A 57,263-nucleotide genomic window follows, 5' to 3' on the forward strand; every position below is an offset into this window, starting at 1 on the left:
GGCCACGCCATGGTTCTTCAGAACCGCGGCAATGGCCTCGACCTCCGTCAATGCCGCGTTGTAGCTGAACCTCTGCTTGGCGCCTGTGACCGGGCTATCGTAGATGATGGCGACCTCGTCGCCCCGTCCGGCTTGCACATGGCGATCGAGGCAATTGTGACAGGTATTCGTCTCGCCGCCCGCAAACCAGCGCCCATATTCGCCTTGGTTAGGATCGAACACGGTGTCGAACGGCCGCGACCAGTCGAGCTTTTCCGCCGCCGCTCGCCAGAAACGTTCCGGGTCCTCTTTCCAGGATTGATAGACGTCAAAATATTGGCTTTCCATTGGCACCCTCCCAAGCAACGCAAGACCATTTCTGTCCGCGATCATAAGGGAGAGTGCCATTTCATGGATACCCAGACGAAAGCGGTATCACCAAGTGCTGCGACATTTTGACCTGATGGGAGCCCACGCTCGTGCCCGCCGAAGCCCAGCACCGGTGTCGTCAGCGCGTTCCGAAGATGGCCGATCCGACCCGCACACTGGTCGCGCCGAAGGCGATGGCCGTCTCGAAATCGCCGGACATGCCCATGGACAGACGCGACAGGCCACACTCGCTTGCCAGCTTGGCCAGAAGTGCAAAATGCGGCCCAGGATTTTCGTCAGCCGGCGGGATGCACATCAGGCCTTCGACGTTAAGACCAAGCTCGTCGCGGCACAGCGCCACAAAAGCAACCGTATCATCGGGAGCGATGCCGGCCTTTTGCGGCTCAAGGCCGGTATTGACCTGGACGTAGCAGGCCAGGGCGCGGCCCTGCCGCTTCATCTCAGCAGACAGCGCCCGGGCAATCTTTTCGCGGTCGACCGTTTCGATGACATCAAAGAGCGCCACCGCATCGGCGGCCTTGTTGGACTGCAAGGGGCCGATCAGGTGCAATTCAAGATCGGGCGTCGCGGATTTCAGCAGCGGCCATTTGCCCTGCGCCTCCTGCACCCGGTTCTCGCCGAACACACGCTGGCCGGCAATGATGACGGGCCGGATCGCATCGGCTTCGAACGTCTTGGACACCGCAACCAGTTGCACGGCCAGAGCCTCGCGTTTCGCCTGGCGCGTCGCCTCGGCAATCCGTCCCTTGACCTCGTCCAGTCTCTCTTCAATCGTCATCGTGCCATCCCGTCATTCAACAGCCTCATTTACGGGAAGAGATACAAACACGGCAAGAGCGGAACGGGTGACCTGGCCGCTCAAACTCGCCATAAGAGCCTCAAAAACTTGACGCTTGCCCTGTTTCATGGTGAAGGTCACGGCCAAATTCTCCTTTTTCCCGGAATAGCAGACAGATGAGCACCGAACGTTACAATCCGCGTGATGCCGAACCCCGTTGGCAGTCCAAATGGGCGGACGAGTCCGTCTTCACCACCGACAATGACGACCCGCGCGAAAAATATTACGTGCTCGAAATGTTCCCTTATCCATCCGGGCGCATTCACATGGGCCATGTGCGCAATTATGCGATGGGCGATGTCGTTGCCCGCTACAAGCGGGCCCGCGGCTACAATGTGCTGCATCCCATGGGCTGGGACGCCTTCGGCATGCCGGCCGAAAATGCTGCCATGCAGAACAATGTCCATCCCAAGGACTGGACCTACCAGAACATTGCCACCATGCGCAGCCAGCTGAAGTCGATGGGCCTGTCGCTGGACTGGTCGCGCGAATTCGCCACCTGCGACGTCGACTATTACCATCGCCAGCAGCATCTTTTCCTCGACATGATGGAAAAGGGCCTGGTCTATCGCAAGCAGTCCAAGGTCAACTGGGATCCGGTCGACCATACGGTGCTGGCCAATGAACAGGTTATCGACAGCCGCGGCTGGCGCTCCGGCGCTGTCGTGGAACAGCGCGAGTTGACCCAATGGTTCTTCAAGATCACCGACTACAGCCAGGATCTGCTCGACGCCCTCGACACGCTCGACCATTGGCCGGAAAAAGTCCGGCTGATGCAGAAGAACTGGATCGGCCGCTCGGAAGGCCTGGTCCTGCGCTGGGAGATCGTGCCGTCCAGCCAGAGCGCCGGCTTCTCGGAAGTGACGGTTTACACGACTCGTCCCGATACCTTGTTTGGCGCCTCCTTCCTGGCCATTGCCGCCGATCATCCGCTGGCGAAAATGGTCTCGGAGAGCAATACCGAGATCGCGGCCTTCTGCGAAGACACCCGTCGCGCCGGAACGTCGCTGGCAGCGCTCGAGACGGCCGAAAAGAAGGGCATCGACACCGGCATCCGCGTTCGCCATCCCTTTGATCCCTCCTGGGAATTGCCGGTCTATGTCGCCAATTTCGTCCTGATGGATTATGGCACGGGCGCCATTTTCGGCTGCCCGTCCGGTGATCAGCGCGACCTGGATTTCGCCCGCAAATACGACCTCCCGGTCGTCCCCGTAGTCATGCCGAGGGATGGCGACGCAGCAAACTTTACAGTTGGCGACACCGCCTATGACGGCGATGGCGTGATGATCAATTCGCGCTTCCTGGACGGATTGACGACCGACGAGGCCTTCACGGCCGTGGCCGACAGGTTGTCGGCGACCAATCTCGGCAATGCACCGCAAGGCGAGCGCAAGGTGAATTTCCGCCTGCGCGACTGGGGCATTTCGCGCCAGCGCTACTGGGGCTGCCCGATCCCGGTGATCCATTGCGAGGATTGCGGTGTGGTCCCCGTCCCCAAGGCCGACCTTCCCGTCAAGCTGCCCGACGACGTCACCTTCGACGTGCCCGGCAATCCGCTCGACCGTCACCCGACCTGGCGCCACGTGGCCTGCCCGCAATGCGGCAAGGACGCCCGGCGCGAGACGGACACCATGGACACGTTCGTCGATTCCAGCTGGTACTACGCCCGTTTCACGGCCCCTTGGGAGGATAACCCGACCAATCCGGCCGTCGCCGATCACTGGCTGCCGGTCGATCAATATATCGGCGGTATCGAGCACGCCATCCTGCACCTGCTCTATTCGCGCTTCTTCACCCGCGCCATGCGCGAGACCGGCCATGTCAATCTGAGCGAACCCTTCAAGGGCCTCTTCACCCAGGGCATGGTCGTGCACGAGACCTACCGTCTCGGCGAAGGCGCCAATGGCCAGTGGGTGGCGCCGGCCGATATCCGCATCGACGAGACCGACGGCGCCCGTCGCGCCACCATGCTCTCGACGGGCGACGAGGTGACCATCGGCTCGATCGAAAAGATGTCGAAGTCGAAGAAGAATGTCGTCGATCCGGACGATATCATTGCCTCCTACGGCGCCGACACGGCACGGTTTTTCGTCCTGTCGGATTCACCCCCCGAACGCGACGTCATCTGGTCGGAATCCGGTGTGGAAGGCGCGCACCGTTTCGTTCAGCGCGTCTGGCGGCTGATATCGGAGGCGGCGCCCGTTCTGAGGAATGTCCGCGGGAATCCGGCTAAGGAAGGCGAGGGGCTTGCTGTTTCGCAGGTCGCCCACCGAACCCTGAAGGCTGTCCAGGGCGACCTGGACAAGCTTGCCTTCAACAAGGCGGTGGCGCGCATCTACGAACTGGTCAACGCCCTGGCGGCTCCCCTATCGCGCGTGTCAGCCGGCTCCGCGGATCCGGCCTTTGTCGCGGCCGTGAGGAATGCAGCGGAAATCTTGATCCAACTGTTTGCCCCGATGACACCGCATCTGGCCGAAGAATGCTGGGCCGTGCTCGGCAATCAAGGTCTTGCGGCCACCGCGCCCTGGCCGACATTCGATGCCGATCTGGTGGCGGAAAACGAGATCCTGCTTCCCGTACAAATCAACGGAAAGAAGCGTGCTGAATTGACAATCGGGCGCGATGCAGATCAAAATACCGTCGAAGCGGCAGCACTCGCACTCGACGCCGTCAAGACTGCCTTGAACGGGCAGGTTCCGAAAAAGATCATCGTGGTCCCGCAGAGGATTGTGAACATTGTCATCTAATCCTTTTGCTGTCATGGCCGGCCGGTTCAGGCTTATCGCTTTGTTGGGACTGCTCGGCCTCGTTGCCGGCTGCCAGGTTCGTCCGCTGTATGACGAGGCATCCGGCACGCAGAAGAGCCTTGGCTCGATCGCTTTTTCCGCATCCGACAACCGCGTCGAGCAGGAAGTTCGCAACCATTTGATCTTCCTGGTGGCCGGCGGGGCAGGGGAACCGAGCGCACCGGACTACACGGTCGATCTGACCGTCAAGTCGGAAGCGATCGGCGTGCTGCTGGAGCAGTCTTCCGATACGCCGAGAGCGGGCCGTGTGGTCGTCAGTGCCGATTATACGCTGAGCCGCACCAAGGACGGCACGGTGCTGCGCATGGCCCATCGTCAGTCCGTCGCCCTGGTGGATTATCCGGAACAGGAATTTGCCAAGCTGCGCGCCATCCGCGATGCCGAGAACCGCGCGGCCCGCGAACTAGCCGAACTGATCCGTGCCGACCTTGCAGCGGCCCTGAGCCGTTGAGGCGGCTTGAAGCATGAGCGAAATCAAATCCCACGAATTTGATGCGTTCCTGCAGAAATCGGTCAAGCACTATCGCCTCTTCGTGCTGTACGGCCCCGACCATGGCCTAGTGTCGGAGCGGGCAACGGCCATTGCCAAGGCCTCCGGCGTCGATCTTGCCGATCCCTTCTCCCTGATCAGGCTCGACGGTTCGGACATTCAGGCCGATCCTGGCCGGTTGATCGACGAGATGAACGCCTTCGGGCTGTTTGGCGGCGAGAAACTCGTCTGGATCCGCGGTGCCAACAATGAGAAGGGGCTGGTCGACGGCCTGCAATATCTGGCCGACCAGCCACCGGAAACCAGCACGCTGATTGTCGAAGCGGGTGATCTGAAAAAAGGATCGGCAACCCGCAAGATTGCCGAAGCGGCGCGCTCAGTCGCGATCACCGCCTGTTATCCGGACGACGCGAGAGCCCTGAATGCCCTGGTCGACGCGGAGTTGGCCGCGGCGGGAAAGAGGATCACACCCAGCGCCCGCAAGCTGCTGCTCGAATCGCTGGGCGGTGACCGTATCGCCTCCCGCAATGAACTCGCCAAACTGCTGCTTTACTGTCTGCACGAGCCGCTGATCGACGACGATCACGTCATCGGCATCATCGGCGATGCCAGCGCCGTCTCCACCGACGAGGCCGTGGACGCGGTTTTGACCGGTGACGCGCAGGCACTGCTGCATGCCACCCAGAAGATCTCGACGTCGAAGACGCCGATTTTCATGGTGCTGCAGGGCTGTCTGCGGCAATTCCAGCAATTGGATCTGATGCGCTGCGAGATGGACCAGAAGCGGCTTCAGCCGGCGCAGGTGATGCAGACACTCGGCCGCCAGGTGCATTTCAAACGCAAGCCGATCGTCGAGCGGGCCTTGCGCAACTGGACCAGCGCGGCGCTGGCGCAGGAAAGCAACCGCCTGCAATCGACCATCCTGGCCAGCCGCCAGAGGCCGGGCCTGGAAGACAGCCTGGCGCTTCAGACGCTTCTCGCTTTGACATTACAGTCGGCACGGCGCAATCGCTGACAGAGTCGAGACCCTGCAGGCAAATCCTGTGAAACCCTACCGGGCTTCCAGCAGCCGGCAGATCTCTTCAAGCTGCTCAAGAGACTGATAGTTGATCCGCAACTGGCCGCCGCCACCCTTGTGCGTGATGGCAACGTTCAGCCCCAGACGATCCGACAGGCTGCGCTCCAGGGCGATCGTATCGGAATCCTTGGAAACAGCCCCGGCCGCCGGCTTGGGGTCGTTCTGCGCCTTGATGCTGTTCTGCGCCATCCGCTCAGCATCGCGCACCGAAAGCCCCTTGGCGGCGATGGTCTTTGCCAGCGGAATGGGATCCGAGGTGGAGACCAGGGCGCGGGCATGACCGGCCGACAGGCTGCCATCCGCCAGCATGTCGCGGACCTGATCGGGCAGCTTCAACAGACGCAGGCTGTTGGCCACATGGCTGCGGCTCTTGCCGATGATTTCGCCGAGATCATTCTGGGTATAGCCGTGTTCCGCGATCAGCTGCTCATATCCAAGCGCCTCTTCGAGCGGATTGAGATCGGCGCGCTGTACGTTCTCGACGATCGCCAGTTCCAGAGCCGTCCGGTCGTCCACGTCCCGCACGATCACCGGGATTTCCACTAACCCGGCGAGCTGCGCCGCCCGCCAGCGGCGTTCGCCGGCAATGATTTCATAGCGATCCCGTTCGGTCGGGCGAACGACGACCGGCTGCACGATCCCATGCTGGCGGATCGAACCGGCCAGTTCCTGAAGAACGCTTTCATCGAAATAGCGGCGCGGATTGCGGGGGTTACGGGCAACGAACTCGATCGGCACGGTGCGGTCGGCACTAACCGCGCGATTGTCACCGACCGGCACAGGCTGGTCCATCTCGCCGATCAGTGCTGCGAGCCCGCGGCCAAGCCGCCGTTTGGAAATGTCGTCACTCATACGCTAAACCTCAACACCCGTATCGAAGGAAGCCTCAGGCCGCCTTGCGCTGCCGTTCTCTCTGTATCACTTCCGAAGCCAATTGCAGATAGGCCTGGCTACCGGCGCATTTCAGGTCGTAAAGGATAGCAGGCTTTCCATAGGAAGGCGCTTCCGACACCCGGACATTGCGCGGAATAAGTGTACGATAGACTTTTTCGCCCAGATGCGTGCGCACATCGTTGACCACCTGCTGCGCAAGATTATTGCGCGCATCGAACATAGTCAGAACAATGCCCTGAATATCAAGGCTTGGATTGACGCCACGCCGCACCTGATTGATCGTCTCCAGCAACTGGCTGAGGCCCTCCAGCGCGAAGAACTCGCATTGTAGTGGCACGAGCACCGAATGGGCCGCCGCCATGGCATTCATCGTCAAGAGATTGAACGAGGGCGGGCAATCCACGAGGATATAGGAGTAGGCGAGGCCACCGGTCTGATCCAGGGCCTTTTTCAGGCGATAGACCCGGTCGGCTTGCTGCGAAATCTCCATTTCCAGCCCGAGCAGATCAAGGGTGGAGGGGATGATCGACAGGTTGGGAACGGCAGTATCCACCGCGGCCTCCTCGACCGTATGGCTGCCCACCAGCAGGTCGTAGGACGAGAATTTGCGGTCGCGCCTCTGGATCCCGAGCCCGGTGCTGGCATTGCCCTGCGGGTCAAGATCGACGATCAGCACGCGCTCGCCGATCGCCGCAAGCGCCGTTGCAAGATTGATCGCGGTCGTTGTCTTGCCAACACCACCTTTTTGATTGGCGATGGTGATAATTCGGTTTCTCTCGCTAGCCATTCCGCACCTGACGATCTTTAAACCTTCAGCGCCTGATTGGTAATCTCCAGAATAACGGAATCCCTTTCCAGTGCGCTTGGATGTATTACCAGATCAAACTGCCAGCGACCACGCGCTTTCTCAACTTCCGCCTGATAATCCCGGCCTTTGTGAAAGAGACAGCGCAGCGCAGGCGCTTTTTGTGCCCAAGGATTGGTATAGTCGAGCAGCAGATCGAGATCCGCCAGGGCGCGCGCCGAAATCGCCTCGCAATCCGGCACTTTTTCCGGCGCATCTTCGATACGCGAGACGTGGACACTGCCCCGAGCCGCCGTTTCGCTCAGCGCCAGACGCAGGAAGCTGGCCTTTTTATGATTGCTTTCCACCAAGTGGACCCAGCCAGCTCCCGTTTCCGCCAGCAGAATGGCGGTAATCACGCCGGGAAATCCACCGCCGCTGCCAAGATCAATCCATTGTTTCGGATCCGGCAGGATCTTGAAGATCTGCGCGCTGTCGGCAATGTGCCGCTGCCAGATCTGTTGCCGCGTAGAGGGGGCGACGAGATTGATCGAACGCGACCATTTCTCAAACAGCGAAACAAAGTGATCCAGGCGCTCGGATGTTTCACGTGAAACACGTAATCCGATCATATCCAGCAAAAGACTCTCCGACATTGAATTAGCCAGCCTTTGCCAGCAACTCACCCTTTTTCAGGTAAGCCATGATGAGCGACAAAGCCGCAGGCGTCATGCCATCCACCCGTCCAGCCTGGGCAAGATTTGCCGGCCGAGCGGCAGTGAGTTTCAACCGCAGCTCATTCGACAGACCGGGTAACGCCGCAAAGCTAAAGTCGGCAGGGATGACCCGAACCTCTTCCCGTCGCGCCGCAGCAATATCGGCATCCTGTCGATCGAGATACACCGAATAGGCAGCATGAATTTCAACAGCTTCTGCCACCTGCTGCGACATGCGCGGCAATTCAGGCCAAGCGCGATAGATATCATCGAGCGTTTTGTCCGGATAAGCGAGGATCTCGAGAGCACTGCGGCGCCGGCCGTCCTGGTTGAGGGTCAAACCGCGCTGACTAGCTTCGTTCGGAGTGATGCTCAAGTCCTGCAGCTGCGCAATCGCTTGATCCAGACTGGTTCTGTATTCGATGAACTTGTGCTGCCGAGCCGAGCCGACGCAGCCCAACGCAATGCCGAGAGGGGTCAGTCGCATGTCTGCATTGTCAGCGCGGAGCGATAAGCGATATTCCGCTCTCGATGTAAACATTCGGTAGGGCTCGGTGATCCCCCGCGAAGTCAGATCGTCAATCATCACGCCAATATAGGAGTCAGTCCGGCTGAATTGAGCAGACGGCTGCCCGGCGGCCAGCAGCGCAGCATTCAGGCCGGCGACCAGGCCCTGTGCCGCCGCCTCTTCATACCCGGTCGTTCCATTGATCTGGCCCGCCAGGAAAAGACCAGGTAGGCGCTTGACCTGAAGATCTCCGGTCAGCTCGCGCGGATCGACATGGTCATATTCGATGGCATAGCCACTCTGGAGAATCGAGACATGCGCAAGACCTGGCATCGTCCGAATAAAGGCCTCCTGAACGTCTTCCGGCAGGGACGTGGAAATCCCATTCGGATAGACCGTCGGATCATCCAGCCCCTCGGGCTCCAGGAACACCTGGTGCCCGTCTCTATCTCCGAACCGCATGATCTTGTCTTCGATGGACGGACAATAGCGCGGACCCACACCTTCGATCTGGCCGGAATACATGGCGGATAGATGGATATTGTCGCGAATCAGCTGGTGGGTGGCCGGCGTAGTCCGGGTAATGCCGCATTCAATCTGTCGGGTGGTGATCTTGTCGGTCATGAATGAAAATGGCACCGGCACATCATCCGCGGCCTGGGTTTCCAAAACGCCCCAATCAATGGTCCGCCCATCCAGCCGGGCAGGCGTGCCGGTTTTCAATCGACCCAGTCGAAGCCCAAGAAGTGCCAATGTATCGCTCAAGCCGACGGATGGGGCTTCGCCAACGCGGCCTGCCGGGATCTTGCGGTTGCCGATATGGATCAAACCACGCAGGAAGGTTCCGCTCGTCAGAACCACGGTCCGCGCTGAGAGTTCGCGGCCATCGCTTAAGACGACGCCCCTGACACCAGCTTCGGTGTCCTGCACGAGATCAAAAACATCGCCTTCGATGATATCGAGGTTGTCGTAGTCCTGAAGTGCCGCCTGGACCGCCGCTTTATAGAGCTTTCGGTCGGCCTGGGTGCGCGGACCGCGCACTGCCGGTCCTTTTTTGCGATTAAGAAGCCGAAATTGAATGCCGGCGACGTCGGCGCAGCGGCCCATCAGGCCATCGAGCGCATCGAGCTCACGAACCAGATGGCCCTTGCCCAGGCCACCGATAGCCGGGTTGCAGGACATCGTTCCGATCGTTTCGGCTCTGTGCGTAATCAGAGCAGTCACGGCGCCCATACGGGCAGCCGCGGCAGCCGCCTCGCTGCCGGCGTGCCCACCCCCGATTACCAACACATCATATTGCTTGTTCATCGCGTTCAAGTCCGGCATTCGAACACATGCACCTCTGCGGGGCCATAGTGTTTCACGTGAATCATTTTCCGATGCAGAATTCGGAGAAGATCTTACCCAATAACGTTTCGATATCGACTCGACCGACAACACGACCCAGAGAATCAGCGGCTTGCCGCAAATGCTCTGCGCGAAGTTCGAGGCCCAGCCTCATATCCAGCGCCAGATCGATCTCGGCCAGAGCTGTCGCCAGGAACTGACGCTGGCGAATCCGGCTAGGGATCGCCAGAGAAAACCCTTCGACGGAAGCTTTGACGGCCGATAGTATCGCATTTCGCACGGCATCGATATCCGCATCGTTCCGCGTCGAGATTTGCAGATCGTAGTGATCGGACTGATCCTGACGTACCAAGTCACTCTTGGTGCCGATTTTTAATGTCGGACCCGAAATGTTTTGTGTCCCAAGTGCGCCTGCAGACAGGTCCGAGAGCAGCAGAACCAGATCCGCTTCATCAATTTTCTGATGCGCGCGCCGTATACCTTCACGCTCCACGATATCGCCTGTATCGCGTATTCCGGCCGTGTCATACAGCTTTACCGCATAACCTTCAATATCCAGGTCGCATTGGATGATGTCGCGGGTCGTACCGGCATATTCGGTGACGATGGCAATATCCCGCCGAGCCAGTGCGTTCATCAGACTCGACTTGCCGGCATTCGGCGGCCCGGCAATAACGACCTTGAAACCGTCGCGGATGATCTCACCGCGTTTCTCATCCTCGAGATTGCGGGCGACCTCGTCGCGCAGAACAGTCAGGGATGACCAGACCTGGTCCGATACCGCACCGGGCACATCGCTCTCGTCGGCGAAATCCAGTTCCGCTTCGATCAAGGCCCGGGCCGTCAACAGCCTTTCACGCCAGGCATCGAAGAGTTTCGACAGATGGCCGAAGCTCTGCTCGATGGCCAGGCGACGTTGCATCTCGGTCTCGGCGACCAAAAGATCGGCAAGACCCTCGATCTCCACTAGGTCCAGCTTGCCGTTTTCGAAAGCCCTGCGGGAAAATTCGCCGGCTTCCGCCAATCGACATCCATCAAAACATTGCAGTTCCTGAAGCACGGCTGCAATGACAGCCTTACTGCCATGAAGATGCAGCTCGGCACAATCTTCGCCGGTAAAGGATCGCGGGCCTGGAAAGACAGCGACCAGGCCGCGGTCGAGAACGAGACCGTTGCGGGCGTGAATCGACTTCAAGGCAAATTCGCGCTCCGGCGGAAGCTCGCCGAACAACGCAGCACAGGTCACAAACGTCAGCGGCCCACTGATCCGGATCACGGCCACACCAGACGGCAGGGAGCCTGACGACAGCGCAAATATAGTATCCTGATGGGACATGACAATCCTTGCCGGCAGCCTTCCTGTCCGACCTGCTGAGTGAGCCGGTGCGGACAGACAGGATCAGCCCAACTAGGTGTTCATCGAATCGAAGAAGTCGCCATTCGTCTTGGTCTGCTTCAGCTTGTCGATCAAGAATTCGATGGCGTCGGTGGTCCCCATCGGAGCGAGGATACGACGAAGAACGAAGATCTTCTGCAGGTCCTGACGCGGAACGAGCAGGTCTTCCTTGCGGGTGCCGGATTTCAGGATGTCCATCGATGGGAAGATGCGCTTGTCGGCGACCTTGCGATCAAGAACGATTTCCGAGTTACCGGTGCCCTTGAATTCTTCGAAGATGACTTCGTCCATGCGGCTGCCGGTGTCGATCAGCGCCGTCGCGATGATCGTCAGCGAGCCGCCTTCTTCGATGTTACGCGCCGCACCAAAGAATCGCTTGGGCCGCTGCAGCGCATTGGCATCCACACCACCGGTCAGGACCTTGCCGGACGAGGGGACAACGGTGTTATAGGCGCGACCAAGGCGGGTGATCGAATCGAGAAGGATCACCACATCGCGACCGTGTTCGACCAGGCGCTTGGCCTTTTCGATCACCATTTCGGCGACCTGAACGTGGCGGACTACCGGTTCGTCGAAGGTGGACGAGACGACTTCGCCGCGCACAGAGCGCTGCATGTCCGTGACTTCTTCCGGCCGCTCGTCGATCAACAGCACGATCAGATAACATTCCGGATGATTGGCGGTGATGGAATGGGCGATGTTCTGCAGCAGAACGGTCTTACCCGTGCGCGGTGGTGCGACGATCAGGCCACGCTGGCCCTTGCCGAGCGGGGCGATCAGGTCGATGACGCGCGCCGACAGATCCTTGGAGGTCGGAACTTCGAGTTCCATCTTGAAGCGCTCGTTGGGATAGAGCGGCGTCAGATTATCGAAATGGACCTTGTGACGGATCTTTTCGGGATCCTCGAAATTGATCGTGTTGACCTTGAGAAGGGCAAAATAGCGCTCGCCTTCCTTCGGACCACGGATCGGCCCTTCCACCGTGTCGCCGGTCTTCAGCGAAAAACGCCGGATCTGCGAAGGGGAAATGTAGATATCGTCCGGGCCCGGCAGATAATTGGCATTGGCCGAGCGCAGGAAGCCGAACCCGTCCTGCAGGACCTCAACCACGCCTTCGCCGATAATCTCGACATCCTGGCTGGCGAGCATCTTCAGGATTGCGAACATCAGCTCCTGCTTGCGCATCGTGCTGGCGTTTTCAACCTCGAGAGATTCGGCAAAGGTCAAGAGATCGGTCGGTGACTTGCTCTTAAGTTCTTGTAGCTTCATTTCAGCCATGAAGGGGGACCACATTCAGTTTAAAGGGAAGGGCGTGCCGGAGGACATCGGTACTTTCGCGTGAAACCGCAAATGACTGAATGTTATGCAAGCCGCGTAGGATAAGATTGCGGGAAAATAGCGATTCACATAGCTGGCTGCAAGGGAAAAGGAAAAAATTCTCTCAAATAATAGTCTTTTCGGTGCGCTAGAACGGTTTCACGACGACGAAAATGACGATTGCAATCATTAGCAGTGTCGGTATCTCGTTCATCAGCCGCCAAAAGCGGGCCGTCCTGACATAGTCGCCGCGCTGGAACGCCTTGACCGCCCTCGCAAAATAAAGATGCACCACGGTCAATCCAACCACCGCCGCGATCTTTGCATGCAGCCAGCCCCCCATGAACGAGAATCCATCCCAGGCCAGATAGAGACCCAACAGCCAGGAGAGACCCATGGCCGGATGCATGATGACCTTCATCAGCCGCTGTTCCATCACGCTGAAGGTCTCGGCTTGAACGGATCCCTTTTCGGCATCCGTATGGTAGATGAAAAGCCGCGGCATGTAGAGCAGTCCGGCCATCCATGAGATCACGGCAATCACATGCAGCGCCTTCAGCCAAAGGTAGGCGCTGTCCCTGCCGATCAGGTACAACAGGCCGGCAAAGCCGATAAACACGACCAGAGCGATAGACGCTCGCAACCGAGCTTTTCGACCGGCGCTTGCCCCTGTTTCGCCTTCGCCTTCCATCAGCGAGAAATCCCTCGCACCCGGTGGACCAGCGCCGCTACGGTCTCCGGATCGGCCTGCGGCGTAATGCCATGACCTAGGTTGAAGATCAGCGGGCCATGGCCGAGTTCATCAAGAATCCGATCGATCCCCTCTTCCATCGCCTTGCCGCCAGCCACGACCCGCATCGGATCCAGATTGCCCTGGACGGGACCGTCCTTCTGCAGTTCCCGGGCAAACGCCAGGGGCACGGTCCAGTCGAGGCCGATCGCCGTCGCATCCGTTTTCTGCCGATAGGTTTTCAGCAGCATCCCCGCACCTTTGGCAAAGGCGATCACCTTGGCGCCGGGACGGCGGGCACGCACGGACGCAATCATGCGCTGCACCGGCCGGCAACAGAAGGCATCGAATTCCTCCTCGCCGAGCACACCAGCCCAGGAATCGAAGATCTGCACGGCATCGGCGCCAGCATCGATCTGCGCCACGAGATAATCGGCCGACAGGTCGGCCAGGAAGGTCAGCAGATGCTCGAAGGCCTTTGGATACCGATAGGCGAACAGCCGGGCCGGCGCCTGGTCAGTCGTTCCATGGCCGGCGATCATATAGGTGGCAACGGTCCAGGGCGCACCACAGAAGCCGAGGAGGGTGGTCTCTCCCGGCAGGTCCTGCCGCAATCGTCTGAGTGTCTCGAACACCGGTGCCAGATGCTGAAGGCCATTATCGTCCTTCAGAGCAAAAATACCGGCTTCGTCAATCGGATCCATTTGCGGACCATGACCCTCGGTGAAGGTCACATTCCGGTGCAGCGCATCCGGGATCACCAGGATGTCGGAAAACAGAATGGCCGCATCGAACCCGTAGCGACGAATGGGCTGAAGCGTGACCTCGACGGCATGATCAGGCGAATAACAGAGATCGAGAAAACTACCGGCCTCCGCCCGCGTCTTGCGATATTCCGGAAGATAACGACCCGCCTGACGCATCAGCCAGACCGGTGGCGGCGATATCGTCTTGCCGTTCAAGACGTCGATGATCTTTCGGTTCGTATCGCTCAAGGTCGATGGCCCTTTAAATTATAAAAGAGAAGATTCTTCTTCTTCTATTTCTAAGAGTCTGTGACTATCAAGGCTTATCAATGATGCACAGGTTAACCACCTTCAGGTCAACGGCCCAAGTTTGGCGGGACCGATACCCCCGAATTTCTGAGACCTTTGTGCAAAGAACCGATTTCAGATTAAAATTCAAACGGTTGATAGAACCGTTAAGCCGTTCCAGCCTGTGGACAATGCGTGGATAAGTTTGTGCCACAGTCAAATTGTCCCAGCAATCCACAACGGCGTCCAGAACAGCACCAAAAGGCCAGCCTTGTGGACAACCTGGCACTTTTCCCCTTGCGTTACGGCCGCTCTGGTCCCTAGCTGTCGCTGTCCCGGTTTATCAACAGGCAGCGGAATTTAGCGTGGAGAACAAAAAACACTTCTTTCATCTGCATCTGATTTCTGACTCAACGGGAGAGACTCTGATCTCGGCTGGCCGAGCTGCCTCGGCGCAGTTTCAGTCCTCCAATCCGATCGAGCATGTCTATCCGCTGATCCGCAATCGCCGGCAGCTGCTGCCGGTCTTGCAGGCAATCGACGATAAGCCGGGCATTGTTCTCTACACCATCGTTGATCAGTCGCTTGCAGACTTCCTCGATACGACCTGCGCGGAGATGGGCGTGCCGAGCGTCAACGTGCTGGAACCGGTGATTGCCAAGTTCCAATCCTATCTCGGCTCCCCGTCACGCCGCCGCGTCGGCGCCCAGCATGCCCTGAATGCCGAGTATTTCGCGCGGATCGAGGCCCTGAACTATACGATGGACCACGACGATGGACAGATGGCAGCCGGTTATGATGAGGCGGATGTCGTCCTCATCGGTATCAGCCGGACATCCAAAACACCGACCAGCATCTACCTCGCCAACCGCGGTATCAAGACCGCCAACATCCCTATCGTCTGCGGGGTGCCCTTGCCGGACAGCCTGCTGACGGCCACCCGACCATTGATTGTCGGATTGATCGCTACGACAGACCGGATCTCTCAGGTCCGCGGAAATCGCGAACTCGGCAACACCACGGGATTTGATCCCGGCGACTACACGGACCGCGCCTCCATCGCCGAGGAACTGAAATATGCCAGGTCGCTATGCGCCCGCAACAATTGGCCGGTCATCGATGTCAGCCGCCGATCCATCGAGGAAACGGCTGCCGCCATCGTTGCCCTGCGCGTGAAGCTGCGCTAAGCCGAATCGCACGCCCACCTCCGATTAAGAGTAGTGTCCATGATCCACCCGTTGGTGCTCGCCTCATCGAGCCCGTTCCGTCGGCAGTTGCTCGAAAACGCCGGCCTTGTTTTTACGGTCGATCCGCCGCGTGTCGATGAACGGCAGATCGAGGCCTTGCCGGCCAATAGCGCCCTCGACCCCGTGGGCCTGGCAGGCACATTGTCTGCCGCCAAGGCACTCGACGTCAGCCGTCGCAATCCGGCCGCCCTTGTGATCGGGGGTGACCAAACCCTTTCGCTCGGCAGCGATGTTTATCACAAGCCGCTCGACCTCGCGGCGGCGCGATTGCAACTGATGGCGCTGCAGGGCAGGACCCATCATCTCAACAGCGCGATCACCCTGGCCCGCGATGGCGGGGTCGTCTGGGAGTTTGTCGGCATTGCCCGTATGACGATGCGGCAGGTCACTCCGGCGTTCCTGGATGCTTATCTCGCGCGCATGGGTCCGAAGGCATTGATGAGTGTCGGGAGCTATCAGCTGGAAGGCGAGGGAGTTCAGCTCTTCTCATCGATCGATGGCGACTATTTCACGGTTCTGGGTGTGCCGCTGCTGCCGCTGCTGGACCAGCTTCGTACATTAGGGCAGATCGATGAATGATTCACGTGAAACAAAATCGCCGGCCGCCTTTGTTGCCGGCTATCCAATCAAGCATTCCCGGTCGCCGCTGATCCATGGATACTGGCTCCGGCAATTGGGGCTGGCGGGTTCCTATGGCCCGGTGGAAGTTGCGCCGGGCGATTTCGCAGATTTCATTGGCAAGCTGAAAGACGGCACATCGCACTATTGCGGCGGCAATGTCACCATTCCCCACAAGGAAGCCGCCTTTGCTCTGGCCGATCGTCGTGACGACCGCTGCGCGGAACTGGGCGCCGCCAATACCTTATACAAGGCCGAGGGCCTGCTCCACGCCACCAACACGGATGGCTATGGCTTCTCGCGCAACCTCGACGAAAGGCATCCGGGCTGGGATAAGGCCCGCAAGGCCGTCGTTCTCGGGGCCGGCGGTGCCAGCCGTGCCGTCATCCAGGCGCTTCGCGATCGCGGCTTTACGGAAATCAATGTCGTCAACCGCACTGTCGCTCGAGCCAAAGAACTGGCCGACCGCTTTGGCGTAGCGATCGCGCCGCATCCCCTGAGCGCCTTGGACGAAGTCATGCAAGGCGCCGAATTCTTCGTCAACACCACATCGCTTGGCATGGATGGCGAAGCGGCACCGCCGATCCGGTTTGCCGGATTGGCACCAGGCGCGCTCGTCACCGATATTGTCTATGTCCCGCTCAAGACCCCGTTCCTTGTCCAAGCGGAAGCGGAGGGAATGGCCACCGTGGATGGTCTTGGCATGCTGCTGCATCAGGCGGTCCCCGGATTTGTCCTATGGTTCGGCGCCACACCGGCCGTCACTGCGGAGCTGCGAGACCTGATCATCGCCGACATGGAGAGCCACGCATGATTGTCGTTGGGCTGACCGGATCGATTGGCATGGGCAAATCCACCACGGCGGCCATGTTTGCCGAGCAGGGTATTGCCGTGCATGATTCCGACCGGACGGTTCACGAGCTTTACCAGGACGAAGCGGTTGAGCCGATGTCTCAGGCGTTCCCGGAGGCGGTGATCGGCGGCGTTGTTGACCGCAGTATCCTGTCTCAGACTCTGGCGAAGAATCCGGCTAATTTCGAAACTCTCGAATTGATCGTACACCCGTTGGTAAGGGCACGACAACAGCGCTTTTTGGCAGAGCAGGAAAGGCTCGGCGCCGATATCGTCGTGCTCGACATTCCGTTGCTGTTCGAGACCGGCGCGCAGGATCGGGTCGATCGAATTGTCGTGGTGTCCTGCGAGCCGGATATCCAGCGGACGCGCGTTCTGCAAAGAGCTGGTATGACGGAAGAGAAATTCAACATGATTCTGTCGCGCCAGGTGGCTGATGCCGACAAGCGCCACATGGCGGATTTCGTCATTGATACGGGGCAGGGCATGGAGGCCGCGCGGCGGCAGGTTGCCGATATCATCGCGACCTTGCGGGTCGAGAAACAGGAGAAGAGCTAGAGAGATGCGGGAAATCATTTTCGACACGGAAACCACCGGGCTGGAATCGAAGATCGACCGGGTCATCGAAGTGGGCGCGATCGAACTGTTCAATCACTTCCCGACCGGCCGCAGCTTCCATGTCTATATCAATCCGGGCGACCGAAAGGTTCACCCCGACGCGCTGGCGGTTCATGGCATTACCGACGAGTTCCTCAAGGACAAGCCGCCATTTGCCGGCATTGTCGATGAACTGCTCGAGTTCTTCGAAGGGGCGAAGTGGATTGCCCATAACGCCACCTTCGACATGGGTTTCATCAATGCGGAACTGGAGCGTCTCGGTCGGCCACCGGTCCCGAACGACCAGGTGCTCGACACTCTGTCGCTGGCGCGCCGCAAGAATCCCATGGGTCCCAATTCTCTGGATGCGCTCTGCCGCCGCTATGGCATCGACAACTCGCATCGCACCAAGCACGGCGCGCTGCTGGACTCCGAGCTGCTCGCCGAAGTGTATATCGAAATGCTGGGAGGGCGTCAGGCGACCTTTGGTCTCGACACTGCCAGCAATAACCAGAGCCGGCGTAACGAACAGGATGAGGTCGTCGTCGTGATGACGGAGCGGCCAAGGGCGTTGGCGGCACGGCTGTCCGAAGATGAGGTCCTGGCCCATGAGGCTCTGAAGAAGCGCATCGGCGCGAAGGCCATCTGGGCGAATTATTCGCAAGCTGAATAACGCGTTGCAGAAAATGAAAAGGCCCGGAAAGTATCCGGGCCTTGAAGCATCCAGCATGGAGGGCCGGGTTTTAGTTCGGAACGGCCTGGACCTTTGCCCGCGCCTGCTCTTCGGCAACGCGCTGGGTGAACATCTGGGCAAAATCGATCGGATCGATCATCAGCGGCGGGAAGCCGCCGTTTCTCGTCGCGTCGGCAATGATCTGCCGGGCGAACGGGAAGAGCAGGCGAGGGCACTCGATAAACAGAACCGGCAGCATGTGCTCCTGCGGAAAGCCGGTAATGCGGAATACGCCGCCATAGACCAGCTCGGTCGCAAACAGAACCTTGTCGCCTTCCTTGGCTTCGGCATTCAGCGAGAGAACCACATCGAAGTCATTGTCCGTCAGAGGATTGGCGTTGACATTGACATTGATATTGATCGCCGGCGCCTTGTCGCGCGCCTGAAGCGACCGCGGTGCACCCGGATTTTCAAAGGAAAGATCCTTGATATACTGGGCCAGAATGTTGAGGGATGGGCTTTCCGGTCCCTTGTTGCTGTTGTCGTTCGCCATAGGGGTAGTCCTCGCAGCTTTGATGGTTGAGGGCATCTATCATTTCGCACCAAGGCTTACAACCCTAGAGCCGGTCGGTGACCCTCAGCATCGGGCGCCGACTATTTCGGCAGCTTGTCCGACCAGGGCGAGTTCTTTTTGCCGTCCCGATGAAACTCTTCCGTCTCCAGATCGATGACCGGGCCATCCTTCGTTGGCCGTGATGGGGGTGCATCGGCCCGGCTATAGGACCGGGTTTCGCTGCGGAACGTGACGATGCGGGGTGCGATCAGCGCCCAGAGGAATTTCCGGGCAAAGGGCATCAGCAACAACAGGCCGATGAGATCGGTAAGGAAGCCCGGCACGATCAGCAGGAGAGAGGCAAAGACCGTGGTGGCGCCGCGCACCAGTTCCCGTCCCGGATCGCCGTTGCCGCGCGAGGCGTCACGGAAGCGCATCAGCAATCCCATGCCGTTCACTCTCAGCAGCAAGATGCCGGCGACCGTGCTGAGGATCACCAGTCCAAGCGTTGCCGCCACGCCAATGGCCTTGCCGACGATGACGAAACCGGCGATCTCGACCAGCGGCAGCAACAACAGAAACAGCGGGGCGAATCGCATGAAGGGTCTCTCTCTTCGTCGTGGTGCCGCCACCGATCGCGTCTGCGTCTCGGATCTCTCTCCGAAAGAATGCGGCTTGGCTATTTGAATGCAGCGCAGATGCAGACTATATGGAGGATAAGAACGAGAATTTAAACAGTGGTACCGGATTGCTATGGGTTCGAATGACTTTGTGACGTTGTTTTTTCTGGTCGCGGCGGTGCTGATCTTCCTTCAGCTGCGCAGCGTGCTCGGCCGCCGCACGGGCAACGAAAAGCCGCCTTTCGAGCCATATAGTCCGCGCGACCTTGCCAAGGGTCCGGGCAGCGATGATGGCAAGGTCGTGACCTTGCCGCGCCGCGACGAGGCGGAGAGCGAAGAACGCTTTGCATCGATAGACGCTTTCGCAAAGCCGGGCTCTGATCTCAACACGGCGCTGCGCGATATCAGCAAGGTCGATCCGAGCTTTACGCCCAAGGAATTCCTGAACGGTGCGCGCATGGCCTATGAGATGATTGTCACGGCTTTTGCCGATGGCGACCGCAAGACCCTCAAGGGCCTGTTGTCGCGCGAAGTCTACGAGGGCTTCGATGCGGCGATCACGGATCGTGAGAAGCGCGGCGAAGTGATGAAGTCGACCTTTGTCGGGATCGAGAAGGCCGACATCACCCATGGCGACGTCAAGGATCATGAAGAGCAGATCACCGTTCGCATCATCAGCCAGCTGATTTCGGCAACCTATGACAAGGATGGCAAGGTCATCGACGGCGACGCCGAGGGTGTGACCGAGGTCAACGACATCTGGACCTTTGCCCGTGATACCCGTTCCCGCGATCCGAACTGGAAACTGATCGCCACCGAATCGGAACAATGACGGGGAACGGTGCGGATTTTTCGCTTCGCTCCGTGCCTTTCGCTGAACTGCGGGGGTGGAGCGAGGACGATCCGTCGGCGCTCTTTGCGGGACTTCGCAACTGCCATGCCCAGATCCGCGATGTGAAGCCCTACCGGGCCGGGTCGCTTGGATTGACGACGGCGGATCTTCTGCCGCTGCTGGACGCCGCAGCCACCTTCACACCTGCCGATGCCCGGTCGGCAAGAGCCTTTTTCGAGGCGGAATGCATTCCCTTCCGGATCGAGCGCCGCGATGCGCAGCCGGGCCTGGTGACGGCTTTTTATGAGCCGGAAGTCCAGGTCTCCGACCGACCCGACGCCATCTTCCGCTTTCCCTTCTACCGCCGACCAGACGATCTTATCGATCTCGATGAACGCAACAGGCCGGCCGGGTTCGATCCGGCCTATGCCTTTGGCTGGCAGACGGAGGAGGGGATCAGGCCTTATCCTGATCGCCAGATGATCGATCGCGGCTGGCTGGACGGGCGCGGACTTGAAATTGCCTGGGCGAGTTCGAAGGTCGATGTGTTTTTCGCCCATGTTCAGGGCGCGGCCCGATTGCGCTTTCCAGACGGCCGCCTTCTGCGTATCACCTATGCCGCAAAGGCCGGCCATGCCTTCTCGGCGATCGGCAAATTGCTGATCGACCGTGGCCAGATCAAAGCCGCCGATATCTCGATGCAGTCGATCCGGCAGTGGCTGGCGGACCATCCGGACGAGACGGATGAGGTGCTCTGGCACAACAGATCCTATATCTTCTTCCGCGAGGCGCCGGTGAGCGGTCTGGATCTCGGGCCGATCGCGGCTGCCAAGGTGCCGCTTTTGCCCGGACGGTCGCTCGCCGTCGACCGGCTGATCCACACATTCGGCTTTCCGTTTTTTATCCGGGCCGAGACGCTGACCCGCCTCGACCAGGGCCGACCTTTCGCCCGGCTGATGCTGGCGCTCGATACGGGCTCGGCCATTGTCGGCAGCGCGCGCGGCGATATCTTCACCGGCTCCGGCGACCAGGCTGGGGAATTGGCCGGCGCCGTGCGCAACGCGGCTGAATTCTATATACTGATACCGAAGCGGGCGGCGGCGAGGTATCTGTGATGTCGGGCAAGGACAAGATCAGCACGGAAGATCGCATCCTGTGGGGCAAGGTTGCCCGCAGCACGCGCGCCCTGCCGGGTCGCCTGGAAGATCTGACCGAATTCGAGCGCAGCTTTCTCGAAGAATTGCCCGAGATCGTTCCGATGCCGAAGCTGTCCCCTGGACTGGACCCCTTCGTCGTGCAGAAAGTCGACAATAAGAAATCCTCCGGCATGCACCATCCGCTGGAGCGGCCGGTCAAGAGAAAGCTCGCCCGCGGCCAGCTGGCACTGGAAGCCAGGATCGATCTGCACGGACTGATCCAGAGCGAGGCGCACGGCATCCTGCTGGATTTCCTCATTCGGGCCCATGAACGTGGGCTCAGGCATGTCCTGGTGATTACCGGCAAGGGCAGTTCGATGGGCAGTGACGGCGCCCTGAAGCGTGCCGTGCCGATGTGGTTTTCGAAAACGGAGTTTCGCTATCTGATCTCCTCCCACGAACAGGCGGCGCGTCATCATGGCGGCGAGGGTGCGCTTTATGTCCGCCTGTCGCGCTCTCCGGGAGAGCACCGGTGACGCCGTTTGGAGAAGCGGTGCGCCGGTTGCGGGAGCGCAAGGGCGTGTCCCAGAAGGACATGGCGATCGCCATCGGCGTGTCGCCTGCCTATCTCTCGGCGCTGGAACATGGCCGGCGCGGCAAGCCGAGCTTCGATCTGCTGCAGCGGGTGGCGGGTTATTTCAACATTATCTGGGACGAGGCCGAAGAATTGTTCATGATTGCCGGCTCGTCCGACCCGCGCGTCGTGCTCGACACATCAGGCCTCGGGCCGGAATACACAGCCTTCGCGAATCATCTGGCCCGCGCGATTCGCACTCTGTCGCCGGCAATGATAAGAGAGTTCGAGGAAATTCTCAAAAAGACCGAAACAGTCGAATGAAACCTCCAAACATCCCCTGATTTGTGGCGCAGGCGGGCGTCCGGAGTTTGGAACTTGCCGCAAAGACCCTATAGTCATCCGACAGAAAGCTTCTGATTCGACAGATCGGAACTTTTCCCCGATTAGACTGGAAAGATCGCTGAATGACCGATACCCCCGTTGCTGAAAATGGTGCGAGCGCCGAATACGGCGCTGATTCCATTAAGGTGCTCAAAGGCCTCGATGCCGTTCGCAAGCGGCCCGGCATGTACATCGGTGATACCGATGACGGCTCGGGTCTCCACCACATGGTTTATGAAGTTGTCGACAATGCCATTGACGAAGCGCTCGGCGGCTATGCGGATCTGGTGACCGTCACGCTGAATGCCGATGGCTCGGTCACCGTGACCGACAACGGCCGCGGCATCCCGACCGATATCCACACCGGCGAAGGCATTTCGGCTGCCGAAGTGATCATGACCCAGCTGCATGCCGGCGGCAAGTTCGACCAGAATTCCTACAAGGTCTCCGGCGGTCTGCACGGCGTCGGCGTGTCGGTGGTCAATGCGCTGTCGGTCAAGCTGAAGCTGAAGATCCGTCGCGCCGGCAAGATTTTCGAGATGAGTTTCACCCATGGCGTTGCCGATGCACCGCTGGTCTCCACCGGCGACTGCGGTTCCGAGACCGGCACGGAAGTGACCTTCACGCCGAGCACGGAAACCTTCACCAATACCGATTTCGATTATGGCACCCTGGAACATCGTCTGCGCGAACTGGCGTTTCTGAATTCCGGCGTCCGGATCCTTCTGACCGACAAGCGCCGCTCAGATATCCGCCAGGAAGAAATGCTCTATGACGGTGGCCTCGAAGCCTTCGTCGTCTATCTCGATCGAGCCAAGAAGCCGCTCGTCCAGAGGCCGGTCTCCATTCGTGGCGAAAAGGACGGCATCGTCGTCGAAGTCGCGATGTGGTGGAACGACAGCTATCATGAAAACGTGCTGTGCTTCACCAACAACATTCCCCAGCGCGACGGCGGCACCCATATGGCGGGCTTCCGCGGTGCGCTGACCCGGCAGATCGTCTCTTATGCCGATACGTCCGGCATCATGAAGCGGGAAAAAGTCTCGCTGACCGGCGACGATTGCCGCGAAGGTCTGACGGCGGTTCTGTCGGTCAAGGTTCCGGATCCGAAGTTCTCGTCGCAGACCAAGGACAAGCTGGTCTCCTCGGAAGTTCGCCCCGTCGTCGAGAGCCTGGTCAGCGAAGCGCTGAGCGTCTGGCTTGAGGAGCATCCCTCAGACGCCAAGATCCTCATCGGCAAGGTGGTTGAGGCCGCGGCCGCCCGCGAGGCAGCCCGCAAGGCCCGCGAACTGACCCGCCGCAAAGGTGCCCTCGATATCGCCTCGCTGCCCGGCAAGCTTGCCGACTGCTCCGAGCGCGACCCGGCCAAATCCGAACTGTTCCTGGTGGAGGGCGACTCCGCTGGCGGTTCGGCCAAGCAGGGCCGTTCGCGTGAATCCCAGGCCATCCTGCCGCTGCGTGGTAAGATCCTGAACGTCGAGCGCGCCCGTTTCGACAAGATGCTTGGCAGCCAGGAAATCGGCACGCTGATCACGGCACTCGGCACTTCGATCGGCAAGGACGAGTTCAATGCCGACAAGCTGCGCTACCACAAGATCATCATCATGACCGACGCTGACGTCGACGGCGCGCATATCAGAACCCTGCTGTTGACCTTCTTCTTCCGGCAGATGCCGGAGCTTATCGAGCGCGGCCATCTCTACATCGCTCAGCCGCCGCTCTACAAAGTGACGCGCGGCAAGTCGATCCAGTATCTGAAGGACGAAAAGGCCCTTGAGGACTATCTGATCGGCATGGGTCTCGACGAAGCGACGCTGAAGCTCGGCAATGGCGAAGTGCGCGCCGGGCCGGACCTCAGGGAAATCACGCAGGATGCCTTGCGGCTGCGGTCGCTCGTCGAAGGTCTGCATTCGCGCTATAACCGCAATGTGGTGGAGCAGGCGGCAATCGTCGGGGCGCTCAATCCAGAGCTTACGGAAAACAAGGTCCGGGCAGAGCAGACGGCGGCCGAGGTCGCTCACCGACTCGACCTGATTTCTGAGGAAACCGAACGCGGCTGGATCGGCATTGTCACGGATGAAGGCGGCATGCGCTTCGAACGGATGGTGCGTGGTGTCAAGGAAACAGCCGCGATCGATGTCGCGCTGATCGGTTCGGTCGATGCCCGCTACATGGACCAGATGGCATCCCGCCTGCGCGAGATCTACGGCACCCCGCCGGTCTTGAGCCGCAAGGACGGGACACTCGAAATTTCCGGTCCCCGCTCTCTCCTGGATTCTGTTTTCGCCTTTGGCCGTAAAGGCCTGTCGATGCAGCGTTACAAAGGACTTGGCGAGATGAATGCCGAGCAGCTGTGGGAAACCACCCTGGATCCGAACGTACGCTCCCTGTTGCAGGTGCGGGTCAACGACGCGACCGATGCGGACGGCCTGTTCTCCAGGCTGATGGGCGACGAAGTCGAACCGCGTCGCGACTTCATTCAGGAAAATGCGCTCAACGTCGCCAACCTGGATATCTGATCTGTTTTCACGTGAATCATTTGTTAACCGTGATTCACGTGAAACACTTATTCAGTCCCGACTATGCCTTCGGAAATGAGCCCTCGAAGGCCACGGCGCTGAGCGGCTTGCGACCATTTGGAACTTCGCGGCCCTGAAGCTGCTCCGGCAGGAGGGCAGGGTCGCCCAGTTTTCCGATTGCCACGGCAGCCTCCGCCCGGTAACCCGGCGGAACGACCAGCACCTCAAGCGCCCGCTCAAAATTCACGCCGCCCATGGCATGGGCAAAATAGCCGGAATGAAATGCCTGCAGCGCCAGCATTGCCCAGGCAGCCCCCGCGTCGAAGCTATGACTGCGAAACGGCTGCGGCTCGCTGCCGTCGTCTTTCCGGTTCAGCGTGTCTGAAAAGATCATGACGAGAGCAGAGGCAGACCTGGCCCAGACCTGGTTCGATTCCGCGAGCAGGCCGAGCAACCCGTCCCAATGTGCATCGCCCTTAAGCGCATAGACGAAACGCCACGGCTGGTAATTGGAGGCTGAGGGTGCCCAATGGGCCGCCTCCAGAATGGTCATCAGCGACGCTTTATCCATGCTCTCGCCGGTAAAGGAGCGCGGCGACCAGCGATCCAGAAAGACGGGATGGATGGGATAGTCCGATTGGCGATGATTGCTTTGTGTCATGCGTGTCCCTGCTGTGATGGGGTCGAGGCCGATGTAACGGCATAACCGATATGGCAAGATGCAGCACCGAATCAAGAAGATCTGAGCGTCCGTCCGCTGGCGATCGCTCGGCCATTGTTAACCAGCTTCGCCACCTGGAACTTTAACGCCTCCATGCCATTATGAAATAGTGACTGGCGGAAGAACAGGAGACAGACGCGCTCCTCGTACTTTGGTCGGCCCAACAACAAAATTCTTAACCTTTGACGGAATTCTGGTAGTTTTGGCGGTTGCGATGAAGATCGCGGCACCTGGATGGAAAGCGAAAGGCGGCTCTGCTCATGTTTTATCAGCTCTATGAAATGAACCATGCAGTGATGGCGCCCTTTCGAGCGACCGCCGACGCCATGCGGCTCGCCTACGGCAATCCGCTCAATCCGCTGACCCACACGGTGGTCGGTCGTACCATGGCAGCCGGCTTCGAAGTGTTCGAGCGCGCCACCCGCCGCTACGGCAAACCGTCCTTCGATCTTCCGACCACGCAAATCGCTGGCCAGACTGTCGCCATTCGCGAAGAGATCATCTGGAAGAAGCCGTTCTGCAACCTCATCCATTTTGAAAGAGACTTGGCCGCCGATCACGGCGACGACCCGAAGATCCTGATCGTCGCGCCCATGTCGGGTCACTACGCCACGCTCCTGCGCGGCACGGTGGAAGCCCTTCTGCCAAGCGCCGATGTCTATATCACCGACTGGATCGACGCCCGCATGGTCCCAGTCACCGATGGCGTCTTCGATCTGGATGACTACATCGACTACGTTATCGAGATGCTGCACCACCTGGGGCCTCGCACCAATGTGGTGGCAGTCTGTCAGCCATCGGTTCCGGTGCTTGCCGCGGTGGCGGTCATGGAAGCTGCCGGCGACGATTGCGCTCCCGCCTCGATGACCCTGATGGGTGGTCCGATCGACACCCGCTGCAATCCGACGGCCGTCAACGAATTGGCGCAGAAGAAGCCGCTTGAATGGTTCAAGGACAATGTCATCATGAATGTTCCCTGGCCGCAGCCGGGCTTCATGCGCGCCGTCTATCCGGGCTTTCTGCAACTGTCCGGCTTCATGTCGATGAACCTGGACCGCCACATGATCGCCCAGAAGGATTTTTACATGCACCTCGTCAAGAACGACGGGGATTCGGCCGAGCGCCATCGCGACTTCTACGACGAATATCTGGCGGTCATGGACCTGACGGCGGAGTTTTATCTGCAGACGGTCGACACCGTCTTCATCAAGCATTCCCTGCCCAAGGGCGAGATGATGCATCGCGGCAAGCGTGTCGATACCGCAGCGATCCGCAATGTCGCGCTGCTGACCGTCGAAGGCGAGAACGACGATATCTCCGGCGTCGGCCAGACCAAGGCGGCCCAAACCATCAGCCCAAATATTTCCGACGACAAGCGCATGCACTATCTGCAGCCCGATGTCGGGCATTACGGCGTCTTCAACGGCTCGCGCTTTCGCAAGGAAATCGCGCCGCGTATCATCGCCTTTGCCCGGAAACACTCCGAAGTGGTCAAGCCCAGCATCAAGCGCGTCATCAAGGGCGGCAAGTCCGTCTGACGTCCTTTGATTTCTTGCAGCTAATACAGTCCTTTGCGGGATTTGACCGGCGGATGTCTTGAAGGGCGCCCGCCGGTTTACCACATCGATTTCCATCGGGCGGCATTCCGCCCCCGAAGAAAACGAGGGTAATTGATGATGAACCAATCAGCATTGCTGCGCCCGGACTGGACGCCGGCAACCGTCGTTCTGATGGTGCTAGGCTTTATGGTGTTCTGGCCTTTGGGGCTCGCCATGCTTGCCTATATTCTTTTTGGCGATCGCTTCAAGGAATTCAAGCGCAACGCCAACGAAGCGGCTGACGGCATGTTTTCGAAGTGCCGCCCGGGCAAGTATCGTGGCCGTTCGCCGTCTTCGACCGGCAATGTCGCCTTCGACGACTGGCGCAAGGCCGAACTGGAGCGCATGGAAACCGAACGCCGCAGGCTCGATGAAATGCGCGAGGAGTTCGACTCCTATTCCCGCGAACTGCGTCGCGCCAAGGATCAGGAAGAGTTTGATCGCTTCATGCGCGAACGCAACGCGGTGAAGCGTACCGACGGTGACGTTCCGGGCTCGGCTTTTTCCACGAATTGATCGGGCATTCGCCCCATCGCAACGGATGCCGGCATCGCGCGCGATGCCGGCTTTTTTGCGCGGCAACATCCTTCGAATCGGCTAAGACCACATCATGTTCGCGATGTTGAAGAAGACCATCAGGAGATCGAGCAAGCCGAAGGCGCCCGAAAGCCGGGTGCTGGAGGTTGCGGGCCGAGCCGTGCCCCTGACCATTCGCCAGAATGCCCGCGCCACCCGCATCACGCTTCGCATCGAACCGGGCGGCCGTGCCCTGAAGATGACGGTGCCGACGGGGCTTCGCGACATCGAAGTCAGCGATTTCCTGGACCGCCACCGCGGCTGGTTGAATACCAAGCTATCCAAGTACAGCACCGACAACCGGCTGCGGCCCGGCGCGGACATCCTGCTCCGGGGCGTACCGCACCTGATCGTGCACACAGGCCTGTTGCGCGGTATTACCGAAGTGACGCAGATCGATGGCCGGCCGGCCGTCAAGATCAGCGGGCTGGAGGAACATGCCGGCCGACGCCTGTCGGCTTTCCTGAAGAAGGAAGCCCGCGCCGATCTGGAGCGGCTGGTGGCCGAGCATACGCGGACCATTGGCCGTAAGCCCGGTGTACTGTCGATGAAGGACACGCGCAGCCGTTGGGGATCCTGTTCGTGGGACGGCAATCTGAGCTTTTCCTGGCGCATCGTCATGGCCCCTCCAAGCGTCATCGACTACCTGGCCGCCCATGAAGTGGCGCATCTTCGAGAAATGAACCATGGCCCGGCCTTCTGGGCGCTTTGCCGAAAGCTCTGTCCGCACATGGAGGAAGCCAAGCTCTGGCTGAAACGCCATGGCTCGCAATTGCACGCGATCGACTTCGACTGATTCATCCGAAGTGAGCGGTCTGGCGTCGCAAATTGGCTCGACTCTTTTGTGTTTTCATGTCACTTCGCTGCCATGAAGCCCGATATCAAGATTTGCGGATTGAAGACACCGGAAGCGGTCGATCGCGCCGTCGAGCGCGGGGCGACCCATATCGGTTTTATCTTCTTTGAAAAGAGCCCGCGCAATATCGAACCGGATATTGCCGGACGGCTGGCCGATCGCATCCGCGGCCGCGCCAAGGTCGTGGCTGTCACGGTCGATGCCGACAATGACGAGCTGGACGAGATCGTCGATCTTCTGAAGCCCGACATTCTGCAATTCCACGGCAAGGAAAGCGCCGAGCGCCTGCTGAACGTCAAGGCGGTCTATGGCCTGCCGGTGATGAAGGCATTCTCTATCCGCGATGCCGATGACTTGAGGAAGATCCCGCCCTATATAGGCATTGCCGATCGATTTCTGTTCGATGCCAAGCCGCCGGCCGGCTCCGACCTTCCGGGCGGCAATGGCGTCTCCTTCGATTGGCAATTGCTGCGAACGCTTGACGACGATGTCGATTACATGCTTTCCGGGGGGCTGAACAAAGACAATATCGAGGCCGCCCTGCGGGAAACCGGCACGCGCGCCATTGATGTCTCCTCCGGGGTCGAAAGCGCGCCGGGCGTCAAGGATCTGGATATGATGGACGAATTTTTCGCCGCGGTTGAGCGCGCAAACGCGCCGGCACCGGTATCAGGGAGCGTAAAGTGAACCACACACCCACACCCAATTCGTTTCGTGAAGGCCCTGACGAGGATGGCCGCTTCGGCATCTTCGGTGGCCGGTTCGTCGCGGAAACCTTGATGCCGCTGATCCTCGATCTGCAGGCGGAGTGGGAAAAGGCCAAGACCGATCCAGAATTTCAGGCCGAACTCGCCCATCTCAACAAGCACTATACCGGGCGCCCGAGCCCGCTCTATTTCGCCGAACGCCTGACCAACGAGCTGGGCGGCGCCAAGGTCTATTTCAAGCGCGATGAGCTGAACCACACCGGGTCGCACAAGATCAACAATTGTCTCGGCCAGATCCTGCTGGCCAAGCGCATGGGCAAGACCCGCATCATCGCGGAAACCGGTGCCGGTCAGCATGGCGTGGCGTCCGCCACGGTGGCCGCCCGCTTCGGTATCCCTTGCGTCGTCTACATGGGCGCAACCGATGTCGAACGCCAGGCCCCCAATGTCTTCCGCATGAAGCTGCTTGGCGCCGAAGTCATCCCCGTCACCTCTGGCCATGGCACCCTGAAGGATGCCATGAACGAAGCCCTGCGCGACTGGGTCACCAATGTCGACGATACCTATTACATGATCGGCACGGCCGCTGGCCCGCATCCCTATCCAGAAATGGTGCGCGATTTCCAGTCGGTGATCGGCCGCGAAACCCGCGAACAGATGATGGAAGCCGAAGGCCGTCTGCCCGATCTCCTGATTGCTGCCGTCGGCGGCGGATCGAACGCGATCGGCCTGTTCCATCCGTTCCTCGACGATGCCAGCGTCAAGATCGTCGGCGTCGAAGCCGGAGGCAAGGGTCTTGACGGCGAAGAGCATTGTGCTTCCCTGACGGCCGGCTCACCCGGCGTGCTGCATGGCAACCGCACCTATCTGCTGCAGGATGCCGACGGACAGATCAAGGAAGGCCACTCGATCTCGGCCGGTCTCGATTATCCCGGCATCGGCCCGGAGCATTCCTGGCTGAAGGACATGGGACGCGTCGAATATGTCCCGATCATGGATGTCGAGGCTTTGGCTGCCTTCCAGGTTCTGACCCGCACCGAGGGTATCATTCCCGCCCTCGAGCCGTCCCATGCTCTGGCAGAAGTCATCAAGCGGGCGCCAAAGATGGACAAGGACCAGATCATCGTCATGAATCTCTGCGGCCGCGGCGACAAGGACATCTTCACTGTCGGCAAGATCTTGGGTATGGGGCTCTGACATGACCGCACGTATGGACAAACGCTTTGCCGATCTGAAGGCTGCCGGCCGCCCGGCGCTGGTCACTTATTTCATGGGCGGCGATCCGGATTATGAGACGTCGCTCGCCATCATGAAGGCCCTTCCGGACGCCGGTGCCGATGTCATCGAGCTCGGCATGCCGTTTTCCGATCCGATGGCCGACGGGCCGGCGATCCAGCTGGCTGGCCAGCGCGCCCTGAAATCAGGTCAGACGCTGGTCAAGACCCTTCAGCTTGCCCGCGATTTCCGCAAGGTCGACCAGGACACACCGATCGTCATAATGGGCTATTACAATCCCATCTATGTCTTCGGCGTCGAGAAGTTCCTCGACGAAGCCCTGGAGGCCGGCATCGACGGCTTGATCATCGTCGACCTGCCGCCGGAAATGGATGACGAACTGTGCCTGCCGGCGCGCAAGCGCGACATCAATTTCATCCGCCTGGCGACGCCCACCACCGACGACAAGCGTCTGCCGATGGTCCTGCGCAACACATCCGGCTTCGTCTATTATGTCTCGATGAACGGCATCACCGGTTCGGCTCTGCCGGATCCGTCGCGGGTGTCCGGTGCGGTCGGACGCATCAAGAAGCATACCGACCTGCCGATCTGCGTCGGCTTCGGCGTCAAGACGGCCGAGCATGCCCGGCTGATCGGCGCCAGTGCCGACGGCGTCGTCGTTGGCACGGCCATCGTCAACCAGGTGGCCCTGAGCCTGACCAAGGACAACAAGGCCACCGCCGATACGGTACAGGCTGTTGTCACCCTGGTGCGGGGCCTGTCGAGCGGCGTCCATGCGGCGCGCCTTGCTGCTGCCGAATAGCGACACCATATTGAGTAGCGTCAATCAGGAGTATTTCAATTGAACTGGATCACCAACTACGTGCGGCCGCGGATCAATTCCATGCTTGGCCGGCGCGAAGTCCCGGAAAATCTCTGGATCAAATGCCCTGAGACCGGCGAAATGGTCTTCCACAAGGATCTCGAGGGAAACAAGTGGGTCATTCCGACATCGGGCTATCACATGAAGATGCCGGCCAAGGCGCGCCTTCTCGATCTGTTCGACGGCGGACGCTATGAGGCCTTCGTGCAGCCGAAAGTGGCCCAGGATCCGCTGAAATTCCGCGATTCCAAAAAATATTCGGACCGGCTCCGCGATAGCCGGGTGAAGACCGAGCAGGAAGACACGATTCTCGCCGGCCTTGGCACGGTCAAGGGCCTGAAACTCGTCGCCGTCGTCCATGAGTTCAATTTCATGGGCGGTTCGCTCGGCATTGCCGCCGGCGAGGCGATCATCAAGGCCTTCGAGCGTGCCATCGAGGAAAAATGCCCGCTGGTGATGTTTCCGGCCTCCGGCGGTGCCCGCATGCAGGAAGGCATCCTGTCGCTGATGCAATTGCCGCGCACAACGGTGGCGGTCAACATGCTGAAGGAAGCAGGCCTGCCCTATATCGTCGTGCTGACCAATCCGACGACCGGCGGGGTCACCGCCTCCTATGCCATGCTGGGCGACCTGCACATTGCCGAACCCGGCGCCGAGATCTGCTTTGCCGGCAAGCGCGTGATCGAACAGACGATCCGCGAAAAGCTTCCCGAGGGTTTTCAGACATCGGAATATCTGCTGGAGCATGGCATGATCGACATGGTGACGAAGCGGCACGACATTCCGGATTTGCTGGCGCGCATCTTGAAGATCATGACCAAGCAAGCTGGCGACGTCGTCAAGAATACCCTGCCGGCGATCTCGGCTGTGCAGGACGTTCCGGCCTGACCCCGCATACGCTCTCGATCACGCCGAATCGCGGAATTCCTGACCATGAATGAGCCTGCCCATAGTGAGGCCGAACGGGAGATCGAGGTGCTGATGGGATTGCATCCCAAGGGCTTCGATCTCTCGCTGAACCGTATCCGTCGCCTGCTGGGCAATCTTGGCAATCCGCATCTGAAGCTGCCGCCGGTCATTCATGTGGCCGGCACAAACGGCAAGGGCTCCGTGACGGCCTTTTGTCGGGCGCTTCTGGAAGCAAAAGGGCTGAGCGTGCATGTGCACACATCCCCCCATCTTGTGCGTTGGCACGAGCGATACCGGATCGGCGTCAAGGGCGGGCCGGGGCAATTCGTCGAGGATGCCATCTTTGCCGATGCGCTGCGCCGGATCGCGGCCGTCAATGCGGGGGAGGCGATCACGGTCTTCGAGATCCTTACCGCCGTAACCTTCCTGCTGTTTTCCGAACAGCCCGCCGATGTGGCGATCATCGAGGTCGGTCTCGGCGGCCGGTTCGATGCGACTAATGTCATCGACAATCCCGCCGTTTCGGTGATCATGCCGATATCCCTGGATCACCAGCCCTATCTTGGCGATCGGGTCGAACTGATTGCTGCCGAAAAGGCCGGGATCATGAAGCGCGGCCTGCCGGTGGTCATCGGCCACCAGGAGCATGATGCGGCACGCGACGTTCTGGTCGCCACCGCCGAGCGCTTGAACTGTCCGCTCGCGGTATTCGGTCAGGATTATTTTGCCCATGAGGAGTTCGGACGGCTGATTTACCAGGACGAATTCGGCCTCTCCGATCTGCCGCTGCCGCGGCTTCCCGGCCGCCATCAATATGGCAATGCCGCGGCTGCCATACGCGCCGTCAAGGCAGCAGGTTTTACGGTGACCGATGCGATGGCCGAAACCGCTATGACCTCGGTCGAATGGCCGGGACGGCTACAGAGCTTGTCGGAAGGAAAGCTGCTGGTCCATGCGCCGCAAGGCGCCGAAATCTGGGTCGACGGCGGACATAACCCGGGCGCCGGCGAAGTGATTGCCGAGGCCATGGCCGGTTTCGAGGAGCGCCAGTCGCGCCCGCTCTATCTGATCATCGGCATGCTCAACACCAAGGATCCGATCGGTTATTTCCGCGCCTTTTCGGATATCGCCGTCCATGTCTTCACGGTTCCCATTCGCGGCACCGATGCGGCTATCGATCCCGTTGTGCTGGCCCATGCCGCCTATGATGCGGATCTGGTCGCTGAACCGATGTCGTCGGTTGCCGAGGCGCTGGAAGCCATCCGCGAACGTGCCGATCCCGATATGCCGGCACCGCGCATTCTGATCGGCGGATCGCTTTATGTCGTTGGCAACGTGCTGGCCGACAACGGCACGCCCCCCAAATAAAAAAGCCCGGACGAACCGGGCTTCTTTCAAATGATTCGGGTTGATGTCCGCGCTGCGGCTCAGGCGGCGCTGGAAATCCAGCTGCTCAGCGCCGTCTTGGGCTTGGCGCCAGCCTGGATGTCAGCCACTTCGCCGCCCTTGAAGATCGCAAGGGTGGGGATCGAGCGGACGCCGAAGCGTGCGGCAAGCTCGGGGTTTTCATCAATGTTGACCTTGGCAATTTTCACCTTGCCGGCCATTTCCGTCGAAATTTCTTCAAGGCTCGGTGCGATCATTTTGCAAGGTCCGCACCATTCAGCCCAGAAATCAACGACGACGGTTTCCGAGGAATCCAGGACTTCTGCCTGGAAATTGGCATTATCGACTTTTACCGTAGCCATTGGCTGCTCCTTTGTCGGTATCTGTTGATGTCTATGTGATGTGTGAGCGCCGGGTTTTCAATATCCCCATATCTCACGTTGTCTTGAGCTCGGCAAGAGACCGGGCCAGATCCGCTTCCGGCACGCAGAGAACCCGCGCATCCTCGGTATAGACCAGCAGGCAATCAAAGACCTTGCCGGGATAAAGAGGGGCGAGGATCTCGCGGTAGATGGCAAGCTGGGCACGATGGGCGAAGGGCAGCTCTGCCAGCGATTTCGGCGGCATGCGGTTCGTCTTGTAGTCGAGCAGAATGACACGATCGGCAGTGACGGCCAGCCGGTCGATCCGGCCCGAGACGGTTCGCTCCTCGCCGTTGAGCAGGAATGTGCCCATGACGGAGACTTCCGCCTGTCCGTGGGCGGAGAAGACGTCCTGGAGCTGCGGATGATCGAGCACGGCCATCACATCGTCCAGCAGCCGAGCACGATCCGCCGCCGGCCAGAAACGGGCAGCCCGCCCCACATACCGTTCGGCGGCCTCGAAGCGTTCGGCCTTTGGAAAGGCCGGCAGCACCTGCAGCATGCGGTGCACCAGCCGCCCTTTTTGCAGCGCCAGCCCGGCATTCTGCTTTTCCCCGAACAGCGGCGAGCTGACCAGAAGGTCGCCAGCATCGTCGTCGATCACCGTTCCAGCGCCCGACGGGCTGAGGGGGCGCGGCAACCGTGTCTGCTGCGGCGCGGGCCGTGACAGCGCCTCGGGCAGCGATTCGGAGACCCCGGTTTTCTCGCTTTCCTTTCGAGCTTCAAAGGTCCGGCCTGAAGGAGGCAATTGCCAGGAGAGGCCGCCCCAATCGCCGTCAGGGCCGGAAAAGCGCACCGGCTTGCAGCGGGTTTCATCGAGCGCCAGGGCGCCGGCGATCATGCTGTGCCAGACATCCGGTTGCTGCTGCTTGCCGCGATAGCCGCAGACGATCAGCCGGTCGGCGGCGCGCGTCATGCCGACATAAAGCAGGCGCCGGTACTCTTCCTCGGCAAGTCGCTTGACGCGAGCCGTGTCTGCTGACGTTACCGAATTGTCGAGCCCCTTGACCGGCGTCCAGATCGGCACAGGCGGCCTGTCCGGATCCACAGGGATCATCCGGAACTTGGCGAGATGCGTGTGGTTGAAGGCCTTGGCGCCATCATCGACCAGGAAGACGATCGGCGCCTCCAGGCCCTTGGAGGCATGCACCGTCATCACCCGCACTTCGCTGCGTTCCTTGTCCTGTTCGCGCTTGACCTCGGGCGCTTCCTGCTCGAGCACCGTCACGAAGGATTGCATGCCCGGAAGGCCTGATGTTTCGTAGGCGAGCGCGAAATTCAGGAATTCGTCGAGGATATCGCTGACCTCGCTGCCGAGCCGCGCCAGAAAGGCCCGCCGGCCGCCCAGAGACCCAAGGACATGGGCGTAGAAATCGTGCGGCGGAAGACGGCGTGAGAGCGAGATATAGCCGGACAGGCGTGTCAAAACCGTCTGCCATGGGGACAAGTCGGCATGCGCCAGCCGCTTCAAGGCCTGCCAGACGCTTTCGCGTTCCTCCCGCAAGGCGCAGACCGTGAAGACATGGTCCTCGTTGAGGTCGAAAAGCGGGCTTTTCAGAATGGCCGCCAGCGACAGGTCGTCGGCCGGCAGCAGGACAAAACGCCCGAGCGCCAGCAGATCCTGAACGGCAATATGACCGGTGAGCTTCAGCCGGTCGGCGCCGGCCACCGGAATATTGTCCCGTCTCTTCAGGGCACGGGTCAGGGCGTTGACGAAGGCGCCGCGCTTGCGCACCAGGATGAGGATGTCGCCGGCCTCAATCGGTCTTTCGACGTCCTTTTCAACGATCGTTTCCGTGCCGATCATCGCCTCGATGCGATGGGCGATCCGCCGTGCCAGAATGGAGGATGGGGCGCTTTCCGGTGTGGCGTCGAAAGGTGCGGTCCAGTCCTCTTCCTTGTCCAACGGTTCGGCCGCCACCATGTCCCAGAGATCGACCGCGCCCGGATGTCCCGATCGGCTGGACATATGGACCACCGCGTCGTTGGCAGCGCTCAAGCCCCGGGCATTGTCAGCTTGCGAAAAGACCTGGTCAACGGCCGAGAGCACGGCCGATGTCGATCGGAACGACAGAGGCAGCCGCACGGCGCTGAAGGTCTCGCCGCCGGTCTGGACTTCCTGTGCGGTGAGCGACCCTTCCTGCGAAAACCGTTCCGGCCGGGCGCCCTGGAAGGAATAGATCGACTGCTTCTCATCGCCGACGGCAAAGAAGGTGCGCGTCACCGTGCGGGCGCTGGCGCCGGAAAAGAAATCCTCGCGCAACGACCGGATCACCGACCATTGCACCGGACTGGTATCCTGGGCCTCGTCGACCAGGATATGATCGATGCCCTGGTCGAGCTTGTAATGCACCCAGGGACCGACCTGGCTTTTGGTCAGGAGCGCTGCCGACCTCGCAATCAGGTCCTCGAAATCGAGCTGGCTGCGGCCCTTCTTCAGGTCCTCGTAATCGTGGTCGAGCCGCTGGGCAAGCAGCAGGGCAGCGCGGGTCGCGGTATAGAGCCGAAAGATCCGCAAGCGATCGCGACAGGCCACCACATGTTCCCGTGCCGCGATCACGGCATCCATCAGGTCGGGCGCCGCCTTGCCCATGGCGGCGGCCAGCAGCGTCCTGTCGGCTTTCGGCTTGTCGGCCTGCGTGTAGAAACAGCCCTCCAGCAGTTCGGCGCGGCGAACGGGATCGACCTCCCGGACGGCCTGTTCCAGCCCTGAGGCAATCGTCTGGACACTCTCACCGCCCTTTGTCCGCGCCAGATCGATATAGGCCGAGAGCGTGGGACCGTTGAGACCGGGCAAGGGCCAGTAGTTGCCGGCAAGACTGATTTCCGTATCGTCGACGGAGATCGTCAAGGCTTCGCGGAGCGCAGCATCGCTGCCACCGCGGCGTTCCGCCCACTCCATGAACGTGCGCACCGCATGCCGGTTGGCGACGATATCGCCGAGCAGCGCCTCCAGCCCGAACTCGTCGCCGAGGCTGATTGCCAGGGAAAAGGCGTCAGCCAGTGCTGCGTCGCCTTCCTCCGTCGTCGCCGTCAGCAGCGAACGCCGGGCATCGGACAGGAGCAGGGCCGAGGCCCGGTCGTCGAGCACGGAAAAATGCCCGGCCACATTGGCCTCGAGCGGAAACTGGTGCAGCAGCGCTTCGCAGAAGGCGTGAATGGTCTGGATCTTCAAGCCGCCGGGTGTCTCCAGCGCTCGGGCAAACAGGCGCCTGGCCGCAGCAATCTTCGCCCGGTCCGGCATCCGGCCCTCGATCTGCGTTATGCGCCCTGCCAGCTGCTCGTCGGGCAGGGTTGCCCATTCCGCCAGCCGCTCGAACACCCGGTTCGACATTTCAGAAGCCGCAGCCTTGGTATAGGTCAGGCAGAGAATGGACGACGGGCGCGTGCCCGCCAGAAGCAGCCGGATCACCCGCAGCGTCAGCACATGGGTCTTGCCCGAGCCGGCATTGGCCGACACCCAGGCCGAGCGGCCCGGATCCGAGGCCAGCGCCTGCTGGGCCGAAGTCCAGTCGATCCAGGCGAGCGGGCTGTCGCTGTCGGGCAGATGGTCGATTTCACTCGTCACCGGCCACCTCCTCGGTTTCCGCCGTCGACCATTCGGCGACTCGGGCGAGATGATCATATTCGCCGCTGAAATCATTCTGCTGGGCCGGCATCAGTCGGGAGACGAAACCCTTCTCGCCGGCCTGCAACAGGGCGACGAACCGCACCAGTTCGGCAATCGACTGCTCGCCCAGATCGACCGCCGACTTGGCATTGTCGCCGCGCCCCGTCAGCTCGTTGTTGACCGCCTCCGCCTTGAAGCGATGGCCCGGCCGCAGCCGCACATAGAGAAGGTTTTCCGGCGTCAGCCGTCCGGCATTGCGGAAGGCGCCCGCCTTCAAGGCCGCGGCCTCCAGCGCCAGTTGCGGATCAAGCAGGCTGCGGGCCTGCGACACGCTGGGGCTCGATCCGGTCTTGTAGTCGATGATATCGGCAAAGCCGCCGCCTTTGATGTCGATTCGGTCGGCCACGCCGGTCAGCCTGATGCCGATCTGCTCGAGCTCCATACCGGCCGGCACCTCGGTAAGGATGGTGGTCGAAGTCCGGTCCCGCGTTCTTTCCCAGTGCAGAAAGGCCCTGCCGACATCGACAAAACGCTGGCGCCAGACCACGTCGATATGGGGCGGCAGCCGTTCCGCATCGAAAAGCTCCTGCGCGATGGCCTGCAACCGTCGTGCCGCATCGGTGTCCAGCGGCGAGGGCACGTCCCGCACGAACCGCTCGACGATCCGGTGGTAGAGCGTGCCCCGCTCGGAGGCGCCGGGGTCGCGGTTGAACGGATCGACCGGATCGAGCCGCAGGATACGCCGCGCGTAGATCGCATAGGGGTCGCGCCGCAGCCGCCCCACTTCGCTGAACGAATAGCGTTTGGGCTGAAGCTCCGCCGGCGGTGTCGGTGCCGGCCGCATGGCTGGCGACTGGTCACTTCCACTGTCGATCAGATCGGCAAAATGGCGATAGCGATTGCCCCGCGCCTTCAGGTCATTGGCAAAACCCTTGCCCCCCAGCGCCAGCAGGCGCTGCAGCCAGCGGGATGCGACGGTCGGTGCCGAGCCTTGGCGCAGGGCGCGGGAATAGATCAGCTTGCGGGTGCCGTTTGCCATCTCGAAATCATGGGCCAGCTGGCCGATCTGCCGTTCCGGCGGTTCCAGGCCCATCTGCGTCTTCATGCTGCGCGACAGGAAGGGATTGTTGGTGGTCTGGCCGGGCCATGAGCCTTCGTTGAACCCGCCCAACACCAGCGTATCGACGGACTGGAGGCGCGCCTCAAGCGTACCGAACACAAAGATCCGGGGATGCCGCATGGCAGCCGGCTTGACCGCTTCGCCGGCCACCAGTGCCATGGCGATATCGATCCACTGCGTGCCATCGGCCTCGATCTGTCCGTCCGCCTGCATCACTTCGCTCAAGAGTCGCGCCAGGGTTTCGCCGGCTTCATCGGACCAGAGTGCAGCAAGACTGCCGTCCGGCTCGGCGCAGATGGCCTCAAGCACCCGCCCGCTGCGCTCGGCCCAACCGGACAGCGACAGGCGGCTGGTCAGGTGTCCGCCATCCGGCCGCTTGACGACGAGGCCCGCCAGCGGCTCGACGGCCAGGGCAATGGTCCGCGCCAGCTTGCCGGCGTTCGCAATCGCCCCTTCGGAAATCGTCAGCCGCCATTGCCGTCCATGCCGATCGTCCGCCTGGGCTTTTACTTGGGCCTGAAGCAGCGGTTCAAGGGCGCTGATGTCGACGGACCCGATGCCGCCCCGCAGGGCAATGATCTCCAATGTATCGACCGCCTCGCGGCAGTCGGCCTCATTGAAACCGAAACGGGCCAGCGGATGTTTCAACAGGGCGACGATGGCGACCGGATCGCCGGGCCTGAGCGTCGCTTCGAGCGCCAGGTTGAGAAGCGTTCCTTGCGGCGTCGCGCTGAACGGCGTGCCGGCCGAATCGTCGGCGATGATCCCGAAACGCGCCAGTTCGGCGGTCACCCGCCGGGCGAGGTTCCTGTCGGGCGTGATCAGCGCCGCGCGGCTGTCTCCATCCGCGCCGGGCTCCTCCAGCGCCAGCCGAAGGGCAATGGCAATGGCGGTGGCTTCCTCCCGCTCGTTGGCCGTCTCGATCAGCGCCACATCGGCAAAGGCCCGGTCGAAGCGCTCGTCAACGAAGGCGGCGTCACGCCAGGCTGTCCAGCCGTCCGTGGCACCGGCCGGTGCCATGGCGCGGGACAGGATCTCGGCGCGGTCGCTCAAGGTCTCATCAGCTGCTTGCAGCAGGGTGACGTCGTCGCGGGTCACACGCAGCTTTTCGAGCAGTTTGAACAATCCGTATTGCGGGTGCCCGCGACCGGCCGGGTCCGATAGCCCGCCGGCATCTGCCGGGCCGCCGACCGTCTGCCACTGTTCTTCCGGCATGGAAAGATCCAGCCCCGGCAGCACGACCACGCCCTGCGGCAGGGACGCGATCGCCGCGATCAGGTCGGCGGCAGCCGGAATGGATCCGGTCGATCCGGCAACGATCACCGGGCCGCTATCGCCAAGGCCGGCGATCCGCCGCGCCTCGGCGCGCAGAAGGGCGTTGCGGTGCCGTACGGGAGAGGCGCGGCCCAGTTCCTCGAGGCGCGCTGGCCAGAAGACGCTGGCAATCCGCAGGAATTCCAGCGTCAGCTGCCACCAGGATGCGTAGTCGCGCGCATCCAGCCTGTCGAGATCGGCCCAGTCGCCGTCTTCCGTCTCCACCGCGTCGATGAGCTCGATCAGGGCGCGTGCCAGCCACACGGCGTCCGCCGGGCTTGCCGGTGCCACCAGCGGCGTGTCCGAATGAATGCTGAGAACGATAGCCGGCAAACGGTTTCGCCAGGCCAGGATCAGCTGCGCCAGTTCGAGCAGCCGGACCGTATTGCTGATCGCCGGGGCCAGATCAAAAAGCGCCGGCGCATCGCTTTCGAAGAAGCCGCTGTCGTCATCGGTTTCGCCAAGCGGCCGGATCACCGGAAGGATGGCGGATTGTCCGCCCAAAAGGTCCACGAACTCGGAGCGCAGGGAACGGGCGGCGCGGCGCGTTGGCACCAGGATCGTCACTTTTGCCAGCGACAGGGGATCGGCAGGGTCATACCGGAACCCGTCGCAAAGCCGACCGTCACAAAGGGAAGCGGCCAACAGCCTCAGAAAGGGTTGGCCCGGCGGGATGGTCAGGACGTTGCGGCGGCCGGCCTCTTCCATGGCCTAGACGTCGCTTGCCAGGCGGGCGATCACCTCTTCCGCCTCACCGATCGCGTCGGGCGTGCCGACCGTCAGCCAATGGCCGTCCAGGCCGATGCCATAGAGCCGGCCGGCAGCGATCGCCCGGTCGAAATAGATGTTGAGATTGAACGCGTCCGCCGGCGCATCGTCGAGCAGACCGGGCTGCATCACCAGTGCGCCGGCATAGATGACCGGATGGGGATCGCCGGCCTTGAAGCGGGTCAGTCGTCCGTCCGGTGCCAGGTTGAAATCATTCTTGCCGTTATGGCCGGTGGCGCGGGCCGGATCGGCGCAGAGCATCAGCATATCCATTCGAGCCGCGTCGAAGGCATCGCCCAGCCTTTGAAGATTGGTTTTCGCCGCCGTCTCGTTTTCGATCCAGAACAGATCGGCATTCATGACCAGCACGGGGCTGCGATCGAGCAGCTTCAATCCCTTGGCAAGTCCGCCGCCGGAGTTCATCAGCGCGGCGCGTTCATCGGAAACGACGATGTCCAGCCGGGAATAGTTCTTGAGATGATCCACCATCTGGTCGGCGAAGTGGTGGACATTGACCACGGCGCGGCGAACACCCGCCTCCGCCAGCAGATCGAGCGCATAGTCGATCATCGGCTTGCCGGCGACCCGCACCAGCGGTTTGGGGATCTGATCGGTTATCGGCCGCATCCGGGTGCCGAGCCCGGCTGCCAGGACCATCGCATGGGTGATTGTCATCGTTCCTGCAGGGTTGATTCGGTGTGTCCGATTCCAACTCTTGCACACCATTCCCGCAAGGGGGCAAGCGCCTCGTGCTCGAAGGCCACCGAAAGATGCCAGAGCGTGCGCGGCATATGCTTCATATAGGCGGGCTTCTTGTCGCGCTGCATCAGCCGGACCCAAAGCCCGTTAAGCTTGCAGGCCCGCTGCGCCGACATGATCGCCCAGCTCTTCAGGAACGAGGCCTCATCGAAGCCTCCGCCCATCCGCCGTGCGTCTAGATAGTCCTGCATCAACTGGTCAACCAACGGACGCTCCACGGTGACGCGGGCATCCTGAACGATCGATACAAGATCATAGGCGGACGGGCCGATCATCGCATCCTGGAAATCGATCAGGCCGATCCGCTCCATGCCCTCTTCCGCCGCCCGCCAGATGATGTTCGGCGAATGGAAATCGCGCAGCACCAGCGTCTTTTCAACGGTGGAGAGCTGGTCGATCAACCCGTCCCAGATGGCGAGATACTGCTGCCGCTCGTCGGTCGTGGCCGGTGCATTGCGTTTCCAGGGCAGGTGCCAGTCCAGCAGCAGCTCGACCTCCATCTTCATGGCGGTCCGGTCATAGTCGGGAATGCGGTGGACATGGTGGTCGGTTACCGGGATGTCCCGCTCGAAGGGCATCTGGTGCAGATGGGCGAGGCAGGCGACCGAGGCACGGTAGCGCTCCGGGATCGGCCGGCCCGCGTCATCGATCACCATGCCGGTGCCGAGGTCTTCGATCAGCAAAATGCCCTGCTCGTAATCGCCGCCGAGAACCTCCGGTGCGGCAAAGCCCTTGGCGCGCAGGCTTTTCGCCAGCGCGACGAAGGGGTAGACGTCTTCGGCGAGATGGGCGATCTGCGAATAGGGCTTTCCGTCGCGAATCGGCGGGCCGTTCGGCTGGCGCGGCGCATCCATCAGCACCATGCGGTCGTGGCCGGCGGCCCGAATATATTCGTAGGCGCGTGTCGAGGCGTCGCCGGTCAGATGCCGGCGTTGCGCATCGCCAAGTCCCTGGTTGTCGAGAAACTGCCGGATGGCCAGCACGCGGCGAACGCGGGCGAGCCTTTGCTCGGATCCGCCAATGGTCACACGCCGTCCGCCGCCGGGATCAAAATCGAAAGTCAGGGTGATCAGGTCGGCCGGCAGCAGATCGGCAGCCTTGTCAGGCCATTCCACCAGGCAGACGCCGGCCTCCAGCGCTTCCTCGAAGCCGAGTTCGTCAAGTTCCGACGGATCGCCCAGCCGGTAGAGGTCGAAATGGGCAACGGGCAGGCGCAGATCATAGGTCTGAACCAGGGTGAAGGTGGGACTGGGAACTTCAAGGTCGTCGTCATCGGCCATGGCGCGCAGCAAGGCCCGCGCCAGCGTCGACTTGCCGGCGCCCAGATCCCCCGACAGCGCCAGGCAATCGCCCCGCCGGACGGCGAGCGCCAGATCCTCTCCGAGCTTTGCCGTATCGGCGTCGCTGGCAAGCGACAGAGAGAGGGTTCCGGTCATGGCATCATTCGGCGGCGATGGACTGCGGCATGGTATTGGACGGGATGCGGCAGAGAACCGTGGTGCCCTGTCCGGGGCTGCTCTCGATCGACACGGTGCCATTGTGCAGGCTGACGAAGCTCTCGACGATCGAGAGGCCGAGGCCGGCGCCGCTGCGCTTGCCACCCTTGCCGCTGGCGGAAAACCGCTGGAAGACGGCGGGCAGCAGATCCTGGGCAATGCCGCAGCCATTGTCAGTGACGGAGAAGACGAAGTCTTCGTCTTCGCGCCAGCATTTCAGCGTGACGGAACCGCCTTCGGCCGAAAAATTGACAGCATTCGTCAGGATCTTGATGAGGATCTGCTTCAGACGCTGCTGGTCGGCAATTATCGTTCCAAGCTGCGCCGGGGCAGAGATCTCCAGCGTCACATTGCTTTCCTGCAGCCGGTCGGTCATCTGGATCGACACATCGTCCAGAAGATCGCCCAGGTCGATCTGCGAATAGTTGAGCCGCATGATCCCCGCATCGACGGTCGCCAGATCGAGAATGTCGTTGACGATGGTCAAAAGCACCGAAGACGATGTGGAGATATGGTCGACATATTCCGACTGGCGCTGGTTGAGCGGACCGGTCGAAGGGGCTTTCAGAAGATCGGTGAAGCCGATGATATTGGTCAGCGGTGACCGGAGCTCGTAGGATACGTGCTGGACAAAATCGTTCTTGAGCTCATCGGCCTTGCGCAGCGCTTCGTTCTTCTCCTTGAGTGCCCGTTCGGCACGGACGCTATCGGTCATGTTGACGAAGGTCAGCATGGTCTGGGCGTTCGGCAGCGGGATGACGGCATAGTCGAGGACGAGGCCTGAAAACAGCTCGATGGTGCCATCGCTCGACGGCCGCTCGTCTTCAAAGCTGGTGATCATCTGGCTGAAGGCCTTCCAGCCATCCGCTTTATCATAAGAGGGCGCACAGGCCGTCTCGATGGCACGGATATGGGTGCCCGGCGTTGCTTCCGCTTCGCTGATGCCCCAGAGGGCCCGGAAGGCCGGGTTTGAAAGCCGGATGCGGCCGTCGGGCCCGAACACGGCGACCCCTTCGGACAGATGGTCGATGGTCTCGCCCTGAACCCGCACCAGTGTGTTGTATCGTGTCTCGAGATCGACCTGCTCGGTCAGGTTCTCGAAGACCCAGGTCGCGCCACCCTGCGGATGGGCGGAGGCGATAACCCGCAGCGTCTGCCCGTTGGGCAGATGCCAGAGGTCCGTCTGGGTATCGATGGCCCGGTAGACCGAAAGCGTATTTTCCTTCCAGGTCTTCCAGTTGAGCTGCTCCGGCAGCTTGTTGGCCGACCGCAGGCGATCGAGCAGCTCGCTATTGTCCGGCCGTGTTTCGAGAAACGCCGGCTCAAGACCCCAAAGCTGGACGAAGGCCTGATTGTAGAACTGCAGGCGGCGGTCGCCGTCAAAGATCGCCACAGGCGTCGCCAGATGATCCAGCGTTTCGGCATGGCTCTTCAAGGTGCGTTGCAGCTCTTCCTTCAGGGCTTCGGCGCGCGACACGTCGATGGCCATGCCGCAGGAGCCGTTCGGCGTCTTGGTGTCGACCACATCGAAAAAGGTGCGGTTTCCGTGAACCACGGTGGAGACCGTGTCATGAAACGCACTCTCGGGCGTCAGAACCGCACGGATTCTCTCCCGCACGATGGAGCCGAGAATCTCACGGCCGTCTCCAATAGCCTCGCCGGGCGAACCCGCTTCGACTGCCTCGCCATAGGCAGGGTTGACCCAGGTCAGGCGTCCCTCGTTGTCGCGCTGCCAGACCGGCTGTTCGATCGCGTCGAGCAAGGCCTCGAAGGTCTCGACGGCATTTTTCATCCGGGCCTTTTCGATCTTCAACTCGGCCAGTTCGGCGCGCAGGTTGTTGAGGGCCACGAACCGCGCAAAGGCGCGTCCGCCCGACACGCGACCCTGGATTTCCAGCACTTCGTCCCGCTGGGTTTCAACAATCAGATCGAAGCTCTGGGCATTGAACCGCAGTCGCTCGATGGCCTGGTCGAGTTCGATGGCAGAACTGGCTTTCAGCCATCTGCCGAAAGCCAGGAAGTCGTTGTCGCCCTGCGGTGCGCCGGTTTCGCCCGGCAAGTGGCCGAGAAATTCAGGCTTGCCATTGTGCCCGTCCCAGATGACGATCCGCCGGTTCTTGTCCGCGATCAGGGCCTGATAACGGGAGATGCGCTGATGGGCGTCCGAGAGTGCCGAGCGGATTTCCTGGCTCTCCGCTTCGATGCTGCCGCGCTGCCGTTGCAGCCAGAGGGCTGACAGGGCCGTCGCCGAGATGGCGCCGATGACCAGCGCCAGGCCGACGATCTCGAAGGACGTAATGCTCGACGTCGATGCCGGCAGAACGGATTCCGCCCGTGCCGCGCCGGCAGCGATGGCAAATCCGGCAAGCGCCGTGCCGGCGCGAAGACGATGGCAGGCGTCGATCACGGCACGGCCCTTGCCGCGTCCCATGATGCCGCATCGAAACAGACCGCCAGCAGAGGAACGGATCCACCCACGCGTCGCTGTTTGATCGGCGCCGCCCTTGGTGACCGGGGCGCTCGAAAATTCTTTTTTTACCGACATCCTCGGTCTGTCTCCGTCATATGTGCCGCATCGTCGACAAGACATCCCAATTTCGCATCGCTGCAGGAACGCAAGCGGTGCGAATCAAGTTCTAAAACAATACCGTCTAAGGGAATCTGCGGAAAGGGCGCGCCCTAAAAAAGAAAACGCGACCTTTGTCAAGGCCGCGTTACACCATATGTTGTGGATATGGAGGGGGTCTGTTAATATCTGTAGTGGTCTGCCTTGAACGGGCCAGTCGTCGTCACGCCGATATAGGCGGCCTGCTCGTCGGAGAGTTCGGTCAGCTTGACGCCGAGCTTGGCGAGATGCAGGCGAGCCACCTTCTCGTCGAGGTGTTTCGGCAGAACGTAGACTTCGTTCTTGTAGTGATCGGGCTTGGTGAACAGCTCGATCTGCGCCAGAACCTGGTTGGTGAACGAGGCGGACATCACGAAAGACGGATGACCTGTAGCATTGCCAAGGTTCAGCAGGCGGCCTTCCGACAGAAGGATCATGCGGTTGCCCTTGGGGAACTCGATCATGTCGACCTGTGGCTTGATATTGGTCCATTTCAGGTTCTTCAGCGAGGCAACCTGGATCTCGTTGTCGAAGTGGCCGATATTGCCGACGATCGCCATGTCCTTCATCTCGCGCATATGCTCGATGCGGATGACGTCCTTGTTGCCGGTCGTGGTGATGAAGATGTCGGCGGAAGATACGACGTCTTCAAGGGTGACCACCTCGAAACCGTCCATGGCGGCCTGCAGGGCGCAGATCGGATCGACTTCCGTGACCTTGACGCGGGCGCCGGCGCCGCTCAGCGACGCAGCCGAACCCTTGCCGACATCGCCATAACCGCAGACGACGGCAACCTTGCCGGCCATCATCACGTCGGTGCCGCGGCGAATGCCGTCGACCAGCGATTCCTTGCAACCGTACTTGTTGTCGAACTTCGACTTGGTGACGCTGTCGTTGACGTTGATGGCCGGGAAGGGAAGCAGGCCCTTCTTGCTCAGCTCATACAGGCGGTGGACGCCGGTGGTGGTCTCTTCGGTCACACCCTTGATGGCATCACGCTGCTTGGTGAACCAGCCGGGCGATTCCTTGAGGCGCTTCTTGATCTGGGCGACCAGAATGACTTCTTCTTCGGACTGCGGGTTGGACAACACGTCCTCGCCGGCCTCGGCGCGGGCGCCCAGCAGGATATACATGGTGGCATCGCCGCCATCGTCGAGGATCATGTTGGAGAAGCCGCCATCGGTCCACTGAAAGATCTTGTCGGTATAGGTCCAATAGTCTTCAAGGCTCTCGCCCTTGATCGCAAAAACCGGAACGCCGGTTGCAGCGATTGCGGCTGCGGCATGGTCCTGGGTGGAGAAAATGTTGCAGGAGGCCCAGCGAACCTCGGCGCCGAGCGCCGTCAGGGTTTCGATCAGGACAGCCGTCTGGATCGTCATGTGCAGCGAGCCGGTAATGCGGGCGCCCTTGAGCGGCTTCGTCGCGCCAAGCTCTTCGCGGCAGGCCATCAGGCCGGGCATTTCGGTTTCCGCGATGTCCAGTTCCTTGCGGCCGTAGTCGGCAAGACCGATATCGGCAACAATGTAGTCTGTATGTGTGCTCATGAAGCTCTCCAGGCGAGGATTGAGACGCTTTTGACCTGTTTTCCAATTTGGAAAGCCAGCCATGACGCCGATGGCACCGGCGCTTTTGAGCGACGGATCTCTACCCGCTGATTAGCAGGTTTTCCTCAGTCTGGCAATAAAGATATAAAGAAGTCTTTATGTCTTTATGTTCGTTATCTGGATCGACGTCAGATTTCCTCGCCGAACCGGTTGGCGATCAGCTGCTCCAGCGCATCCAGCGCTTCCAAGGCCTGGAGACCGCTCGCCGTCACGAAAATCGTGCTGCCGGGGCTGGCGGCCAGCATCATCAGACCCATGATCGAGGTCCCGCCGACGGTCGTGCCGTCCCTGGTAACGGTAATCGCCGCGTCATAACCCTGAACGGTCTGGACAAATTTGGCCGAAGCCCGGGCATGCAGGCCGCGCTTGTTGACGATCAGCAGTTCACGGCAAAGGGGATTGGACGAATTCAAGGGCCTGATCCGCTATTTGCCGCTGAGAACGCGGCTTGCGACATTGATGTATTTCCGTCCGGCCTCGGAGGCATCGATCAATGCCTTTTCCATGTTGTTGTCGCCGCGCACGCCCGCCAGCTTGATCAGCATGGGCAGGTTGACCCCGGCGATCACTTCGATCCGACCATTGTTCATGACCGAGATGGCAAGATTGGAGGGCGTCCCGCCAAACATGTCGGTGAGGATGATGACGCCATGTCCGTCATCGGCGCGCATCACCGCGTCGAGTATATCCTGACGGCGCTGATCCATGTCGTCTTCCGGACCAATGGATACCGTTTCAATAAACTTCTGTGGGCCCACCACGTGCTCCACAGCGTAACGAAACTCTTCAGCCAGCTTGCCATGGGTGACAAGCACAAGTCCGATCATTCGATTATAGCTCCCTAGCTTTACGCTACCGATCGCCAGTTACCGCAATGCAACAGGTTCGTCCATCATCGGGCCGCCATCTTGGCAATGAAAATGCGAAGTGCAAGCTTAAAATGATAGACTTTTGGACGAGGTCTTGCTTGAACGCATGGAAATCAGCGCCGCTATTGATGCCAACGGCTCACCTATATCGCGGGCTATGCGGATTGCCGGCAGGCGGCCATGCGGCAAAACATCGACGATCTCGTCCTCCGGCGGAAGTCGTTCAGCGTCGTCTCTTGCCACTGGAAGAATAGCATAATCCAGAACCGCGGCGCCGATATGCGGGATCCTCACGATGGCGCTATGGCGCAACTCGAGAAGGCCCTGGATACTCGCCGGCCCGCTGGCAATCAGCCGATCCCCATGTGTGGAGATCAGAACCCGATCGTCGGAGACCAGTGCCGCATATTGCCCTCGTCGATGGGCGTCGGCCAGGCATGCAAAGGCCAGCGACGATTTGCCTGCACCCGAAGGCCCAAGGAACAGCAGGCCCATGGTGCCGACGACGATCGCTGTCGCATGCACATTGGCAGGCGGCGCGCTCATTGTGCGGGCTCGACCGGCAAGGTCAGGACGAATCGGGCGCCCTTGATGGTCCCGGTCTCGCTGTCGATCATGTTCTCCGCCCGCAGCGTGCCGCCATGCGCTTCGGCGATCTGCCGGCTGATCGAGAGACCGAGGCCGGAATTCTGGCCGAAACTCTCGCCTTCCGGCCGGTCGGTGTAGAACCGCTCGAAGATCCGATCGATGTCTTCGGCTTGAATGCCGGGACCGTTGTCCTCGATCTGCACCGTGCAGCGGCTGCGGGTCCGCGACAGCCGGACCGAAATCTTGCCACCCTTCTCCGGAACGAAGGAGCGCGCATTCTCGATCAGATTGGTAATGATCTGGCCAAGCCGCAGATCGTGGCCATTGACCATGAACCGCGTCCGGCTGCCGGGTTTCTGGTCGACCAGGTAATCGAGTTCGACAGGTTTCTTGGTGCTGCGGATCTGCCGCGACACTTCGACCAGATTGCCGAGCAGCGCCTCCATGTCGACCGGCTTGGCATCGGTGCGCGCCAGTTCTGCGTCGAGCCGCGACGCATCGGAGATATCGCTGATCAACCGGTCGAGCCGGCGCACGTCGTGCTGGATGACATCCATCAGCCGCTGCTTGGACTGTTCGTTGCGGGCCAGCGGCAGGGTCTCGACGGCGCTGCGCAGCGAGGTCAGCGGGTTCTTCAACTCGTGGCTGACATCGGCGGCAAAGCTCTCGATCGCATCGATACGGTCATAAAGGGCATTGGTCATTTCTCGCAGGGCAATGGAAAGATTGCCGATCTCGTCCTGTCGGGCGGAGAAATCCGGTATTTCCTCGCGCTCTTTGGCGCCGCGCCGAACCCGGATCGCGGCCGCCGAAAGGCGACGCAGCGGATTGGCGATGGTCGAGGACAAGAGCAGCGAGACGACGATATTGACGAGGGTCGCGACCCCGAACACCCGCAGGATTGCCAGCCGCTCCGCATGGACGATCTTGTCGATATCACCGGCCTGCGTCGACAAGAGCAATACGCCGAGAACGGCGCGGAAGCGTTGCACGGGCACGGCGACCGAAACGATCAGCTCGCCATTGTCCGTGACGCGTACCACGGCACCGCGCACGCCGGTCAGCGCATTCATCACTTCCGGATAGATCGATCCGTCGCCGCCGGGGGTTTCCTTGTAGAGCGGCAGGTTGCTCGGCTGCAGCAGCTTGTTGAACATGCGTGCCGGCCATCCCGCCCAGCCGCCACTCTCGGTCTCCAGAGGCGGCAGGTCGAAGCGAAGCACCTGACCGCGCGAATAGAGGTGCCGCGAATCAAGCAGCAGGTTGGCATCCGCGTCGAACAGCCGGGCGCGGGTGCGGGTCGGCGAAATCAGCCGGCGCAGCACCGGCGCGACGCGCTCCGGATTGATCGGAAATTCGAGATCCTCATCGTTGGGGACCGGCGTGATGCTCTGTCCCGCCTGCAGTTCCAGCAGTTTCTGCGGATCGATGGTGATGGAATTGGTATCCACCGATGCCGAGGCGGAAATCGCCCCGGCGATGATCTCGCCCTGGGTCAGCAGGCTCTCGACGCGGGCGTCGATCAGCCCCTCGCGGAACTGGTTGAGATACATGATGCCGCCGACCAGGACGACCAGGGCGGCGAGATTGAAGAACACGATGCGGCGTGTCAGGCTGGAAAACACCGCATTGCCGAAAATCCGGCGGATCAGAGTGAAGGGATGAGAAAAGAACGCCTTTGGCTCTTCGTCAAAGCCATCCAGCCTGTCCGCTTCCTTATCCGACAACCGCCGTTCCAACACTCAAACCTCTCGGATCGTACCGCAGCGCCCCGTAGGCACCGCCTCCGGCAAGGGCATAGCGACCGGCGGCGCGCTTGTCACGCCGCTTCGCGGAAACGGTAGCCAACCCCATAGAGCGTCTCGATCATATCGAAATCCGTATCGACCATTTTGAATTTTTTGCGCAGGCGCTTGATATGGCTGTCGATCGTGCGGTCGTCCACGTAAACCTGCTCGTCATAGGCGGCATCCATCAGCGCGTCGCGGCTTTTGACGACACCCGGACGCTGGGCGAGCGAATGGAGGATCAGAAATTCGGTAACGGTCAAGGTCACCGGATCCCCCTTCCAGGTGCAGGTATGGCGCTCCTGGTCCATGACCAGCTGGCCGCGTTCCAGATTGCGGGCCTGCTGCTCGCCGGCCGTCTTGGGGGTTCCGGCCGTGCCGGGCGCTGCACCTTCGCGACTGGCAGCCCGCCGAAGAATGGCTTTCACCCGTTCCACCAGCAGGCGCTGCGAGAACGGCTTGGTGATGAAGTCGTCGGCGCCCATCTTGAGGCCGAACAGTTCATCGATCTCTTCGTCCTTCGAGGTCAGGAAGATGACCGGTAGATCAGACTTTTGCCGCAGCCGCCGCAGCAGCTCCATGCCGTCCATGCGTGGCATCTTGATATCGAAAATTGCCAGCTGCGGCGGTCGCGCCAACAGGCCATCCAGCGCCGAAGCGCCATCGGTATAGGTCTCGACCTTATACCCTTCCGCTTCGAGGGCGATCGACACCGACGTCAGAATGTTGCGGTCGTCGTCAACAAGCGCGATTGTTTGCATGCAACTGGTCTCCGTCATCATGAAGCGCAACTCCTGGCATTTTCCCAGCCCGGGTTATGGCAGTGTTGCAGCGCTTAATGAGGATAAAGGTGGAACAAATTGTGGCAAAGATAAAGACCCGGGCCTAAGCGGCTTCCAAATTGGCTGTATAGGGAGGCGAGCGAGCCCTCAGAAAGTGCCTTTTCAAAACGATTAAAAAAGGCCGCAGCAAATTTAAATCGATTAAATAATTGAAATTATTGATATATTTCTTGGTATGGCTTGCGTTTATCGAAAAGCGGTTCTAGGTTCGCCGAAAATTCAAACGCATTCACCCATTTGAAAAGGAAGAGTGACCATGGAGGAGCTTGGAGTGAACAATCCCTTGATCGGGGTCGAGACCATTGGTCTGGGAGCGGCTGCCCGCGTCCATTATAATGCTCAGCCGGGTGAACTCTACGAAGAAGCGATCAGGCGTGGCGAGGCGGTGCTGACCGCCGATGGCGCACTTTGCGCTGACACCGGACAGCATACCGGCCGCTCGCCCAAGGACAAATACATTGTTCGCGACCACCACACCGACAGCCAGATCTGGTGGGACAACAACAAGCCGATGTCTCCGGAGCAGTTTGCCCTTCTGCATCAGGACATGCTCGCCCATGTGGCCGGCAAGGACCTCTTCGTGCAGGATCTGATCGGCGGCGCCGATGAGCAGAACGCCCTGCCGACCCGCATCATCACCGAGTTTGCCTGGCATTCGCTGTTCATCCGCAATCTGCTGATCCGGCCGGATCGTTCGACGCTTGCCGATTTCCAGCCGAAGTTCACGATCATCGATCTTCCGAGTTTCCGAGCCGATCCCGAGCGTCACGGCTGCCGCTCCGAAACGCTGATCGCCTGCGACTTCACCAACAACCTCGTGCTGATCGCCGGTACAAGGTATGCCGGCGAGATCAAGAAGTCGGTCTTCACCGCTCTCAACTATCATCTGCCGGCCAAGGGCGTCATGCCGATGCATTGCTCGGCCAATGTTGGCCCCGACGGCGATGCTGCCGTCTTCTTCGGTCTGTCGGGCACCGGCAAGACCACCCTGTCGGCCGATCCGACGCGCACCCTGATCGGCGATGACGAGCATGGCTGGGGCGAAGACGGCATCTTCAACTTCGAAGGTGGCTGCTACGCCAAGACCATCCGCCTGTCTGCTGAAGCCGAGCCGGAAATCTACGCCACGACGAAGCGCTTCGGCACCGTGCTGGAAAACGTCATCCTGGACGAGAACCGCGTTCCGGATTTCAACGACGGCTCGAAGACCGAGAACACGCGCTGCGCCTATCCGCTGCACTTCATTCCGAATGCATCGGACACCGGTATCGCCGGCCATCCGAAGACGATCATCATGCTGACGGCCGATGCCTTCGGCGTGATGCCGCCGATCGCCCGCCTCTCGCCGGAACAGGCCATGTACCACTTCCTGTCCGGCTATACTGCCAAGGTGGCCGGCACCGAGCGGGGCGTGACCGAGCCGGAAGCAACCTTCTCGACCTGCTTCGGCGCACCCTTCATGCCGCGCCACCCGGCCGAATACGGCAACCTGCTGCGCGATCTGATCGATCGCCACGGCGTGGATTGCTGGCTGGTCAACACCGGCTGGACCGGCGGCGCCTATGGAACTGGTCACCGCATGCCGATCAAGGCGACGCGCGCGCTGCTGACTTCGGCCTTAAGCGGCGACCTGAAGAAGGTTGAGATGCGCATCGATCCGAATTTCGGCTTCGCGGTTCCGGTCGCGGTGGACGGCGTGGACAATTCCATCCTCGATCCGCGGTCGACCTGGGCCGATGGCAGCGATTATGATGCGCAGGCCAAGAAGCTGGTGGCGATGTTCATCACCAATTTCGCCAAGTTCGAGGACCATGTCGACGGCAAGGTTCGCGACGCGGCCCCGAGCGCCAATATCGCCGCCGAATAAGATTGCGGCCCATCCGATCGCAAAGCCCGGCGAAAACACTTCGCCGGGCTTTCGCATTTTTTCGGCAAGGCTGTTTTCGAGACGCCCCGGATATGGGATAGACCGATCATGGCCAGCGACGCGCTCTTCATCAATGACAGGATCACCATTGCCGGTTGGGAACTGACCGAGCAATTCGTGCTGGCCGGCGGTCCCGGTGGACAGAATGTCAACAAGGTCTCGACCGCCGTTCAGCTGTTCTTCAATCTCGTCGGCTCCCCGTCCATTCCGGACCGAATCAAGGACAATGCCGTCAAGCTTGCCGGCCGCCGCCTGTCCAAGGAAGGGGTGCTGCTGATCGAGGCGAGCCGTTTTCGCAGCCAGGAGCGTAATCGCGAGGATGCCCGCGAGCGGTTGAAAGAGCTGCTGCTGAAGGCCGCGGAGCCGCCACCACCACCCCGCCGCAAGACCAAGCCGACCAAGGGATCTGTGGAACGGCGCCTGAAGGCGAAGACCGGTAGGGGCGAAATCAAGAAGCTGCGCAAGGGCCCTGACAGCGATTAAATGCCTGCTCTGTAATTTAGCAAATCGCTTGTGTTTTCGGTGCAGCTGGTTTCATCTGCAGACGGGAAACACACATAAGGAGACCGTCCCATGGGATTGTTCAGCTTTATCAAGAATGCCGGCAAGAAGCTTGGCCTGGGTGGCGACGATGACGCTCCGCAGGCCGCAGCCGTCGAGAAGGAACTGGCGTCGCATGATCTCGGCACCGACAAGGTCCAGGTGACCGTCGTCGATGACAAGGTGGTGCTGAAAGGCGAAGTGAAGGACCAGACGGCGTTTGAAAAGGCCATCATTGCCGTTGGCAACACGCTCGGTATTTCCGCGGTGGAGGCTGGCGAGCTGAAGGTTGTCGATGCGCCTGCCGCCAAGGAACCGGTATTCTACACGGTCAAGAAGGGCGACAACCTCTGGAAGATTGCCGAAGCCCAGTATGGCAAGGGCAAGGGCGCCAAGAACACGGTGATCTTCGAGGCCAACAAGCCGATGCTGACCCATCCGGACAAGATCTATCCGGGCCAGGTCCTGCGCATTCCCGAACTCGACTAGACATCCGAATCATGACGGCGGTCCTTCCGGGACCGCCTTTTCATCAATGCAACGTGCCCCCGATGATCCTCTCGAATGGTATCCGCTACAGTCCCGACTACCTGGACGAGTCCCGGCAGCGGGCGCTCGTCGAGATGATTCGCGATATCGTGGCTGAGGCGCCGCTCTATGTACCGGTCATGCCGAAGACCGGCGTTGCCATGTCGGTCCGCATGACCAATTGCGGTTCGCTCGGCTGGGTTACCGACAAGGACCGCGGCTACCGATATCAGAGCGAGCATCCGGTGACGGGCAGACCCTGGCCGGCCATTCCAGAGGCCCTGCTGGAGATCTGGCGCGACCTTGCGGACTATCCGAAGCCGCCCGAAGCCTGCCTGATCAATTTCTACGAGGACGATGCCCGCATGGGGCTGCACCAGGATCGTGACGAGACTGATTTTGCGGCACCCGTCGTCTCGCTGTCGCTCGGCAATACCTGCCTGTTTCGCATCGGCGGAACCTCGCGCAAGGACCGGACCCAATCGCTGAAACTGAAAAGCGGTGACGCCATCGTCCTTGGCGGGGAGGGCAGGTTGTGCTTCCACGGCGTCGACCGGATTTATCCGGCGACATCTACGCTGCTTAAAAACGGCGGCCGCATTAATCTCACATTACGGCGCGTCACTTAAGTCTTGGCCGCAACGCGAGGATCTGCTGACCTTCCAATTCGAGGTGTGACACTCAGAGCTTTCTCAGCGCCACCTGCTCGATCAAGTGATTCTCGCCCTTCTGCAGGATGAGATCGGCGCGCGGCCGGGTCGGCAGGATGTTTTCGCGCAGGTTCTTGAGGTTGGTATTGGTCCACAGACCTTCGGCAATGTCCAGGGCCGCGGTCTCGCTGATCGCTGCATAGCGGTTGAAGTAGGAATTCGGGTCGCGGAACGCCGTTTCCCGCAGCCGCATGAACCGCTCGACATACCAGTGATGGATCTGGTCTTCCTGGGCATCGATATAGATCGAGAAGTCGAAGAAGTCGGAGACGATCGGCACGATCTTGCCATCGGCCGGCAGATCCCGCGATTGAAGGACATTGATCCCTTCAAAGATAAGGATATCCGGGCGGTCGACGACCTTGTATTCGTTCGGCAGCACATCATAGGTCAGATGCGAATAACACGGCGCCTTCACATTCGGCCGGCCGGCCTTGATCGCCGACAGGAAGCGCAGCAGCTGACCGGTATCGTAGCTTTCCGGAAAACCCTTGCGGTTCAGCTTGTTTTCGCGAATGAGCGTGGAATTGGGATAGAGAAAGCCATCGGTAGTGACCAGGTCCACCTTGGGGCTGGAAGGCCAGCGGGCCAGGAGCTCTTTCAGGATACGCGCCGTGGTCGATTTGCCGACGGCGACGGAGCCGGCAATGCCGATGACGAACGGGGTCTTGGTGACGTCGGCAAGGCTTAAGAATCGGTTGCGCTGTTCAAACAGCAGCTGCGAGGATTCGACATGAGCGGAAAGCAGGCGCGAAAGCGACAGATAGATCCGCCGCACTTCGGCCAGATCGACCGGATCGCCGATGGAACGCAGGCGATGCACCTCGTCGAGTGTCAATGTGAGCGGTGTATCGGCCCGAAAACGCGCCCATTCCTCCGAACTGAAGAAATGGTAGGGGGAGTAGTCGTTCGCCTGGAAATGGTCGAGCGCTTCCGGTCCTTCGGCTTCCCTGGTCGCTGTCATCATCAATTCTGCCGGCTGGCCTTTTCACTGAGACCCGACTGGGCCGTGCGCCGTTGAAGCTCGTCCATAACAGCTTGTAGCGGTATGTCGGAAATTTTCAATACGACCATCAGGTGATAGAGCAGGTCGGCACTTTCGCTGATCAGGCCATCGCGATCATGGGTGACGGCGGCAATCACGGTTTCGACGGCCTCTTCGCCAAGCTTTTTAGCGGCCCGCTCCTGCCCGGCCGCGACGAGCTTTGCCGTCCAGGACTCCTCCGGTCTGGCTTTCGCCCGCTCCGCCACGATCGTTTCCAGATCCGTCAGGGAAAATTCAGCTGTCGCCATGCTAGTCCGTCTCCTCAGTCGAGCCGCATCGCGATGCCGCTCTTGGCCATATAGGCCTTGGCCTGCGCAATGGAATAGGTTCCGAAATGGAAGATCGAAGCGGCCAGCACGGCTGTCGCATGTCCGTCCTTGATCCCGGCAACCAGGTCGTCCAGCGTGCCGACGCCCCCCGATGCGATCACCGGCACGCGCACGGCATCGGCAATGGTTCGCGTCAGTTCGAGATCGTAACCGATTTTCGTGCCGTCGCGGTCCATGGAGGTGACCAGCAGCTCACCAGCACCGCGTTCGACCATCTTCCTGGCGAACTCGACCGCATCGATGCCGGTCGGCGTGCGGCCCCCATGGGTGTAGATTTCCCAGGCGCTCGCATTGTCGCCGCCGGCCTCCTGCTTGCGCCGTTGCTTGGCATCGATCGACACGACGATGCACTGGTCGCCGAACTTGTCGGCCGCCTCGGCGATGAAATCCGGATTGGTCACCGCCGCCGAATTGATCGCCACCTTGTCGGCACCGCACAGCAGCAGCTTGCGGATATCGGCAATCGTGCGCACACCGCCGCCGACGGTCAGCGGCATGAAGCACTGGTCGGCCGTCTGCGCCACGACATCGAAGATCGTGTCGCGATTGTCCGACGATGCGGTGATGTCGAGGAAGCAGAGCTCATCGGCACCGGCGGCATCATAGGCCTTGGCGGCCTCGACAGGATCGCCGGCA

General features: G+C 60.8%; 54 protein-coding genes (2 of these 54 cut by a window edge). 25 read left to right on the forward strand and 29 right to left on the reverse strand.

Annotation, left to right across the window (positions count from 1 at the left end):
- The 3 genes from HGO38_RS24745 to HGO38_RS31075 form a co-directional block, all read right to left on the reverse strand.
- Window positions 1-327, reverse strand: partial view of a propionyl-CoA synthetase gene (locus tag HGO38_RS24745; RefSeq protein WP_250958491.1) — the 5' end (the start) only. 1,593 nt of this gene lie to the left of the window's left edge; 327 of the gene's 1,920 nt are visible here — the first part of the coding sequence; the start codon lies at window positions 325-327; the stop codon falls past the left edge of the window.
- A 160-nt stretch (window positions 328-487) separates the two neighbouring features.
- Entirely contained in the window at window positions 488-1,147 is a 660-nt protein-coding gene (locus tag HGO38_RS24750; protein WP_250958492.1) for a YggS family pyridoxal phosphate-dependent enzyme, read from the reverse strand.
- Window positions 1,148-1,159: 12 nt separating this feature from the next.
- A complete protein-coding gene (locus HGO38_RS31075) occupies window positions 1,160-1,288 on the reverse strand; it encodes a hypothetical protein (RefSeq protein WP_284739543.1) in 129 nt (42 codons plus the stop codon).
- A gap of 35 nt (window positions 1,289-1,323) precedes the next feature.
- On the opposite strand from HGO38_RS31075, the gene leuS reads away from it, so the two are divergent.
- From leuS to holA, 3 genes are read left to right on the forward strand one after another with little or no spacing between them, the layout of a single operon-like run.
- Complete coding sequence (gene leuS, locus HGO38_RS24755) at window positions 1,324-3,954, forward strand: leucine--tRNA ligase (protein ID WP_250958493.1); 2,631 nt, start codon at window positions 1,324-1,326, stop codon at window positions 3,952-3,954.
- Window positions 3,944-4,465, forward strand: a complete 522-nt coding sequence (locus HGO38_RS24760; protein ID WP_250958494.1) for an LPS assembly lipoprotein LptE — start codon at window positions 3,944-3,946, stop codon at window positions 4,463-4,465. Before leuS ends, HGO38_RS24760 begins: the two co-directional genes overlap by 11 nt.
- Before the next feature lie 13 nt (window positions 4,466-4,478).
- Window positions 4,479-5,519 carry a DNA polymerase III subunit delta gene (holA, locus tag HGO38_RS24765; protein ID WP_250958495.1) on the forward strand — a complete coding sequence of 347 codons (1,041 nt, stop codon included), beginning with the start codon at window positions 4,479-4,481 and terminating at the stop codon, window positions 5,517-5,519.
- Window positions 5,520-5,555: 36 nt separating this feature from the next.
- On the opposite strand, the gene HGO38_RS24770 is transcribed toward holA, so the two are convergent.
- The 8 genes from HGO38_RS24770 to hemE all read right to left on the reverse strand — a co-directional run bounded on the left by HGO38_RS24770 (window position 5,556) and on the right by hemE (window position 14,269).
- Entirely contained in the window at window positions 5,556-6,434 is an 879-nt protein-coding gene (locus HGO38_RS24770; protein ID WP_250958496.1) for a ParB/RepB/Spo0J family partition protein, read from the reverse strand.
- Window positions 6,435-6,468: 34 nt separating this feature from the next.
- Window positions 6,469-7,263, reverse strand: a complete 795-nt coding sequence (locus HGO38_RS24775) for a ParA family protein (RefSeq protein ID WP_250958497.1) — start codon at window positions 7,261-7,263, stop codon at window positions 6,469-6,471.
- Window positions 7,264-7,280: 17 nt separating this feature from the next.
- A complete protein-coding gene (gene rsmG / locus HGO38_RS24780) occupies window positions 7,281-7,898 on the reverse strand; it encodes a 16S rRNA (guanine(527)-N(7))-methyltransferase RsmG (protein WP_250958555.1) in 618 nt (205 codons plus the stop codon).
- Window positions 7,899-7,920: 22 nt separating this feature from the next.
- A complete protein-coding gene (mnmG, locus tag HGO38_RS24785; RefSeq protein WP_250958498.1) occupies window positions 7,921-9,792 on the reverse strand; it encodes a tRNA uridine-5-carboxymethylaminomethyl(34) synthesis enzyme MnmG in 1,872 nt (623 codons plus the stop codon).
- Between the two features lie 61 nt (window positions 9,793-9,853).
- Window positions 9,854-11,167: a tRNA uridine-5-carboxymethylaminomethyl(34) synthesis GTPase MnmE gene (gene mnmE, locus HGO38_RS24790; protein ID WP_250958499.1), complete on the reverse strand. Its 1,314-nt coding sequence runs from the start codon at window positions 11,165-11,167 to the stop codon at window positions 9,854-9,856.
- Window positions 11,168-11,239: 72 nt separating this feature from the next.
- The gene (gene rho, locus HGO38_RS24795; RefSeq protein ID WP_250958500.1) at window positions 11,240-12,505 is read right to left on the reverse strand and encodes a transcription termination factor Rho; all 1,266 of its coding nucleotides are present in this window, start codon (window positions 12,503-12,505) and stop codon (window positions 11,240-11,242) included.
- Window positions 12,506-12,692: 187 nt separating this feature from the next.
- Entirely contained in the window at window positions 12,693-13,235 is a 543-nt protein-coding gene (hemJ, locus tag HGO38_RS24800; protein ID WP_250958501.1) for a protoporphyrinogen oxidase HemJ, read from the reverse strand.
- On the reverse strand, window positions 13,235-14,269 hold the full coding sequence (hemE, locus tag HGO38_RS24805; RefSeq protein ID WP_250958502.1) for a uroporphyrinogen decarboxylase: 1,035 nt from the start codon (window positions 14,267-14,269) through the stop codon (window positions 13,235-13,237). The genes hemJ and hemE overlap by 1 nt, the downstream gene beginning before the upstream one ends.
- A gap of 404 nt (window positions 14,270-14,673) precedes the next feature.
- On the opposite strand from hemE, the gene HGO38_RS24810 reads away from it, so the two are divergent.
- Genes HGO38_RS24810 through dnaQ form a run of 5 tightly spaced genes read left to right on the forward strand, consistent with a single transcriptional unit; the run spans window position 14,674 to window position 18,295 of the window.
- Complete coding sequence (locus HGO38_RS24810; protein WP_250958503.1) at window positions 14,674-15,495, forward strand: pyruvate, water dikinase regulatory protein; 822 nt, start codon at window positions 14,674-14,676, stop codon at window positions 15,493-15,495.
- A gap of 39 nt (window positions 15,496-15,534) precedes the next feature.
- On the forward strand, window positions 15,535-16,134 hold the full coding sequence (locus HGO38_RS24815; RefSeq protein WP_250958504.1) for a Maf-like protein: 600 nt from the start codon (window positions 15,535-15,537) through the stop codon (window positions 16,132-16,134).
- Window positions 16,127-16,987 carry a shikimate dehydrogenase gene (locus tag HGO38_RS24820; RefSeq protein WP_250958505.1) on the forward strand — a complete coding sequence of 287 codons (861 nt, stop codon included), beginning with the start codon at window positions 16,127-16,129 and terminating at the stop codon, window positions 16,985-16,987. The genes HGO38_RS24815 and HGO38_RS24820 overlap by 8 nt, the downstream gene beginning before the upstream one ends.
- Window positions 16,984-17,583 carry a dephospho-CoA kinase gene (gene coaE / locus HGO38_RS24825; protein WP_250958506.1) on the forward strand — a complete coding sequence of 200 codons (600 nt, stop codon included), beginning with the start codon at window positions 16,984-16,986 and terminating at the stop codon, window positions 17,581-17,583. The genes HGO38_RS24820 and coaE overlap by 4 nt, the downstream gene beginning before the upstream one ends.
- Before the next feature lie 4 nt (window positions 17,584-17,587).
- Window positions 17,588-18,295 carry a DNA polymerase III subunit epsilon gene (gene dnaQ, locus HGO38_RS24830; protein ID WP_250958507.1) on the forward strand — a complete coding sequence of 236 codons (708 nt, stop codon included), beginning with the start codon at window positions 17,588-17,590 and terminating at the stop codon, window positions 18,293-18,295.
- A gap of 70 nt (window positions 18,296-18,365) precedes the next feature.
- Here the strand turns inward: dnaQ and secB are convergent, their stop codons facing one another.
- Both secB and HGO38_RS24840 read right to left on the reverse strand, forming a co-directional pair.
- Window positions 18,366-18,848, reverse strand: coding sequence for a protein-export chaperone SecB (gene secB, locus HGO38_RS24835; RefSeq protein WP_250958508.1), 483 nt, complete (start codon window positions 18,846-18,848; stop codon window positions 18,366-18,368).
- A gap of 101 nt (window positions 18,849-18,949) precedes the next feature.
- The gene (locus tag HGO38_RS24840) at window positions 18,950-19,447 is read right to left on the reverse strand and encodes an FxsA family protein (RefSeq protein WP_250958509.1); all 498 of its coding nucleotides are present in this window, start codon (window positions 19,445-19,447) and stop codon (window positions 18,950-18,952) included.
- Between the two features lie 154 nt (window positions 19,448-19,601).
- On the opposite strand from HGO38_RS24840, the gene HGO38_RS24845 reads away from it, so the two are divergent.
- The 5 genes from HGO38_RS24845 to gyrB all read left to right on the forward strand — a co-directional run bounded on the left by HGO38_RS24845 (window position 19,602) and on the right by gyrB (window position 24,913).
- Window positions 19,602-20,300: a Tim44/TimA family putative adaptor protein gene (locus HGO38_RS24845; protein ID WP_250958510.1), complete on the forward strand. Its 699-nt coding sequence runs from the start codon at window positions 19,602-19,604 to the stop codon at window positions 20,298-20,300.
- Window positions 20,297-21,415: a murein transglycosylase A gene (gene mltA / locus HGO38_RS24850; RefSeq protein ID WP_250958511.1), complete on the forward strand. Its 1,119-nt coding sequence runs from the start codon at window positions 20,297-20,299 to the stop codon at window positions 21,413-21,415. Before HGO38_RS24845 ends, mltA begins: the two co-directional genes overlap by 4 nt.
- Window positions 21,415-21,972 (forward strand): Smr/MutS family protein, encoded by a 558-nt coding sequence (locus tag HGO38_RS24855; RefSeq protein WP_250958512.1) that lies wholly within the window; start codon window positions 21,415-21,417, stop codon window positions 21,970-21,972. The genes mltA and HGO38_RS24855 overlap by 1 nt, the downstream gene beginning before the upstream one ends.
- Window positions 21,969-22,334, forward strand: a complete 366-nt coding sequence (locus HGO38_RS24860; protein WP_250958513.1) for a helix-turn-helix domain-containing protein — start codon at window positions 21,969-21,971, stop codon at window positions 22,332-22,334. Before HGO38_RS24855 ends, HGO38_RS24860 begins: the two co-directional genes overlap by 4 nt.
- A 143-nt stretch (window positions 22,335-22,477) precedes the next feature.
- Window positions 22,478-24,913 (forward strand): DNA topoisomerase (ATP-hydrolyzing) subunit B, encoded by a 2,436-nt coding sequence (gene gyrB, locus HGO38_RS24865; RefSeq protein ID WP_250958514.1) that lies wholly within the window; start codon window positions 22,478-22,480, stop codon window positions 24,911-24,913.
- Between the two features lie 61 nt (window positions 24,914-24,974).
- Here gyrB and HGO38_RS24870 read toward each other — a convergent pair whose 3' ends face one another.
- Window positions 24,975-25,574: a nitroreductase family protein gene (locus HGO38_RS24870; RefSeq protein ID WP_250958515.1), complete on the reverse strand. Its 600-nt coding sequence runs from the start codon at window positions 25,572-25,574 to the stop codon at window positions 24,975-24,977.
- A 320-nt stretch (window positions 25,575-25,894) separates the two neighbouring features.
- Between HGO38_RS24870 and HGO38_RS24875 the strand changes: the two genes are divergently transcribed.
- The 8 genes from HGO38_RS24875 (at window position 25,895) to HGO38_RS24910 (ending at window position 33,746) form a co-directional block, all read left to right on the forward strand.
- Complete coding sequence (locus tag HGO38_RS24875; protein WP_250958516.1) at window positions 25,895-27,172, forward strand: polyhydroxyalkanoate depolymerase; 1,278 nt, start codon at window positions 25,895-25,897, stop codon at window positions 27,170-27,172.
- A gap of 138 nt (window positions 27,173-27,310) precedes the next feature.
- On the forward strand, window positions 27,311-27,748 hold the full coding sequence (locus HGO38_RS24880; RefSeq protein ID WP_250958517.1) for a DUF2852 domain-containing protein: 438 nt from the start codon (window positions 27,311-27,313) through the stop codon (window positions 27,746-27,748).
- 94 nt (window positions 27,749-27,842) lie between these two features.
- Entirely contained in the window at window positions 27,843-28,604 is a 762-nt protein-coding gene (locus HGO38_RS24885) for a M48 family metallopeptidase (RefSeq protein WP_250958518.1), read from the forward strand.
- Between the two features lie 72 nt (window positions 28,605-28,676).
- On the forward strand, window positions 28,677-29,351 hold the full coding sequence (locus tag HGO38_RS24890) for a phosphoribosylanthranilate isomerase (RefSeq protein ID WP_250958519.1): 675 nt from the start codon (window positions 28,677-28,679) through the stop codon (window positions 29,349-29,351).
- Window positions 29,348-30,568, forward strand: a complete 1,221-nt coding sequence (gene trpB / locus HGO38_RS24895) for a tryptophan synthase subunit beta (protein WP_250958520.1) — start codon at window positions 29,348-29,350, stop codon at window positions 30,566-30,568. The genes HGO38_RS24890 and trpB overlap by 4 nt, the downstream gene beginning before the upstream one ends.
- A 1-nt stretch (window position 30,569) precedes the next feature.
- The gene (gene trpA, locus HGO38_RS24900) at window positions 30,570-31,409 is read left to right on the forward strand and encodes a tryptophan synthase subunit alpha (protein ID WP_250958521.1); all 840 of its coding nucleotides are present in this window, start codon (window positions 30,570-30,572) and stop codon (window positions 31,407-31,409) included.
- Window positions 31,410-31,448: 39 nt separating this feature from the next.
- Complete coding sequence (gene accD, locus HGO38_RS24905; RefSeq protein WP_250958522.1) at window positions 31,449-32,357, forward strand: acetyl-CoA carboxylase, carboxyltransferase subunit beta; 909 nt, start codon at window positions 31,449-31,451, stop codon at window positions 32,355-32,357.
- 45 nt (window positions 32,358-32,402) lie between these two features.
- A complete protein-coding gene (locus HGO38_RS24910) occupies window positions 32,403-33,746 on the forward strand; it encodes a bifunctional folylpolyglutamate synthase/dihydrofolate synthase (RefSeq protein ID WP_250958523.1) in 1,344 nt (447 codons plus the stop codon).
- A 59-nt stretch (window positions 33,747-33,805) separates the two neighbouring features.
- Here HGO38_RS24910 and trxA read toward each other — a convergent pair whose 3' ends face one another.
- From trxA to HGO38_RS24970, 12 genes are all read right to left on the reverse strand, one after another.
- Window positions 33,806-34,126, reverse strand: coding sequence for a thioredoxin (gene trxA / locus HGO38_RS24915; RefSeq protein WP_168475588.1), 321 nt, complete (start codon window positions 34,124-34,126; stop codon window positions 33,806-33,808).
- A 73-nt stretch (window positions 34,127-34,199) separates the two neighbouring features.
- Window positions 34,200-37,754 carry a double-strand break repair helicase AddA gene (addA, locus tag HGO38_RS24920; RefSeq protein WP_250958524.1) on the reverse strand — a complete coding sequence of 1,185 codons (3,555 nt, stop codon included), beginning with the start codon at window positions 37,752-37,754 and terminating at the stop codon, window positions 34,200-34,202.
- Window positions 37,744-40,938 carry a double-strand break repair protein AddB gene (addB, locus tag HGO38_RS24925; RefSeq protein WP_250958525.1) on the reverse strand — a complete coding sequence of 1,065 codons (3,195 nt, stop codon included), beginning with the start codon at window positions 40,936-40,938 and terminating at the stop codon, window positions 37,744-37,746. The genes addA and addB overlap by 11 nt, the downstream gene beginning before the upstream one ends.
- Window positions 40,939-40,941: 3 nt before the next feature.
- Window positions 40,942-41,673, reverse strand: coding sequence for a nucleotidyltransferase family protein (locus HGO38_RS24930; protein WP_250958526.1), 732 nt, complete (start codon window positions 41,671-41,673; stop codon window positions 40,942-40,944).
- On the reverse strand, window positions 41,670-43,193 hold the full coding sequence (gene tsaE / locus HGO38_RS24935; protein ID WP_250958527.1) for a tRNA (adenosine(37)-N6)-threonylcarbamoyltransferase complex ATPase subunit type 1 TsaE: 1,524 nt from the start codon (window positions 43,191-43,193) through the stop codon (window positions 41,670-41,672). Before tsaE ends, HGO38_RS24930 begins: the two co-directional genes overlap by 4 nt.
- Before the next feature lie 4 nt (window positions 43,194-43,197).
- Complete coding sequence (locus HGO38_RS24940; RefSeq protein ID WP_250958556.1) at window positions 43,198-45,684, reverse strand: sensor histidine kinase; 2,487 nt, start codon at window positions 45,682-45,684, stop codon at window positions 43,198-43,200.
- A gap of 317 nt (window positions 45,685-46,001) precedes the next feature.
- Window positions 46,002-47,402, reverse strand: a complete 1,401-nt coding sequence (ahcY, locus tag HGO38_RS24945) for an adenosylhomocysteinase (protein WP_250958528.1) — start codon at window positions 47,400-47,402, stop codon at window positions 46,002-46,004.
- 188 nt (window positions 47,403-47,590) lie between these two features.
- Window positions 47,591-47,875, reverse strand: a complete 285-nt coding sequence (locus HGO38_RS24950) for an HPr family phosphocarrier protein (RefSeq protein WP_250958529.1) — start codon at window positions 47,873-47,875, stop codon at window positions 47,591-47,593.
- Between the two features lie 12 nt (window positions 47,876-47,887).
- Window positions 47,888-48,289 (reverse strand): PTS sugar transporter subunit IIA, encoded by a 402-nt coding sequence (locus tag HGO38_RS24955; RefSeq protein ID WP_250958530.1) that lies wholly within the window; start codon window positions 48,287-48,289, stop codon window positions 47,888-47,890.
- 108 nt (window positions 48,290-48,397) lie between these two features.
- Complete coding sequence (locus HGO38_RS24960; protein ID WP_250958531.1) at window positions 48,398-48,877, reverse strand: HPr kinase/phosphorylase; 480 nt, start codon at window positions 48,875-48,877, stop codon at window positions 48,398-48,400.
- Window positions 48,874-50,622, reverse strand: coding sequence for a sensor histidine kinase (locus HGO38_RS24965; RefSeq protein ID WP_250958557.1), 1,749 nt, complete (start codon window positions 50,620-50,622; stop codon window positions 48,874-48,876). The genes HGO38_RS24960 and HGO38_RS24965 overlap by 4 nt, the downstream gene beginning before the upstream one ends.
- Before the next feature lie 116 nt (window positions 50,623-50,738).
- Window positions 50,739-51,467, reverse strand: a complete 729-nt coding sequence (locus tag HGO38_RS24970; protein ID WP_250958532.1) for a response regulator transcription factor — start codon at window positions 51,465-51,467, stop codon at window positions 50,739-50,741.
- A gap of 337 nt (window positions 51,468-51,804) precedes the next feature.
- On the opposite strand from HGO38_RS24970, the gene HGO38_RS24975 reads away from it, so the two are divergent.
- The 4 genes from HGO38_RS24975 (at window position 51,805) to HGO38_RS24990 (ending at window position 55,172) form a co-directional block, all read left to right on the forward strand.
- Window positions 51,805-53,415, forward strand: coding sequence for a phosphoenolpyruvate carboxykinase (locus tag HGO38_RS24975; RefSeq protein WP_250958533.1), 1,611 nt, complete (start codon window positions 51,805-51,807; stop codon window positions 53,413-53,415).
- Between the two features lie 108 nt (window positions 53,416-53,523).
- On the forward strand, window positions 53,524-53,958 hold the full coding sequence (gene arfB / locus HGO38_RS24980; protein WP_250958534.1) for an alternative ribosome rescue aminoacyl-tRNA hydrolase ArfB: 435 nt from the start codon (window positions 53,524-53,526) through the stop codon (window positions 53,956-53,958).
- A gap of 90 nt (window positions 53,959-54,048) precedes the next feature.
- A complete protein-coding gene (gene lysM / locus HGO38_RS24985; RefSeq protein ID WP_250958535.1) occupies window positions 54,049-54,504 on the forward strand; it encodes a peptidoglycan-binding protein LysM in 456 nt (151 codons plus the stop codon).
- A gap of 62 nt (window positions 54,505-54,566) precedes the next feature.
- Window positions 54,567-55,172: an alpha-ketoglutarate-dependent dioxygenase AlkB family protein gene (locus HGO38_RS24990; protein ID WP_250958536.1), complete on the forward strand. Its 606-nt coding sequence runs from the start codon at window positions 54,567-54,569 to the stop codon at window positions 55,170-55,172.
- A gap of 52 nt (window positions 55,173-55,224) precedes the next feature.
- Here HGO38_RS24990 and coaA read toward each other — a convergent pair whose 3' ends face one another.
- The 3 genes in view from coaA to hisF are tightly spaced (at most 14 nt apart) and all read right to left on the reverse strand, a layout consistent with a single transcriptional unit that may run on beyond the window.
- Window positions 55,225-56,220, reverse strand: a complete 996-nt coding sequence (gene coaA, locus HGO38_RS24995) for a type I pantothenate kinase (protein WP_250958537.1) — start codon at window positions 56,218-56,220, stop codon at window positions 55,225-55,227.
- On the reverse strand, window positions 56,220-56,546 hold the full coding sequence (locus HGO38_RS25000; RefSeq protein ID WP_250958538.1) for a phosphoribosyl-ATP diphosphatase: 327 nt from the start codon (window positions 56,544-56,546) through the stop codon (window positions 56,220-56,222). Before HGO38_RS25000 ends, coaA begins: the two co-directional genes overlap by 1 nt.
- A 14-nt stretch (window positions 56,547-56,560) precedes the next feature.
- Window positions 56,561-57,263 carry the 3' portion of an imidazole glycerol phosphate synthase subunit HisF gene (hisF, locus tag HGO38_RS25005; protein WP_250958539.1) on the reverse strand. The gene runs 86 nt beyond the window's last position, so only the last 703 of its 789 coding nucleotides appear in the window; its start codon lies beyond the right edge, outside the window; it ends in the stop codon at window positions 56,561-56,563.

The sequence above is a fragment of the Rhizobium sp. CG5 genome (genome assembly GCF_023701945.1).
GTDB lineage: Bacteria > Pseudomonadota > Alphaproteobacteria > Rhizobiales > Rhizobiaceae > Allorhizobium.

Excerpts from the sequence above, each read along its gene's own strand:
- HGO38_RS24750 (WP_250958492.1), bottom strand. The coding sequence starts at position 1,147 with ATGACGATTGAAGAGAGACTGGACGAGGTCAAGGGACGGATTGCCGAG.
- leuS (WP_250958493.1), top strand. The coding sequence starts at position 1,324 with ATGAGCACCGAACGTTACAATCCGCGTGATGCCGAACCCCGTTGGCAG.
- holA (WP_250958495.1), top strand. The coding sequence starts at position 4,479 with ATGAGCGAAATCAAATCCCACGAATTTGATGCGTTCCTGCAGAAATCG.
- HGO38_RS24770 (WP_250958496.1), bottom strand. The coding sequence starts at position 6,434 with ATGAGTGACGACATTTCCAAACGGCGGCTTGGCCGCGGGCTCGCAGCA.
- HGO38_RS24775 (WP_250958497.1), bottom strand. The coding sequence starts at position 7,263 with ATGGCTAGCGAGAGAAACCGAATTATCACCATCGCCAATCAAAAAGGT.
- mnmG (WP_250958498.1), bottom strand. The coding sequence starts at position 9,792 with ATGAACAAGCAATATGATGTGTTGGTAATCGGGGGTGGGCACGCCGGC.
- mnmE (WP_250958499.1), bottom strand. The coding sequence starts at position 11,167 with ATGTCCCATCAGGATACTATATTTGCGCTGTCGTCAGGCTCCCTGCCG.
- rho (WP_250958500.1), bottom strand. The coding sequence starts at position 12,505 with ATGGCTGAAATGAAGCTACAAGAACTTAAGAGCAAGTCACCGACCGAT.
- hemJ (WP_250958501.1), bottom strand. The coding sequence starts at position 13,235 with ATGGAAGGCGAAGGCGAAACAGGGGCAAGCGCCGGTCGAAAAGCTCGG.
- HGO38_RS24815 (WP_250958504.1), top strand. The coding sequence starts at position 15,535 with ATGATCCACCCGTTGGTGCTCGCCTCATCGAGCCCGTTCCGTCGGCAG.
- HGO38_RS24820 (WP_250958505.1), top strand. The coding sequence starts at position 16,127 with ATGAATGATTCACGTGAAACAAAATCGCCGGCCGCCTTTGTTGCCGGC.
- coaE (WP_250958506.1), top strand. The coding sequence starts at position 16,984 with ATGATTGTCGTTGGGCTGACCGGATCGATTGGCATGGGCAAATCCACC.
- dnaQ (WP_250958507.1), top strand. The coding sequence starts at position 17,588 with ATGCGGGAAATCATTTTCGACACGGAAACCACCGGGCTGGAATCGAAG.
- secB (WP_250958508.1), bottom strand. The coding sequence starts at position 18,848 with ATGGCGAACGACAACAGCAACAAGGGACCGGAAAGCCCATCCCTCAAC.
- HGO38_RS24840 (WP_250958509.1), bottom strand. The coding sequence starts at position 19,447 with ATGCGATTCGCCCCGCTGTTTCTGTTGTTGCTGCCGCTGGTCGAGATC.
- HGO38_RS24845 (WP_250958510.1), top strand. The coding sequence starts at position 19,602 with ATGGGTTCGAATGACTTTGTGACGTTGTTTTTTCTGGTCGCGGCGGTG.
- mltA (WP_250958511.1), top strand. The coding sequence starts at position 20,297 with ATGACGGGGAACGGTGCGGATTTTTCGCTTCGCTCCGTGCCTTTCGCT.
- HGO38_RS24855 (WP_250958512.1), top strand. The coding sequence starts at position 21,415 with ATGTCGGGCAAGGACAAGATCAGCACGGAAGATCGCATCCTGTGGGGC.
- gyrB (WP_250958514.1), top strand. The coding sequence starts at position 22,478 with ATGACCGATACCCCCGTTGCTGAAAATGGTGCGAGCGCCGAATACGGC.
- HGO38_RS24870 (WP_250958515.1), bottom strand. The coding sequence starts at position 25,574 with ATGACACAAAGCAATCATCGCCAATCGGACTATCCCATCCATCCCGTC.
- HGO38_RS24875 (WP_250958516.1), top strand. The coding sequence starts at position 25,895 with ATGTTTTATCAGCTCTATGAAATGAACCATGCAGTGATGGCGCCCTTT.
- HGO38_RS24880 (WP_250958517.1), top strand. The coding sequence starts at position 27,311 with ATGAACCAATCAGCATTGCTGCGCCCGGACTGGACGCCGGCAACCGTC.
- HGO38_RS24885 (WP_250958518.1), top strand. The coding sequence starts at position 27,843 with ATGTTCGCGATGTTGAAGAAGACCATCAGGAGATCGAGCAAGCCGAAG.
- HGO38_RS24890 (WP_250958519.1), top strand. The coding sequence starts at position 28,677 with ATGAAGCCCGATATCAAGATTTGCGGATTGAAGACACCGGAAGCGGTC.
- trpA (WP_250958521.1), top strand. The coding sequence starts at position 30,570 with ATGACCGCACGTATGGACAAACGCTTTGCCGATCTGAAGGCTGCCGGC.
- HGO38_RS24910 (WP_250958523.1), top strand. The coding sequence starts at position 32,403 with ATGAATGAGCCTGCCCATAGTGAGGCCGAACGGGAGATCGAGGTGCTG.
- trxA (WP_168475588.1), bottom strand. The coding sequence starts at position 34,126 with ATGGCTACGGTAAAAGTCGATAATGCCAATTTCCAGGCAGAAGTCCTG.
- addB (WP_250958525.1), bottom strand. The coding sequence starts at position 40,938 with ATGGAAGAGGCCGGCCGCCGCAACGTCCTGACCATCCCGCCGGGCCAA.
- HGO38_RS24930 (WP_250958526.1), bottom strand. The coding sequence starts at position 41,673 with ATGACAATCACCCATGCGATGGTCCTGGCAGCCGGGCTCGGCACCCGG.
- tsaE (WP_250958527.1), bottom strand. The coding sequence starts at position 43,193 with ATGACCGGAACCCTCTCTCTGTCGCTTGCCAGCGACGCCGATACGGCA.
- HGO38_RS24940 (WP_250958556.1), bottom strand. The coding sequence starts at position 45,684 with ATGGGACGCGGCAAGGGCCGTGCCGTGATCGACGCCTGCCATCGTCTT.
- ahcY (WP_250958528.1), bottom strand. The coding sequence starts at position 47,402 with ATGAGCACACATACAGACTACATTGTTGCCGATATCGGTCTTGCCGAC.
- HGO38_RS24955 (WP_250958530.1), bottom strand. The coding sequence starts at position 48,289 with ATGATCGGACTTGTGCTTGTCACCCATGGCAAGCTGGCTGAAGAGTTT.
- HGO38_RS24960 (WP_250958531.1), bottom strand. The coding sequence starts at position 48,877 with ATGAGCGCGCCGCCTGCCAATGTGCATGCGACAGCGATCGTCGTCGGC.
- HGO38_RS24970 (WP_250958532.1), bottom strand. The coding sequence starts at position 51,467 with ATGCAAACAATCGCGCTTGTTGACGACGACCGCAACATTCTGACGTCG.
- HGO38_RS24975 (WP_250958533.1), top strand. The coding sequence starts at position 51,805 with ATGGAGGAGCTTGGAGTGAACAATCCCTTGATCGGGGTCGAGACCATT.
- arfB (WP_250958534.1), top strand. The coding sequence starts at position 53,524 with ATGGCCAGCGACGCGCTCTTCATCAATGACAGGATCACCATTGCCGGT.
- lysM (WP_250958535.1), top strand. The coding sequence starts at position 54,049 with ATGGGATTGTTCAGCTTTATCAAGAATGCCGGCAAGAAGCTTGGCCTG.
- HGO38_RS24990 (WP_250958536.1), top strand. The coding sequence starts at position 54,567 with ATGATCCTCTCGAATGGTATCCGCTACAGTCCCGACTACCTGGACGAG.
- coaA (WP_250958537.1), bottom strand. The coding sequence starts at position 56,220 with ATGATGACAGCGACCAGGGAAGCCGAAGGACCGGAAGCGCTCGACCAT.
- HGO38_RS25000 (WP_250958538.1), bottom strand. The coding sequence starts at position 56,546 with ATGGCGACAGCTGAATTTTCCCTGACGGATCTGGAAACGATCGTGGCG.